At 37.3% G+C, this 57,671-nt stretch carries 50 protein-coding genes (2 of these 50 only partly in view); 30 read left to right on the forward strand and 20 right to left on the reverse strand.

The genetic code is table 11. The features are described from left to right. On the forward strand, positions 1-1,095 hold the 3' portion of the coding sequence (gene hemN, locus FB551_RS02565; protein WP_047431939.1) for an oxygen-independent coproporphyrinogen III oxidase. It extends 264 nt beyond the left edge of the window; only the last 1,095 of its 1,359 coding nucleotides appear in the window; its start codon lies beyond the left edge, outside the window; it ends in the stop codon at positions 1,093-1,095. A gap of 297 nt (positions 1,096-1,392) precedes the next feature. On the opposite strand, the gene FB551_RS02570 is transcribed toward hemN, so the two are convergent. Further along, positions 1,393-2,760 carry a PQQ-dependent sugar dehydrogenase gene (locus FB551_RS02570; protein ID WP_142014686.1) on the reverse strand — a complete coding sequence of 456 codons (1,368 nt, stop codon included), beginning with the start codon at positions 2,758-2,760 and terminating at the stop codon, positions 1,393-1,395. Between the two features lie 216 nt (positions 2,761-2,976). On the opposite strand from FB551_RS02570, the gene secD reads away from it, so the two are divergent. The 3 genes from secD (at position 2,977) to FB551_RS02585 (ending at position 8,236) form a co-directional block, all read left to right on the forward strand. After that, a complete protein-coding gene (gene secD, locus FB551_RS02575) occupies positions 2,977-5,886 on the forward strand; it encodes a protein translocase subunit SecD (protein ID WP_142014689.1) in 2,910 nt (969 codons plus the stop codon). 182 nt (positions 5,887-6,068) lie between these two features. Beyond that, a complete protein-coding gene (locus FB551_RS02580) occupies positions 6,069-7,328 on the forward strand; it encodes a TCR/Tet family MFS transporter (RefSeq protein ID WP_047431931.1) in 1,260 nt (419 codons plus the stop codon). A gap of 104 nt (positions 7,329-7,432) precedes the next feature. After that, positions 7,433-8,236 (forward strand): arylamine N-acetyltransferase family protein, encoded by an 804-nt coding sequence (locus tag FB551_RS02585; protein WP_052186992.1) that lies wholly within the window; start codon positions 7,433-7,435, stop codon positions 8,234-8,236. Between the two features lie 70 nt (positions 8,237-8,306). Here the strand turns inward: FB551_RS02585 and FB551_RS02590 are convergent, their stop codons facing one another. Next, a complete protein-coding gene (locus FB551_RS02590) occupies positions 8,307-9,251 on the reverse strand; it encodes a hypothetical protein (RefSeq protein ID WP_142014691.1) in 945 nt (314 codons plus the stop codon). A 411-nt stretch (positions 9,252-9,662) separates the two neighbouring features. On the opposite strand from FB551_RS02590, the gene FB551_RS02595 reads away from it, so the two are divergent. The 4 genes from FB551_RS02595 (at position 9,663) to FB551_RS02610 (ending at position 11,902) form a co-directional block, all read left to right on the forward strand. Next, positions 9,663-10,004, forward strand: a complete 342-nt coding sequence (locus tag FB551_RS02595; protein ID WP_034696279.1) for a Sec-independent protein translocase subunit TatA/TatB — start codon at positions 9,663-9,665, stop codon at positions 10,002-10,004. Between the two features lie 2 nt (positions 10,005-10,006). After that, positions 10,007-10,573, forward strand: a complete 567-nt coding sequence (locus tag FB551_RS02600) for a phosphatase PAP2 family protein (RefSeq protein ID WP_142014694.1) — start codon at positions 10,007-10,009, stop codon at positions 10,571-10,573. Continuing rightward, positions 10,570-11,382 (forward strand): tetratricopeptide repeat protein, encoded by an 813-nt coding sequence (locus tag FB551_RS02605; protein WP_047431916.1) that lies wholly within the window; start codon positions 10,570-10,572, stop codon positions 11,380-11,382. The genes FB551_RS02600 and FB551_RS02605 overlap by 4 nt, the downstream gene beginning before the upstream one ends. 67 nt (positions 11,383-11,449) lie before the next feature. Further along, positions 11,450-11,902, forward strand: a complete 453-nt coding sequence (locus FB551_RS02610; protein ID WP_142014697.1) for a tRNA (cytidine(34)-2'-O)-methyltransferase — start codon at positions 11,450-11,452, stop codon at positions 11,900-11,902. Positions 11,903-12,067: 165 nt separating this feature from the next. Here the strand turns inward: FB551_RS02610 and FB551_RS02615 are convergent, their stop codons facing one another. Beyond that, positions 12,068-12,541: a 23S rRNA (pseudouridine(1915)-N(3))-methyltransferase RlmH gene (locus FB551_RS02615; RefSeq protein WP_047431911.1), complete on the reverse strand. Its 474-nt coding sequence runs from the start codon at positions 12,539-12,541 to the stop codon at positions 12,068-12,070. A 288-nt stretch (positions 12,542-12,829) separates the two neighbouring features. Between FB551_RS02615 and FB551_RS02620 the strand changes: the two genes are divergently transcribed. Further along, positions 12,830-13,843 carry a YihY/virulence factor BrkB family protein gene (locus tag FB551_RS02620; RefSeq protein WP_047431908.1) on the forward strand — a complete coding sequence of 338 codons (1,014 nt, stop codon included), beginning with the start codon at positions 12,830-12,832 and terminating at the stop codon, positions 13,841-13,843. Here the strand turns inward: FB551_RS02620 and nhaA are convergent. The 13 genes from nhaA to FB551_RS02685 form a co-directional block, all read right to left on the reverse strand. Next, entirely contained in the window at positions 13,840-15,018 is a 1,179-nt protein-coding gene (gene nhaA, locus FB551_RS02625; RefSeq protein WP_047431906.1) for a Na+/H+ antiporter NhaA, read from the reverse strand. The two genes, FB551_RS02620 and nhaA, sit on opposite strands and share 4 nt — an antisense overlap. A 2-nt stretch (positions 15,019-15,020) precedes the next feature. After that, on the reverse strand, positions 15,021-17,231 hold the full coding sequence (locus FB551_RS02630) for a RelA/SpoT family protein (RefSeq protein WP_047431903.1): 2,211 nt from the start codon (positions 17,229-17,231) through the stop codon (positions 15,021-15,023). A 109-nt stretch (positions 17,232-17,340) separates the two neighbouring features. Next, a complete protein-coding gene (locus FB551_RS02635; RefSeq protein ID WP_047431902.1) occupies positions 17,341-17,706 on the reverse strand; it encodes a hypothetical protein in 366 nt (121 codons plus the stop codon). Between the two features lie 269 nt (positions 17,707-17,975). After that, on the reverse strand, positions 17,976-19,883 hold the full coding sequence (acs, locus tag FB551_RS02640) for an acetate--CoA ligase (protein ID WP_047431901.1): 1,908 nt from the start codon (positions 19,881-19,883) through the stop codon (positions 17,976-17,978). 60 nt (positions 19,884-19,943) lie between these two features. After that, entirely contained in the window at positions 19,944-21,830 is a 1,887-nt protein-coding gene (locus tag FB551_RS02645) for an AMP-binding protein (RefSeq protein ID WP_142014699.1), read from the reverse strand. A 145-nt stretch (positions 21,831-21,975) separates the two neighbouring features. Beyond that, complete coding sequence (locus tag FB551_RS02650) at positions 21,976-22,335, reverse strand: response regulator transcription factor (RefSeq protein ID WP_142014702.1); 360 nt, start codon at positions 22,333-22,335, stop codon at positions 21,976-21,978. A 9-nt stretch (positions 22,336-22,344) separates the two neighbouring features. Beyond that, entirely contained in the window at positions 22,345-25,047 is a 2,703-nt protein-coding gene (locus tag FB551_RS02655) for an ATP-binding protein (RefSeq protein ID WP_167497862.1), read from the reverse strand. After that, positions 25,040-25,234, reverse strand: coding sequence for a hypothetical protein (locus FB551_RS02660; protein WP_142014707.1), 195 nt, complete (start codon positions 25,232-25,234; stop codon positions 25,040-25,042). Before FB551_RS02660 ends, FB551_RS02655 begins: the two co-directional genes overlap by 8 nt. A 2-nt stretch (positions 25,235-25,236) precedes the next feature. Next, entirely contained in the window at positions 25,237-25,695 is a 459-nt protein-coding gene (locus FB551_RS02665) for a GNAT family N-acetyltransferase (protein WP_142018054.1), read from the reverse strand. A gap of 69 nt (positions 25,696-25,764) precedes the next feature. After that, positions 25,765-25,992, reverse strand: a complete 228-nt coding sequence (locus FB551_RS02670) for a DUF6814 family protein (RefSeq protein ID WP_047423321.1) — start codon at positions 25,990-25,992, stop codon at positions 25,765-25,767. Between the two features lie 43 nt (positions 25,993-26,035). After that, entirely contained in the window at positions 26,036-27,616 is a 1,581-nt protein-coding gene (locus tag FB551_RS02675; RefSeq protein ID WP_142014709.1) for an MFS transporter, read from the reverse strand. 189 nt (positions 27,617-27,805) lie between these two features. Beyond that, positions 27,806-29,185: a porin gene (locus FB551_RS02680; protein ID WP_142014712.1), complete on the reverse strand. Its 1,380-nt coding sequence runs from the start codon at positions 29,183-29,185 to the stop codon at positions 27,806-27,808. A 259-nt stretch (positions 29,186-29,444) separates the two neighbouring features. Then, positions 29,445-29,861: an IS1/IS1595 family N-terminal zinc-binding domain-containing protein gene (locus tag FB551_RS02685; RefSeq protein ID WP_034696257.1), complete on the reverse strand. Its 417-nt coding sequence runs from the start codon at positions 29,859-29,861 to the stop codon at positions 29,445-29,447. A 160-nt stretch (positions 29,862-30,021) separates the two neighbouring features. Here FB551_RS02685 and FB551_RS02690 point away from each other — a divergent pair, with 160 nt between their 5' ends. From FB551_RS02690 to argH, 8 genes are all read left to right on the forward strand, one after another. Next, positions 30,022-30,687 (forward strand): GNAT family N-acetyltransferase, encoded by a 666-nt coding sequence (locus tag FB551_RS02690; protein ID WP_142014715.1) that lies wholly within the window; start codon positions 30,022-30,024, stop codon positions 30,685-30,687. Continuing rightward, on the forward strand, positions 30,659-31,855 hold the full coding sequence (locus tag FB551_RS02695; RefSeq protein ID WP_142014717.1) for an argininosuccinate synthase: 1,197 nt from the start codon (positions 30,659-30,661) through the stop codon (positions 31,853-31,855). The genes FB551_RS02690 and FB551_RS02695 overlap by 29 nt, the downstream gene beginning before the upstream one ends. 52 nt (positions 31,856-31,907) lie before the next feature. Next, positions 31,908-32,873 (forward strand): N-acetyl-gamma-glutamyl-phosphate reductase, encoded by a 966-nt coding sequence (gene argC, locus FB551_RS02700; RefSeq protein WP_142014720.1) that lies wholly within the window; start codon positions 31,908-31,910, stop codon positions 32,871-32,873. Positions 32,874-33,136: 263 nt separating this feature from the next. Beyond that, positions 33,137-34,276, forward strand: coding sequence for an aspartate aminotransferase family protein (locus FB551_RS02705; RefSeq protein ID WP_142014723.1), 1,140 nt, complete (start codon positions 33,137-33,139; stop codon positions 34,274-34,276). A 36-nt stretch (positions 34,277-34,312) separates the two neighbouring features. Beyond that, positions 34,313-35,269, forward strand: a complete 957-nt coding sequence (locus tag FB551_RS02710; protein ID WP_142014726.1) for an N-acetylornithine carbamoyltransferase — start codon at positions 34,313-34,315, stop codon at positions 35,267-35,269. Between the two features lie 60 nt (positions 35,270-35,329). Further along, positions 35,330-36,124 carry an acetylglutamate kinase gene (gene argB / locus FB551_RS02715; protein WP_047431867.1) on the forward strand — a complete coding sequence of 265 codons (795 nt, stop codon included), beginning with the start codon at positions 35,330-35,332 and terminating at the stop codon, positions 36,122-36,124. Continuing rightward, positions 36,099-37,181: a M20 family metallo-hydrolase gene (locus tag FB551_RS02720; RefSeq protein WP_142014729.1), complete on the forward strand. Its 1,083-nt coding sequence runs from the start codon at positions 36,099-36,101 to the stop codon at positions 37,179-37,181. Before argB ends, FB551_RS02720 begins: the two co-directional genes overlap by 26 nt. Positions 37,182-37,526: 345 nt before the next feature. After that, positions 37,527-38,831, forward strand: coding sequence for an argininosuccinate lyase (gene argH / locus FB551_RS02725; protein WP_142014732.1), 1,305 nt, complete (start codon positions 37,527-37,529; stop codon positions 38,829-38,831). A gap of 550 nt (positions 38,832-39,381) precedes the next feature. On the opposite strand, the gene FB551_RS02730 is transcribed toward argH, so the two are convergent. Continuing rightward, positions 39,382-39,843 carry an Lrp/AsnC family transcriptional regulator gene (locus FB551_RS02730; RefSeq protein WP_002980286.1) on the reverse strand — a complete coding sequence of 154 codons (462 nt, stop codon included), beginning with the start codon at positions 39,841-39,843 and terminating at the stop codon, positions 39,382-39,384. A gap of 239 nt (positions 39,844-40,082) precedes the next feature. Here FB551_RS02730 and FB551_RS02735 point away from each other — a divergent pair, with 239 nt between their 5' ends. The 6 genes from FB551_RS02735 (at position 40,083) to FB551_RS02760 (ending at position 47,679) form a co-directional block, all read left to right on the forward strand. Then, a complete protein-coding gene (locus FB551_RS02735; RefSeq protein WP_142014735.1) occupies positions 40,083-40,973 on the forward strand; it encodes an aspartate carbamoyltransferase catalytic subunit in 891 nt (296 codons plus the stop codon). Positions 40,974-41,151: 178 nt separating this feature from the next. After that, the gene (locus FB551_RS02740; RefSeq protein ID WP_047431858.1) at positions 41,152-42,225 is read left to right on the forward strand and encodes a carbamoyl phosphate synthase small subunit; all 1,074 of its coding nucleotides are present in this window, start codon (positions 41,152-41,154) and stop codon (positions 42,223-42,225) included. Positions 42,226-42,385: 160 nt separating this feature from the next. Beyond that, positions 42,386-45,568, forward strand: coding sequence for a carbamoyl-phosphate synthase large subunit (gene carB, locus FB551_RS02745; RefSeq protein ID WP_142014738.1), 3,183 nt, complete (start codon positions 42,386-42,388; stop codon positions 45,566-45,568). 119 nt (positions 45,569-45,687) lie between these two features. Further along, positions 45,688-46,125 carry a hypothetical protein gene (locus tag FB551_RS02750; protein ID WP_047431853.1) on the forward strand — a complete coding sequence of 146 codons (438 nt, stop codon included), beginning with the start codon at positions 45,688-45,690 and terminating at the stop codon, positions 46,123-46,125. A 12-nt stretch (positions 46,126-46,137) separates the two neighbouring features. Further along, positions 46,138-46,974: a hypothetical protein gene (locus FB551_RS02755; RefSeq protein ID WP_142014740.1), complete on the forward strand. Its 837-nt coding sequence runs from the start codon at positions 46,138-46,140 to the stop codon at positions 46,972-46,974. 204 nt (positions 46,975-47,178) lie between these two features. Continuing rightward, on the forward strand, positions 47,179-47,679 hold the full coding sequence (locus FB551_RS02760) for a hypothetical protein (protein ID WP_047431847.1): 501 nt from the start codon (positions 47,179-47,181) through the stop codon (positions 47,677-47,679). A gap of 303 nt (positions 47,680-47,982) precedes the next feature. On the opposite strand, the gene FB551_RS02765 is transcribed toward FB551_RS02760, so the two are convergent. Further along, positions 47,983-48,384 (reverse strand): nuclear transport factor 2 family protein, encoded by a 402-nt coding sequence (locus FB551_RS02765; protein ID WP_142014743.1) that lies wholly within the window; start codon positions 48,382-48,384, stop codon positions 47,983-47,985. Between the two features lie 239 nt (positions 48,385-48,623). Here FB551_RS02765 and FB551_RS02770 point away from each other — a divergent pair, with 239 nt between their 5' ends. From FB551_RS02770 to FB551_RS02780, 3 genes are all read left to right on the forward strand, one after another. Beyond that, positions 48,624-50,774 carry a TonB-dependent siderophore receptor gene (locus tag FB551_RS02770; protein WP_142014746.1) on the forward strand — a complete coding sequence of 717 codons (2,151 nt, stop codon included), beginning with the start codon at positions 48,624-48,626 and terminating at the stop codon, positions 50,772-50,774. A gap of 213 nt (positions 50,775-50,987) precedes the next feature. Beyond that, positions 50,988-52,262 carry a PepSY-associated TM helix domain-containing protein gene (locus tag FB551_RS02775; protein ID WP_226798601.1) on the forward strand — a complete coding sequence of 425 codons (1,275 nt, stop codon included), beginning with the start codon at positions 50,988-50,990 and terminating at the stop codon, positions 52,260-52,262. After that, the gene (locus FB551_RS02780) at positions 52,246-53,298 is read left to right on the forward strand and encodes an alpha/beta hydrolase (RefSeq protein WP_142014751.1); all 1,053 of its coding nucleotides are present in this window, start codon (positions 52,246-52,248) and stop codon (positions 53,296-53,298) included. Before FB551_RS02775 ends, FB551_RS02780 begins: the two co-directional genes overlap by 17 nt. A gap of 225 nt (positions 53,299-53,523) precedes the next feature. On the opposite strand, the gene FB551_RS02785 is transcribed toward FB551_RS02780, so the two are convergent. Next, positions 53,524-54,567: a hypothetical protein gene (locus FB551_RS02785; protein WP_142014754.1), complete on the reverse strand. Its 1,044-nt coding sequence runs from the start codon at positions 54,565-54,567 to the stop codon at positions 53,524-53,526. Positions 54,568-54,570: 3 nt separating this feature from the next. Continuing rightward, positions 54,571-55,425, reverse strand: a complete 855-nt coding sequence (locus FB551_RS02790; RefSeq protein ID WP_142014757.1) for a hypothetical protein — start codon at positions 55,423-55,425, stop codon at positions 54,571-54,573. A 69-nt stretch (positions 55,426-55,494) separates the two neighbouring features. Here FB551_RS02790 and FB551_RS02795 point away from each other — a divergent pair, with 69 nt between their 5' ends. The 4 genes in view from FB551_RS02795 to FB551_RS02810 are tightly spaced (at most 57 nt apart) and all read left to right on the forward strand, a layout consistent with a single transcriptional unit that may run on beyond the window. Next, positions 55,495-56,013: a Crp/Fnr family transcriptional regulator gene (locus tag FB551_RS02795; protein ID WP_142014759.1), complete on the forward strand. Its 519-nt coding sequence runs from the start codon at positions 55,495-55,497 to the stop codon at positions 56,011-56,013. Positions 56,014-56,067: 54 nt separating this feature from the next. Continuing rightward, positions 56,068-56,613, forward strand: coding sequence for a DinB family protein (locus tag FB551_RS02800; protein WP_142014762.1), 546 nt, complete (start codon positions 56,068-56,070; stop codon positions 56,611-56,613). A 39-nt stretch (positions 56,614-56,652) separates the two neighbouring features. Continuing rightward, positions 56,653-57,165, forward strand: coding sequence for a methylated-DNA--[protein]-cysteine S-methyltransferase (locus tag FB551_RS02805; RefSeq protein WP_082001993.1), 513 nt, complete (start codon positions 56,653-56,655; stop codon positions 57,163-57,165). A 57-nt stretch (positions 57,166-57,222) separates the two neighbouring features. After that, positions 57,223-57,671, forward strand: partial view of a CDP-alcohol phosphatidyltransferase family protein gene (locus FB551_RS02810; RefSeq protein WP_142014765.1) — the 5' portion only. It continues 157 nt past the right edge of the window; only the first 449 of its 606 coding nucleotides appear in the window; it begins with the start codon at positions 57,223-57,225; its stop codon lies off the right edge, out of view.

The following is a 57,671-nucleotide window of genomic DNA, read 5'->3' on the forward strand; positions in this document are numbered from 1 at the left end:
AAAGAATGGAAATTGTATCTTGATCTTTTCAACGAAAGACCTAAGCTGAAAGAATTACACCTTGGTGGTGGTACCCCTACGTTTTTCTCTCCTGAGAATTTGAGAACATTGTTGGAGGGTATTTTTTCATCGGTTGATATTGCAGAACATCCGGAATTTTCTTTTGAAGGGCACCCAAATAATACGACTAAAGAGCATCTTCAGACTTTGTATGATCTTGGTTTCAGAAGAGTAAGCTTTGGAGTTCAGGATTATGATCCTAAAGTACAGAAAGCGATCAACAGAATCCAGCCTTTTGAAAATGTAAAAAATGTTACAGAATGGGCTAAGGAAATCGGCTATAGAGGAATCAGCCATGATCTGGTTTTCGGATTGCCACACCAGAATTGGGAAGCAATGGAACACACGATCAGAAAGACAATGGAGCTGAAGCCGGATAGACTTGCATTTTATTCTTATGCACACGTTCCATGGGTGAAAGGGGTAGGACAGAGAGGATTTGACGAAAATGATCTTCCGAGTGGAGAAGAAAAACGCCGTTTGTATGAAGATGGAAAGAAGCTTCTTCAGGATTTAGGATATATTGAAGTAGGGATGGATCACTTCTCTCTTGAGCACGACGATCTGTATCAGTCTTTGATTCATAAAAAACTTCACAGAAATTTCATGGGCTATACTTCAAGTAATACCCAGCTGATGGTAGGACTTGGTATGTCTGCGATATCAGATTCATGGTATGCTTTTGCCCAGAATGTAAAAACGGTTGAAGAATATCAGAAAATGGTTGAAGAAGGTAAAATTCCTGTAGTAAAAGGACACGTTCTGAGCGATGAGGATCTTACGGTAAGAAGACATATTCTGAATCTGATGTGTCAGCTTGAAACCACTTTTGATATAAACAATTCTTTCCCTGAGCTTGATAATGCACTGGAAATGCTGAAAGAAATGGAAAATGACGGTTTGGTTGAAATCAACGGAACTGAAGTTAAAATCACAGAAGCAGGTAGAGCATTCACAAGAAATGTAGCAATGGTTTTTGACCTTAGAATGATGAGAAATAAACCTGAAACAAGGATTTTCTCCATGACAATATAAATAAAAGCGGTTCAGATTGAACCGCTTTTTTATTGACCTGTAGACTTATTTTGAACTTGTTTAAACTTTTTTGAAACATTAAGATTGCATTAAGGTATTTAGAGTATTAAAATGAGCTTCGCTTTAAGCTTAAAAATCAGAATAATTTATCTTAACTTAACTATGCTTTAATGCTTAAATCCTTCTTAATAGTTTAAGAAATATCCAATGTTTTTTGCTTAGTGAAGCGCCTTTGCGATCCTTTTTCACAGAATTTAAAAACCTTTACGTTTCGTATGCGTTTAAAACCAGCTATTACTATTTGATAATCAATTTCTGACTATATGATTTCAGTTCCCCGGATTTCAGATTGATATAGTATACTCCCGAAGGAATTCCTGATATATCAATGCCTTTACCATTAGAGATCTGATCCGTTTCCATAACTTTTCTTCCTTCTGCACTGATGATTTCCAATGCGGTTTTTTTATCTTTAACCCCATCAATGAAAACTTCTTTGGAAGCAGGATTTGGATAAATTTTTATTGTTCCTAAAGTATTTTCCTGGGTTCCTAGAGTTCCTGTGGATATTTTAAAAATTTTTCCACTGTTTACGGCTGCTACGTATAATCCTTTTTGATAATCTTCTCCGAAAGTAGAAAAATTATTTCCTGAATAAGGAGTAGTCCATGTGATGGCATTATTGCTGTCCAGAATTCCGATCTGGGTAGAACAATAATCTGCAAAAAAGTATTTTCCCTGAAGTGACGGATACTGAGTTCCTCTGTACACATATCCACCCGTGATGGAACATTTCCCTCCGGAATGGTCGTATACAGCGACAGGAAAGGTCATGGTAGACTGCGCAGCGCATCCTGCCGGATTGTATATATTATTACCTTCATAACAGCGCCAGCCATAGTTTAAACCAGCCTGCGTAATGGGCATTTTATTGATTTCTTCTATTGCTCCCTGTCCAACATCAGCTATCATCGCATTGCCTGTCGTCAGATCAAAAGAAAATTTCCAGGCATTTCTAAGCCCGTAAGCCCATATTTCGTCTGCACCATCCACTCCGGCTCCTGCAAAAGGATTATCAGGCGGAATATTATAAGGGCCTGTAGCGTCTACGTCTATTCTCAGCATTTTACCCAGTAAGGAGTTTTTGTTTTGAGCATTATTATTCGGGTCACCACCGCTGCCTCCGTCTCCGGTGATGATCCAGAGTTTTCCGTCAGGGGCAAAATGAATGCTTCCTCCATTGTGATTGTCGAATGGTTTGGGAATATTCAGCAGTATTTTTTCTGAAGCAGGATCAGCTACATCCGGATTTGTTGAACTTACGCTGTATCTGGCCACAATAATATTTCCTGCAGGATTATTATAATACACAAAAAAATACCCGTTAGCAGAGTATTGAGGATGGAATGCAAGGCCAAGAAGACCTCTTTCGCCGCCAAAAATAATTTTCGATCCGATATTCAGAAAATGAGTTGGGTTAATTGTCCCGTTGGGTTGAATAATTTTAATGATGCCATCCTGTTGAACAACAAAAAGACGGCTGTCATTGGCGTTCGTAATCTCTACAGGGCTTGTAAGTCCTGTGACAAATTCTTCCAAATTAATACTTTGAGAATTAACAATTAAGGAAGAAAAAATACTGATGCAAAAAAGTAATTTTTTCATAATATTTTGAGAGTTAGTGTGTTGGAAAAGTAAATGAAAATTTTATACCAATCAGTTTTGAAGACTTCATTATGATAGTATGAAAAAATTGTTAAATCTTAAATAGAAATCACAACACCAATATATCTGGAAATAAACCATTTCTGTTGTTAAAAATTCATAAAATACAAGAAAATCATTATATTTGCCGACTTAATTTAACGTAGTTATAACAAAATGCAAGGAAAAGGACTTATTACAATTGTCGCTATTGTACTAGGGTTGATTTGCTTAAACGAGCTATTACCAACATGGTACGCCAGCAAAATTGAAAAGCAGGCGACTGCTATTGCAGGAGACAATCCGGAGAAGTATCAAAAAGAAATCGCAAGACTTTCTAAGGATACTTTGAATTTAGGATTCACAAAACTTTATTACACTAAAGCCAAAGACAAGGAAATGAAACTTGGTCTTGACTTGAAAGGTGGGATCAACGTTCTTTTGGAAATCAACCAAAGAGATCTTGTAAATGATTTAACCAATTATTCTACAAATCCTGTTCTTATCGAGGCTTTAAACAAAACTGATGAAGCACAGAAGAATTCTACTAAACCTTACATCGACAACTTCTTCGAGCAGTTCGATGTAATTAACAAAGCTAAAGGGGCAAACCTTAAGTTGGCAGATCCGGAAATTTTCGGAAATACAACCCTTACTGAGGTGAAGTACAACACTCCTGATGAGCAGGTGAAAAGCATTGTTAAAAGAAAAATCGATGCATCTGTAGGAACAGCTTTCGAGGTAATCAGAACGAGAATTGACAAGCTTGGAGCCATCCAGCCAAACGTTCAGAGAGTACCTGGTACAGCTAGAATTTCCGTGGAAATGCCTGGTATGAAGGACATCGATAAAGTGAAGAAAATGCTTCAGACTTCTGCAAAACTTCAGTTCTGGGAAGTACAGCAGGTTCCTGAAATTGCGCCTTATTTCCAGACTTTGACAACTATGGTTGCTACAAAAGGAGATTCTATGGGAGTGGCAAAGAATGTGAACTTCATGAGCCTTTTACAGCTTGACAAATTAAGAACAAATGGTGTTGCTAACGTAAAACTATCTGATACTGCAGTTGTAAACAAAATCTTAAACAGCAAAGTAGGTCAGTCTTTACGTCCGTCTAACATTAAATATACACAGTTCATGTGGGGTTACAAACCTGAAGCTACAGATAGCGAAAGCTTGGTATTGTATGCGATCAGAGGTAACATCAACCAGAAAGCTCCGGTAGACGGTGCTGTTGAAACTGCAAATATCAGCTACGATGAACTAAGCAGAGTAGTGGTAGATATGCAGATGGACTCTAAAGGAGCAAAAGAGTGGAAAACATTAACTGAGAAAAATGTTGGAAAACCGGTTGCAGTAACTCTTGATAACAGAGTATACACAGCTCCTAACGTTGTAGGTGCTATCCCTAACGGTAGAACTCAGATCTCTGGTAACTTCTCTCAGGAAGAAGCTAAAGAACTGGTAGACGTGTTAGGTGCTGGTAAATTGCCTGCAGGTGCAAAAGTAGTTCAGGCTACCGTTGTAGGTCCATCTTTAGGACAAGAGGCTATTGATTCTGGTTTAATGTCGTTTATCATTGCATTCGCTATTATCATTGTTTATATCATTTTCTACTACGGTGGGGCTGGTGTATATGCGGTAATTGCAATGGTGATCAACTTATTCTATATTTTCGGTATTATGGATTCGGGTGACTTTACCCTTACGCTTCCAGGTATCGCGGGTATCGTTCTTACGATGGCAGTAGCGGTCGATACGAACGTTATCATTTATGAAAGAACTAAAGAAGAATTATTCGCGGGGAAAAGTATTCTTGAAGCTTACAAAGATGGTTTCAAACATGCATTAAATGCGATTATTGATGGTCACACCACGACTTTCCTAACGGCAGTTGTGTTGTTCTTCTTCGGAACAGGACCTATTAAAGGTTTTGCATTGACGTTGATGATCGGTATTTTAATGACATTATTCACGTCTGTATTGCTTTCAAGAGTAATGATCTTCTCCAGATTAAATAAAGGAAAAGGACTTTCTGTCTGGACTCCGGCTACGAAAAATCTGTTCAGAAATACCTGGATCGATTTCATCGGAAAGAGAAAATATGCTTACATCGTTTCTGCTGTTCTTACAGTTATTTGTGTGATTTCCATCGCAACGCACGGTTTCAAATACGGTATCGACTTTACCGGTGGTAGAAACTATGTTGTAAGATTTGATAAAGACGTAAAAGCTGAAGATGTTGAAGAAAAATTAGTAGCACTATTCAAAACTGAAGATGGTAAAAACTCTTCTGTGGAAGCTAAAACTTTCGGAAACAACAAACAATTAAAGATTTCTACAGATTATCTTATCGAGGATGAATCTTTAAAGGCTGACCAGATTATCGAACAGAAATTATTTGAAGGTTTAAAATCAAATTTACCGGCAGGAACTACATTGAAAGATTTCAAATCTGCTGATAAAGACCACGCAGGAATTATTTCTTCTGAGAAAGTAGGACCTTCTGTTGCTGATGATATCCAGACTCACGGTATCTATGCTGTATTAGCTGCTTTAGCAATGATCTTCATTTATATCCTGGTAAGATTTAGAAAATGGCAGTTCTCTCTTGGAGCGGTTGCTGCTCTATTCCACGATGCGGTAATTATTTTAGGAGCATATTCATTGCTTCACAAATATATGCCGTTCAACATGGAGATCAATCAGGATTTCATCGCGGCGATCCTTACAGTATTGGGTTATTCAATCAACGATACCGTAATTATCTTCGACAGAATTAGAGAATACCTGAGAGAGAAAAAATCTTTAACATTAGCAGGTCTGTTTGATGACTCTATTTCAAGTACATTGGGTAGAACATTTAACACCTCATTCACTACGATTTTGGTGATCCTTGCGATCTTTATCTTCGGAGGTGATAACTTAAGAGGATTCATGTTTGCCATGTTAATCGGTATTGGATTCGGTACTTACTCATCCATCTTTATTGCGTCTGCAATTGCTTACGACTTCCTTAAAACAGGAAAAGAAGAAGAGGTACATGGGAAATCCACTTCTTCAAAAGAAGAACTTGCTTCAAAGTAATACAAACTACAATAAATTAGTAAAGGCCGTTTCGAAAGAAACGGCCTTTTTTTAAGGTCAAAGTCAAAAAAATCACGATCAGCTATTTATGATCCTATTGGCTTTACATTTTTTTAGTATTCATATTAACTATTCATAATTTAGAATCATTATTTTTCAGATTTGATTAATTTTGCACCATCATGGAAAATTCAAAGAAAAAAGCGGCTATAGGCTTCATATTTATTACTTTACTGATCGATATTACGGGATGGGGGATCATCATTCCCGTTGTTCCGAAATTAATTGAGGAACTTATTCACGCAGATATTAGTGAAGCTGCAAAGTATGGCGGCTGGCTGGGATTTGCCTATGCATTTACACAATTTATATTTTCTCCTTTAGTAGGAAATCTTAGTGATAAATACGGAAGAAGACCCGTTATTCTGATTTCCCTTTTCGGATTTGCAGTAGATTATATTTTCCTTGCCCTGGCTCCAACCATCTGGTGGTTGTTTTTGGGAAGGATCATTGCAGGGATTACAGGAGCAAGTGTCACCACGGCCAGTGCTTATATTGCTGATATTTCCACTGATGAAGACCGGGCTAAGAATTTTGGTTTGATAGGGGCTGCTTTTGGACTTGGATTTATCATTGGACCGGTTCTGGGCGGAGTTCTTGGACATTATGGAGCGAGAGTTCCTTTCTATGCTGCTGCAGGCTTGTGTTTGCTGAATTTCCTTTACGGATACTTTATCCTTCCTGAAAGTTTGGATAAAGATAAAAGAAGAGAATTCGACTGGAAACGTGCCAATCCTATTGGTTCATTTAAATTTTTAGGTAAGCATCCTGAAATTTCCGGCTTGATTGTTTCGTTGATATTAATCTACATTGCAGGTCATGCTGTACAGAGTAACTGGAGTTTCTTTACGATGTATAAATTCAGCTGGACAGAAAGAATGGTGGGCATCTCATTAGGAGTAGTAGGTTTGCTGGTAGGTCTTGTACAGGGCGGACTTATCAGATATACGACACCAAGATTGGGTGAGCAAAAAAGTATTTATTACGGACTGGCTTTCTATGCAGTTGGAATGCTCTTGTTTGCTTTCGCTTCAGAAGGCTGGATGATGTTTGTATTTTTGGTGCCATACTGTTTAGGAGGAATCTGCGGACCCGCTTTACAATCTGTCATTACGAAAAGTGTACCTTCCAATGAACAGGGAGAACTTCAGGGAGCATTAACGAGTTTAATGAGTGCCACATCCATTATCGGTCCTCCTATGATGACCAATTTGTTTTACTATTTTACCCATGATGAAGCACCGTTCAAATTTTCCGGTGCACCTTTCTTCTTGGCTTTTATTTTAATGGCGATCAGTGTGGTAATTACGTATTCGGCTTTTCAGAAAAAAAATAAAAATTTAGTTGATCTAACCTCGGAAAAAGATTTTCATAAGCCATAGATTTGTTCTATTGATGAGATATAGGCGGTTTTAGGTTACATCTTTCAATAATTTTACAGGAGTAAAATCGCTTTACTCATTTTTGAAACAGAAAAAACCAAATTATGAATACATCAGATCTGGAAAAGTATTTTGAACGGATTCATTTCTCCGGAACTCCGGAATTGAGTATGGAAACATTGAAAAGAATACATCAGCTCCATCCCAAATATATTCCCTTTGAGAATATTGATTCTTATACTGGAACTGTTCCTTCTTTGCAGTTAGATGATATTTTCAGAAAACTGGTTATGGAATCCAGAGGTGGATATTGCTATGAACAAAATCTGCTTTTAAGTGAAGTTTTAAAAACAGTAGGATTCAATGTAAAGCTTCAGCTTGGAAGGGTAGTGTGGGGAAGACAGGAAGACAGTAGTGCTGCACAGACTCATCTTTTACTTATTGTTGATTTTGAAGGAAAACAGTATGTGGTAGATTGCGGATTCGGAACAGCTACCCTTACTTCACCCATACTTTTAAACGAAGAAGATCAGCAGCAGACACCCAACGGAATATTTAAAGTTTCCCATAAAGAAGAAACCTACACACTTTGGATGTGGAAGGAGCAATGGCTTCCGGTGTACCGATTTATTCCTGAGCATGTAGAACCCATTGATCTGGATATTTCCAACTGGTATCTGTCTACCCATCCGGATTCCCATTTTAAGAACAGACTGATTCTTTCAAAAGTAGATGAGAATGCCCGCTATACCTACACAGATCATATACTGAATATACGCTCCGCTGATGGTGAAAAAGAATCTATAACAATAGAAAACGATGTACAGCTCTATGAAATACTGATTAATACCTTTGGACTTAAAGAGAATGCAATAGATGCATTGAAGTCGAAAGTCAGAATCTGGTAGAACTTATCAATACAATAAACGGGAAGCTCAGCGAGCTTCCCGTTTTGATTAAATCTGATTTTTATGAAAATTATGGATAAAGTGATTTTGTCCCGTTACTTACAATATTACTGCCCAATCCGGAGAATGATACGGAAAAATTAGTAGAATTAAAGCTCAAAGAACCTGTAGGGGTACAAAGTCCCAGGGCATAACGACACTGACCGTAGGCTCCGGTTCTTTTTGTGATCTTGCTTTCGCTTTTTGCTTTTCCTAAACTGATATATCCCCAGTCGCTTACATCTGCATTGGAAACGGTAGACCCGGAATAATAAATCGTAATCTGATATCCGGCTTCACCTCGCTTTGAACCCCATAGCCAGTTAGCTGTCCACCATTGTTTATACCATTTAGAAGCTACTTTAGAAGCTTCGTCAGATGCTTCTGAATGTCCACGGGTGTCCATCATCACAAGACCTCCGAAGATATTGTCCCAGATAATTCCTGAATCACCATAAAAACACAATGTCGTAAATTTTCCGCTTTTGCCATTCCATGTTACTTCCATAACCTGGGTACCCGGTTTTAGTTCTTCGGTGATGGCTTCTTTTAATCCTTGTTGTGCAGTTGTCAGATCCTCGCCATGATACAAATCTCCAACTTTTCCGATTTTTACCGTTGACGGATCCATAATATTTCCGGAAGCAATGAACTGATTTTTATCTGTAATCAGCTTTTTGGAAAGCTCTGCTCCCTGTTGGGTCGAAATTTTTCCCAATACAGTCACTCCAACAATCTGTAAATCATTTTTCAGATAAGTTTCAAGATTTTTACCCGATTCATTCAGTTGAATTTGTACTGCTTCAGGAACAGATTGAGAAGAAGAAGGAGTGATCTCTTTTTTCAGATCATCTACAGTTACCTTAGCCTGAATTGTTTCCTGCTGGTTCATTTCGTTGTTTTCATTCTGGCAGCTGTGCAGTGCCAATACCGACAACACGGCAAAAACTTTGAAAGTAGTCACTAGTTTTTTCATAATTGATATTTGTTTGGTTGTGTATTATAAATATACATAATTGTTGCGTAATTCTCATTATTTTGAATTAAATATTTGTTAATTAATAGGTGAGGTGTGAGGTCGCAGATGTCCGGTAGCAAGGATTTTAAGTTTGAGAATGGGAGGGTTTGAGGGTTTAAAGTTCAATGTTTAAGGTTTAAAGTTGTGGTTAAACAGCAACAAAAAGAACCAGTAACAAAAAAACTAAACCCCGAAACTAAAAAATGAGCAGCGGCAACAAAATAACCCTGCAACCCGTCACTCGTAAGATGCAGCCGCCAACTTTAAACTTTAAACCTTGAATCTTGAACTTCATTATAAAATCTTAAAATTTGTTTAAATTTTTAGTTTACAGTCTATAAATGCAATAATCTTTTGTAATTTTACACCATGGAATTAAGCATTGGAGAAATGGCACTCATTGCCATTGCAATCGTTGTATTATTCGGTCCGGATAAGCTGCCCCAGATTGCGCGTGACTTAGGTGCAGGCGTTAGAAAAATGCGTGGAGCAGTGGAAGACATTAAAACTGAAATCATGAAAGAAACAGACAATCCTGTTTCTGAAATCAAACGTGAGATTGAGAAGGTAAAAGATGCTGCAAAGGATTTCAACCCGATGAATGATATCCAGAAAGATATTCTGACGGAACCTTCTTCAGTGGCTTCTAATGAGCCTCCAAAACCGAAGCCTGCAGATGATGAGACTTACGAAGGACCTGTAAGCAGATAACCATGGAGGAAATCATTCAGGAAGATAAAAAGGTATTTCTTTACCTTAATAATTTGGGGAATTCATCTTTTGACCAGTTTTGGATGCTGATTTCCAGTACCTGGATCTGGGTGCCTCTTTATATTATATTTCTTTATTTTTTATACAAAAACCATAAACTAAGATCATTAGTTTTTATCCTTATATTTCTGGCTATTGGAGCAACGGTTTCTGATCAGTTGGCCAGTGTCTTCAAATATGGTGTGGCGAGGTTAAGACCTTGTCATGATCCTACTCTGGAGCATCACATGAGAATTGTGAAATGCGGCGGACAGTTTGGTTTTTATTCTGCGCATGCTTCCAATACATTCTTTTTGGCATCCTTTTTAAGTATTTTATTAAAAAATAAGCTTAAATGGTTTCCATATGCTATATTTGTGTGGGCTATAGTGGTTTCCTACAGCCGAATATATTTAGGAGTGCATTTCCCGATAGATATTTTGGTGGGGGCGTTTGTTGGATCTTTATTGGGAGTGATATTTGGTGCACTCGCCAAAAAAGTGGTCAACAAACAAACTATAAATTCATGAAAAAAACTTTACTGGTAGTAACTTCCCTCTGTTTTTCCCTTAATTTCTATGCCCAGGATAAAAAACTGGCTGAAGAATGTTTTAGCAAAGCTGATTATAAATGTGCAGAAGAGCAATATTTAAAACTGGCAGAAAAAGAACAGATCCAAAAATTTCAGTCGGAATATTACGATTATCTTGGAACATCTCAGAGAAGGCTTGGAAAAACTACTCAGGCTTTTAAATCCTACGATTCCGCTCTGAAAGCAAACCCCTTGTCGGTTTCTGTATACGTCAACCTTTCATCCCTTTACAGTCAGAAAGGAAATAAGGTAAAAGCTTTGGAATATATAGAAAAAGGACTTCAGGTGAATGCTGAAACTCCGGATCTCTATCTTACACGATCCAAAATTTACGACAGTCAGGGAAAAAAAGAGCTTGCCATTAAGGACCTTAACCAGATTCTGACTTTTGCTCCTGATAATCTTTTTGCAAAGACAGGATTAGCCAATCTGAAAAAAAATAATGGTGACCTGGACGGAGCTTTAAAAGATTATAATAAACTTCTCGCTGAAAAACCGGAATCACTGCTTTATAATGGCAGAGCAGATGTCTATTTTAAAATGAAAAAATATAAGGAAGCACTGGTAGACGCCAACAAAGCAATTTCTATAGACCCGAAATTTGCCCAGTCTTATGTGAGCAAAGCTATGATTCTTATGGACACCTCCAAAATTAAAGAAGCTTGTGAAAATCTGGATAAAGCAGTTGCTTTAGGCTATGAAAAAGCAGTCCTGACGGATTCTTATACTAAATGTGCAAAAAAATAAATGAAGAAATATTTTATCCAAATCATTTGAATACATCCATACTAAAAAAGAATAAAGAGATAGAAAGATGTTGAATATTGTTCTTGTAGAGCCTGAAATACCCAATAACACAGGAAATATAGGCAGATTGTGTGTAGGAACCGAAAGCAGATTACACCTGATCCATCCGTTTGGATTTGTAATTAATGATAAAAATCTGAAACGTTCCGGACTGGATTACTGGGTATATCTCGATGTTTCTGAATATGCAGATATTGAAGAGTGGATACAGCAGATCCCTGATCAGTCCCGTGTTTTTTTAATGAGTTCACATGCCGAAAAATCATATCTTGAAACTGATTTTCAGGACGGAGACTGGTTGGTTTTCGGAAAGGAGAGTGTAGGGTTAAGTAAAGAGGTTTTAGACCGTTTTGAAAATCATCTGACCATTCCCATGTCGAAACTGATCAGGAGCTTTAATATTGCCAATTCCGTTGCTTTTGTAGTGGGTGAAGCGAAGAGGCAGATCAGTCTGAAATAAAAAAGAGGTTGTTTCAAAATGTCATTCTGAATACAGACTGAAAGTCTGCGAACGCAGTTCAGAAATGTAATGAAGAATCTCATACTTCTGTTTATCAATGAGATTCTTCCTTCGTCAGAATGACAAAAGCCAATTATTTGACTTTTGAGATAATACCTTTTTGTTTTAATCGTTATGATAAGGTTTTCCCTGCAGAATCTGATCAGCGCGGTAAAGCTGTTCCACAATAAACAGACGGATCATCTGATGGGTAAAAGTCATTTTGGATAAAGACATTTTTTCATTAGCTCTGCTGTATATTTCTTCAGCAAAGCCATAAGCTCCTCCAATCAGAATATGTACTTTCTTTACAGAAGAATTCATCCAGGTATCAATCTTTTGAGAAAATTCCCGGCTGGTAAACTGTTTCCCTTTTTCATCGAGAATGATTACAAGATCGTTTTTATCAATATGGTTTAAAAACAATTTGGCTTCTTCCTTTTTAAGAAGATCAGAGGATAGGTTTTTGGCATTTTTTACATCCGGAATTTCTGTGATTTCAAAATTCCAGTGTTTGGGTAAACGGTTGAGATAATAATTGATTAAAGAAGTAATTTCCTTATCATCCGTTTTACCGATACAAAGTAAGCTGATTCGCATTGTAAGAAGTTTCAGAGTGCAAAGATAGGGTTTCGCGGCTAATTTGTTGCTGGTTTTTTGGGTGCAATTTCGGGATTCAAGGTTGTTTGTTTTGGGTTTCGGGTTTCGGGTTGCAAGTTATAGTAGTTGCGGGTTACCTTAAACCTTAAACTCTAAAGCCCTCTCACTCTCAAACTCCCAAATTCCCTCCTAATCCATAAAACCTGCCACCTTCTACCTAACATCTGCCACCTATCTTTTCCCTATTTAATTTAATTCCCCTACCTTTGTATAAAGACAAACAGATCGATGAGTGTAAAGGTTCCTAAATTTATTTTAAAGATTCAAGACTTTTTTGACAGCATCCATATTCCTGTTTTGGGAATATCGCTTTGGCAGATGTTTCAGATCTATATCTCCGGGATTTTTAAAGGAAAAATAGGAAGAAAAGCGGCGGCTATTTCCTGGAGCTTTACGATAAGTCTGTTTCCGTTTATTCTGTTTTTGCTTTCTGTGTTGCCACATATGCCACTATATGATGAGCTTCAGTTTTATATTTTTGATGTACTGATGCATAATGTTTTCCCTTCAAACATGGAAGGAGATGTAAAAGGATATATCGTAAGCAATATTATTCCGAACATGAAAGGAATCAGTAACCTGACCATTCTTCTGGCTCTTGTTTTTGCTACGAACGGTACATTTTCCCTGATTAACGGGTTTAATGAAAATACAGATGAAAAATTAAGCGATGTAAAAGAGTTTATTCTTTCATTTTTTATCACGATAGGCTTTATTACCATCGTTTTTTTAACACTGTTCGGCGTGTATTATGCAGAGGTTGTAATGAAGCTTTTTACTCCGGCTTATGATGTAACCTGGCTGGTAGATAACCTTTCAAAAATTATCGGGTTTGTTTCTTTTCCGCTTTTTTATTTTATACTTCTGACCCTATTTTACTGGTTGGGAACGGTGAAGATTACAAGATTCCGCCAAGCGGTTCCGGGGGCTATTCTGACCACAGTACTCTTTGTGGTGACAACTTATATTTTTGCTATTTATGTAAAAGATATCGCACGGTACAATGTGCTTTACGGTTCCATTGGCAGTATGATTCTACTGATGGTTTGGGTGAATGTAAACGTATATCTTCTTTTATTCGGAAATGAACTGAATATGGCGATCCGAAAAGTCAGAATAGAAAAGCTGCTGTCTGATGAGATAAAGAAAGAAGCTTCAGAATATCATGCTCAGATCACTGAACCGGACTTTGATAGTGATGAGGAACACAAGAGAAAATTGGAGAACCGGAAGGCAGATTAATTCTCTTCCAGTTCAGGGTTTTCTTTTGAGCTTACACTAAGTATGGTAAATCCTGCAATTGCAGCGATGAAGGACGCAATCAGGATCGCAAACTTCGCTTCATCCTGTATATGAATTTCTCCCTTAAAAGAAAGCAATGCAATAAAAATAGACATGGTAAACCCGATTCCGGCCAGCAATCCTACACCAATCATCTGAAGCCAGTTGCTGTTTTGAGGTAGGGAACTGAGTTTTAATTTGATAGCAATCAATGAAAATAAGTTGATCCCGATCAGTTTACCTAATACCAATCCACAGATAATTCCCAGTCCTAATGTACTTGTAACTCCTGCCACCATTTCACTGGAAAAAGTGATGTTGGTATTCGTTAAAGCGAATATCGGCATGATCAGAAAACTTACCGGAATATGAAGCTGATGCTCCAGTTTTTCCAGCGGTGAAATTTCTACATTCGAAGCATTGGTAGGTATTGAAAAGGCAAGTAAAACACCTGCTATCGTAGCATGAATTCCGGAATGATGAAGGAAATACCATAAAAACAATCCCGGAATGATATAAAATACCGTTTTGGTAACTTTTAAGAAGTTTAAAACAAAAAGCAGGGCAGTTACCCCAAAAGATAACAGCAGATAGCTCCAGTGGATTTGTTCGGTATAGAAAATGGCAATTACTAAAATTGCTCCCAGATCATCTACAATAGCTAATGCAGCCAAAAATATCTTGATAGAATTAGGAATCTTTTTACCTAACATCGAAATGATAGCCAGAGAAAATGCAATATCTGTTGCCATAGGAATTCCCCAGCCATTGCTGTAATCCGTTCCCGTATTGAAAATGCTGTAGATTACAGCAGGAACAAGCATTCCGCCTACTGCTGCAAAAATAGGAAGCGAGGCATTTTTAAAGGATGAAAGCTCACCTTCTACAAGTTCACGTTTTATTTCAAGGCCTACCAGAAGGAAAAATATAGCCATCAGTCCGTCATTGATCCAGATGCTGACAGGATATTCCAACCCAAAAAGATGAGTTCCCACTTCCTGGTCTAAAAAATGCTGAAAGTTCTCTGCAGCAGATGAGTTGGCAATAAGCAATGAAATGAGTACACAGAAAATAAGAATAATTCCTGAGGACTGACTGTTGTTGAAAAATTTTTTAAAATAAAGAGATAAATTCATGTTTACGATTGTACCCGTCTCACTCTTGAAACACCATTAATATTTTTAAGTTTTTTAAAGGTCTCTTCCAACTGACCTTTATTTTTGACCTCGAGGTTGATATTTCCTGTGAAAACACCATTGTTGGATTCAATAGACATACTTTTCATATCCATTCCCATACTTCCACTGATGACAGTGGTGATATCGTTAATCATACCCATCCTGTCAAGCCCTTCAATTTCAATTTTTACTCTGTTTTTGAAACTTTCTGCATTCACCCACTTGGCAGGGATGACACGGTAATCATACTGTGCTCTCAGATTGATGGCATTGGGGCAGTTATCGCTATGTACCTTGATTCCGTCTGAAATGGTAATGAATCCGAAGATTTTGTCTCCCGGAATTACTGTACAGCATTTTGCATAGGTGTAGTTAAGCTTCTCTTCGTCCTTCCCAAAGACAATCATGTCAAGGTTTTCCTCTTTTGGATCCTCAAAATGCTGATTTTTATTAGGCGATTTTCTGAATCTTGAAAGTAGGTTATTGAATACGTTTTTACTTTCTATATATTTTCTCAGGCTGCTTACATCCAGTTCATTACTCTGGAATTTAAGGAAGAGCTCCTGCGATGATTTTAAATTAAAGAACTTCTGAAGTTTATTAATTTCTTCATCATTAAAATTGATCTTTGCATGACGAAGTTTTCTCTGCAGAATTTCTTTTCCTTCTTCTACCAATTGGTTTTTCTGAGAGTTCAGATAACTTTTAATCTTGGATTTGGCTTTCGAAGTCACAACGAATTCCAGCCAGTCAGATTTTGGCTTCTGATTCTGTGAAGAAAGAATATCTACCTGATCTCCGTTTTGAAGGATATAGGAAATAGGAACCAGTTTTCCATTGATTTTGGCACCTAAACATTTCATTCCCAGGTCAGAGTGGACAGAGAAAGCAAAATCCAGGGCGGTAGCATTAGTGGGAAGGATTTTAATTTCGCCTTTCGGAGTAAATACAAATACTTCTTTGGAATATAAATTAAGCTTAATATTATCTAAAAGTTCCGAAGTGGAAAGGTTTTGCTGTTGTTCCAGTACTTCACGGATTTCGGTTACCCATTTTTCAAAATTTCTGTCATCAGAGCTTTGTTTGTAACCTTCCTTATACTTATAGTGAGCAGCAACTCCTTTTTCTGCAATTTCATCCATTCTTTCCGAACGGATCTGTACTTCAATCCATTTTCTGTCCGGTCCTAAAACGGTTAAATGCAAACTTTCATATCCTGTAGAACGGGGCTGTGTAATCCAGTCACGCATCCTGGAAGGGTTACTGTGGTATACATCCGTAACAATGGAGTAGATTTTCCAGGCCAGGAATTTTTCATTCTTCGCATCCGATTTGTAAATAATCCTGATGGCGTAATTATCAAAAACCTCTTCAAAAGAAACTCCCTGCTTCAGCATCTTTCTGTAAATGGAAGAGATGGCTTTTGCACGGCCTTTGATTTTAAAGTTTAAACCTTCTTCATGAAGTCTCTCAGATACTTCTTTCTTAAACTCTTCGATATATCTTTCACGGCTTTCCTTGGCCAGTTCCAATTTCTCCGTAATCTCGTTATATACTTCGGGGCTGTTGTATTTTAAGGAAAGATCTTCAAGTTCGGATTTAATATTGTACAACCCAAGACGGTGAGCCATTGGAGCATAGATATAAACCGTCTCTGAAGCAATTTTTTTCTGCTTATCCGGAGCCATGCTTTCCAGAGTCCTCATATTATGAAGACGGTCTGCAATTTTAATCAGAATAACCCTGAAATCCTCGGATAATGTCAATAACAGTTTTCTGTAGTTTTCAGACTGCACAGAAATATTCTGATGGTTCATGATGGAAATTTTGGTCAGTCCATTCACGATATTGGCAATCTTTTCACCAAAGATTTTTTTAAGGTCTTCGTAAGTATAGTCCGAATCTTCAATTACATCGTGCAAAAGTGCACAGGCAATAGAAGTAGCTCCCAAACCAATCTCTGTTGCTACAATTTTAGCAACAGCAATAGGGTGGTAGATGTACGGTTCTCCGGATTTTCTCCTTTGATCCTTGTGGGCATCCAGCGCAATATCGAATGCCTTTCGGATGAGCTTATTGTTTTCCTCATCCAATGTTCTGTATGTGTTAGAAATCAGGTCCTTATATCTGGCAAGGATCTCTTTATTCTCTTGTTCTAAATCGTAGCTCATTTGTGCACATGCCTATAATTAGACGAAAATACGAAATTTTTTAGTTTTTTCAAACATAAAAGATCCGCAGTATACACTGCGGATCTTCGGCTATTAGATTTTATATCGATTAGAATTTTACTTCAGAATTCATACCGTCACTTGACGTTTTGATTTTGATATCAGGGCTGCTGTGAATTTCTGCCCTGTTTCTTGCATCAATATACCTTTTGATCGTATCATAATTGGTTTCATTGATATTCATATTTTCGAACAGATATGATTTCAATGCAGCATTCTGAATAAATGCGCTCCGTGCAAGATCAATCTGGTTAAGATCATTTACAGTAACGCTTGCCAGGTATTGAGAATTACCAGAACCATCATTGAGGTATACAATGTAATCTGAGTTTTCAAATCCTGAATTTTCCAGATCACTTTCCAGTTTTTTGTAGTCGCTGTGATAATCAAATAGTCCAGCTAATATATGTGACATAGTTAATTGGTTTAAAGTTATGACTAAAGTTAGTAATAATTTTCCGATTATCATTGTGTTTAAGACAATATAATTTGTTAATTAACATTCAGTTTTCAATAGATAATGGTAATGTTTAAGAATAATTATTGAACAGGTGTTTAATTTTAACAATTGGATAATATCCGTAATTGTCTCATGGGAATTTCCTTGTTATTTTGTGGTTTTTTAATAAAAAAAGCCCTGAAAATAACTTCCGGGGCTTCTATTGGTTAAATAATTGATGAAATTTAAATTCTTTCGTTTTTGATCTCCTCTACAATTTCAGGATTTAAAAGTGTGCTGATATCTCCAAAATTACTGAAGTCGCCTTCTGCAATTTTTCTCAGGATTCTACGCATAATCTTTCCTGAACGTGTTTTGGGAAGTCCGGAAACGAACTGTATTTTATCCAGCTTGGCAATCGGCCCGATCTGATCTGAAATCAACTGATTAATCTCTTTTTTCAGATTTTCCTTATCACGTCCTTCTCCGGTTTCTTTAAGCATCACATAGCCATAGAGAGCATTTCCTTTGATATCATGAGGGTAGCCTACGATAGCAGATTCTGCAACAGCAGGGTGCTGGTTGATGCTGTCTTCAATAGGTGCTGTTCCCAGATTATGCCCTGAAACAATGATCACATCATCTACACGGCCTGTAATTCTGTAATAGCCAACTTCGTCTCTCAATGCGCCGTCACCGGTAAAATATTTCCCAGGGAAAGCCGTGAAGTAGGTTTCTTTATACCTTTGGTGGTCACCCCAGATGGTTCTCGCAATTCCAGGCCATGGAAAACGGATACAAAGATTTCCGGTGACCTGATTTCCTGTAATTTCATTTCGTTTATCGTCCATCAGAACAGGTTGTACACCTGGCAGTGGGAGAGTAGCATAAGTTGGTTTTGTAGGCGTTACAAAAGGAAGGGGCGAAATCATAATTCCTCCTGTTTCCGTTTGCCACCAGGTATCTACAATCGGACATTTTTTCTTTCCGACATGATCGTTGAACCAGTGCCATGCTTCATCATTGATAGGTTCTCCCACAGATCCGATAACTTTCAGAGAGCTCAGATCATGTTTATCCACCCATTCCGCACTTTCTTTCGCTAAAGAACGGATCGCTGTCGGAGCGGTGTAAAACTGAGTGATCTTATGTTTTTCAATCACTTCCCAGAAGCGGTCCGGTTCAGGATAAGTAGGAACTCCTTCAAAAATTACAGTGGTAGCTCCATTCAATAATGGTCCGTAAAGAATGTAGGAGTGTCCGGTAATCCATCCGATATCTGCCGTACACCAATAAATATCATTTTCCTTATAATTGAATACGTTTTTGAAGGTATAAGCGGTGTACACCATATATCCGGCACAGGTATGCAGCATTCCTTTAGGTTTTCCTGTAGATCCTGAAGTGTATAAAATGAAAAGCGGATCTTCAGAATCCATAATTACTGTAACGAAATCAGGAGAAGCTTTCTCATACAGATCGGCCATCCAGTGATCCCTTCCTTCTTTCATTGTAATTTCGTTGTGGGTTCTCTTGACTACAAGAACGTTTTCAACCGTTGGTGTTTTTTCCAACGCATCATCCACAATGCTTTTCAGATCCAGAACTTTATTTCCTCTGTAACTTCCGTCTGAGGTGATCACCATTTTTGCTTCACAGTCATTGACTCTTGAAGCGACTGCTGAAGCTGAGAATCCTGCAAAAATAACGGAATGAACGGCCCCCAGTTTTGCACAGGCAAGCATCGTTATAGCCAGTTCAGGAATCATGGGAAGATAAATGCAGACTCTGTCTCCTTTTTCAATACCCATATCGCGTAAAACATTGGCTGTTTTATTTACCCGGGTGTATAATTCGTTGTAAGAAATATGCTGTGCTTCTTCCTTAGGGTCGTTAGGTTCCCAGATAATAGCCGTTTTTTCTCCTCTTATGGTAAGATGCCTGTCGATACAGTTTTTGGTAATGTTGAGTTTTGCATTTTTAAACCAGGTGATTTTAGCTTCATTCATATCGTACTTAACAACCTTGCTCCATCTTTGATACCACACGAAGTTTTGATCCGCTACCTTATCCCAGAATTTTTTAGGATTTTTGATAGACTTTTTATAGTCTTCGAAATATTGTGGTAAATCTTCTATTAAGTAATTTCTCATATCCCTTTCGTTTTTTGAAATTTGAATTTATTTTATTTAAATTTATGTTTAATTTCTGGCTTAAGCCTTGTATTCCTTGATTTTTTCCTGAATTTCATCGATGATTTTTTCATCATCAATGGTGGATGGAATCTGGAAATCTTTCCCATCAAGCAGCGTTCGGATCAGCTTTCTTAAAATTTTTCCTGATCTTGTTTTGGGTAAACGTTTGACAACCATTACGTTTTTTAAAAAAGCTACAGCCCCGATTTTGTTGCGGACCATTTGAACGATGTCTTTTTCAATATCTTCTTCAGAGATCACTGAGCCGTTTTTCAAAACAACGGTGGCAAAAGGAACCTGTCCTTTTAAATCATCATCAATACCTACCACTGCACATTCCGCGACATCGGGATGTGAGGAAACAATTTCTTCCATTTCGGAGGTAGAAAGTCTGTGTCCTGCTACATTAATCACGTCATCCACTCTTCCTGTGATGAAAATATAGCCGTCCTCATCCTGAATAGCACCGTCTCCGGAAAAATAATAGCCTTTATATTGAGATAGATAACTGCTTTCAAAGCGTGCATAATCTTTCCAAATTCCAAGCATGGCACCGGGTGGGAGAGGAAGTTTAATCACCAGATAGCCTTCATGGTGAGGATTAAGTTCAAATCCGGTTTCATCAAAAATTTTAATATCATATCCCGGAACAGGTTTTCCAGCTGAGGCTCTCTTGATCTGATAGTTGTCGTTATGAGTCAGTAATCCCAGCATTGGCCAGCCGGATTCTGTCTGCCACCAATGGTCTATTGCCGGAACACCGATATGCTCTGCAAACCAGTCCAGAGTGGCCACATCACATCTTTCTCCAGCCAGAAACTGTTTTTTGAAGTGCGATAAATCGTATTTTTTTACTAATTCTCCGTTTGGATCTTCTTTTTTAATCGCCCGGATCGCAGTAGGTGCAGTGAACATCACAGAAACTTTATATTCTGAAATGATTCTCCAAAATGTTCCTGCATCAGGAGTCATAATGGGTTTTCCTTCAAAAATAATAGTCGTATTTCTGTTGATGAGCGGTCCATACACTGAAAAACTATGGCCTACAGCCCATCCGAAATCTGAAGCGGCCCAATACGTTTCCCCCGGCTCAACACCATAAACGTAAGTCATTGAGAATTGTAATGCCGTAGCATACCCTCCGGTATCACGAACGATGCCTTTAGGTTTTCCTGTAGTTCCCGAAGTGTAAAGCAGATAAAGCGGATGGGTAGATTCCACAGAAACGCAGTCTGCCGGAACTGATTTTTCTACTAATTCTTCATAATCAATCAGTCCTTCAAACATCTCATCCTGATTATCGACCAGTTTTCTGTTGTATACAATGATATGATCTACTTTATCCTGGGCCAGTTCAATTGCTTTTTCTACCAGTGGCAGATAAGGAATTCTCCTGGTAATTTCCACACCTGCTGTGGCAGTGATTAAAACTTTCGGCTTACAGTCATCAATTCTTACGACAAGCTCATGAGGGGCAAAACCTCCGAAAACCACATTATGAATAACCCCTATTCTCGCACATGCCAGCATGGCAAAAAGCGTCTGCGGAACCATAGGCATATAAATAACGGCTGTATCTCCTTTTTTTAATCCCAGAGAAACCAATCCCCCAGCCAGTTTTGCAATTTCCTCTTTCGCCTGAGTGAAAGTGTAGGTTTTCTTCTGATGGGTTACAGGAGAATCGTAAATGATGGCAATCTGATCCCCAAATCCCTCTTCAATGTGTTTGTCGATGCATAAGTAACACATATTGAGCTTGCCGTCTGAAAACCACTGTGGATATTCGTTTTCATCATTGGAAAGAATTTGCTGTGGAAATTCAAACCATTTGATTTCTTCTGCCTGTTTTTTCCAGAAGTCTTCTTTATGTTCTATGCTTTGTTTAAATAATGTATCAGTATCCATATCATTAGTCTTGTGTTTGTTTTTGCTTATCCTTGTCAAGGTTTAAAACCTTGACAAGGATAACGAGAGTAATTGCGAGCCGACGGCGAAGCCATCTCTTAATACTCTTTATTCCTTTATGAATCTTAATGGTTTAATTTACACGTTAAAACATCTCCTCAATCTGCTGCATCAGTTTCTTAATTGAATAAGGTTTTGTGACGTAAGCATCAGCACCCATTTCCAGGCCTTTTTCGATATCTTTGGGATTATTTTTGGCACTCAGAAAGATGACTTTGGCGTCTTTTAGTTTTTCGTCCTGTTTGACGAGGTCCAAAGTGCTGTATCCGTCAAGATTCGGCATCATAATATCGAGAAGAATCACATCCGGGACCATTGTTTTTAAGAATTCAAGGACTTCTGTTCCGTCACGGGCAATATAGACATCATATCCGTTTTTCTTAAAGCTGTATTCTAACGACATTAATATTTTGTGTTCGTCATCCGCGATGATTATCTTTCTCATAAGAAGGTTTTAATGGTGTTCAACTTCATTTGTAATCTCTTTTTTAGTTTTTTCGGGAATGCTGATGGTGAAAGTTACACCCAGTCCGCTGTTTTCGGCTTTTATACTTCCTCCGTGTGCCTGTACAATTTTTTTGGAAATGGCCAATCCCAGTCCGCTTCCTGTAGGCTTTAATATGTTTTGATTTTTCGACTGATAAAATTTATCAAAAATCATTTCCAGATCCTCTTCCGGAATATGTTTTCCGGTATTGAAAATAGTGATGGTCAACTGCTCATCTTTTTCAAATAATTTGGTCTGAATGGTGCCCTGTTCTTCTGTGAATTTCAAGGCATTTCCCCAGATATTCTGAAACAGCTGAATCATTCTCGCTTCATCATATTCAAATATAAAATGATTCAGGAGATTAACTTCACTTAAATGAATATTTTTCTGCTGTATCAGGTGAAGAAGCGGATTTAAGGCTTTTTTATAAGTCTCAAGAATATTATTTTCCTGAATGTGTAAAGAGATTTCACCATGTTGTAATTTGTCCAGATACAAAATATCATTGATGATTTCACTTAATCTGTCGGATTCTGTGATGATGTTATTTAAAAACTCCTGTTTGATGTCAAAAGGAATATCGTCGTCATCAGCCAGTATTTCTCCGGCAGACCGGATGGCGGTGATAGGAGTTCTCAGTTCGTGGGCAACAGAATCCAGGAAATCGTCTTTTTGACGGTCTTTGATGATCAGGCTTTCATTGGCTGTTCTCAGGTCATCCGAGAGTTTTTGTAATTCTTCAGACTGTTCGGTAAGCTTTTTATTTAAGCTGATATTTTCCTGTGATTCTTCGAGAATATTTAAAACCTCTTTTAAAGATATTTTATCTTCTTTGGTCACGCCTTCAATCAATATTTTTGCGGAAGCAGTACCAATTCTTCCAGCCAAAAGGTTTTCTGAGAATTTGATAAATCTCGAGTCGGCGGTTTCCGTGTTGGAATCAATACTATATTTTAAATTAAAAATTCTTAAGGCCTGCTCTGTTTTATTTTTGCCTAAAAAACGTTCCAGAATATTCTGGATATCCGAGATATAGGCTGTTCCGCGCCAGATAAAAGCATTTTCGTGATTCTGAATATACTTATCGATGTCTACGTAAAGCTCAGCAAAGTTTCTTTCACGGTAATTTCCTTTAGAGCTTACGGAAACAATGGTAAATAAACTTGTATTTACAAGCATCGACCAGAAAAAGATCTGTGGAATCCTGCTCAAATAAGGAATGGTGAAAAAATCAAAAGCATTATACATTTCCCTGAGCACTCCTTTAAATTCCTGATTGTAAGAAAAATAATACTGAGGAATAATCAGTCCGAAATAACAAATGGCTAATCCGGCTAAAAGCCCTGTGACAGCACCTTTGTAGCTTCCTCTTCGCCAGAATAAAGCCCCAAAAAAAGCAGGTGCCAGTTGCGCAATCACAACAAAGGATATTAATCCTACAGAATCCAGTGAGGTTTTCAGAATAAAGTATTTGTAAAAGGCAAAAGCCATGATAATCAAAGCAAAAATGCTGAACTTCCTGATATTGGTAATGATTCTTGTATTTTGCTCTTCGTTTTCAGATTTTAATTTTCCCAGTAATCCGTACGGAATAATAAGGTTGTTGGAAAGCATGATGGATAAAGTAATGGCAGAAATAATAATCATGGAAATACATGAGCTCAATCCACCAAGAAAGACAAGTACTGTAATCAAAGTATTATCGAAATGCTGTGGAATCAGGATAGAGTAGAACTCTGGATTTACTTTCTGTCCGTCAAAAATCAATCTTCCTCCCCAGGCAATCGGGAAAATAAATACAGTGAAAATTAAAAGATAAAGCGGGAAAAACCAGATGGCTGTTCTGATGTGTTTTTCCTGTCTGTTCTCAACAATTGCGGTGTGAAATTGTCTGGGAAGAATGCAGATTGCTGTAGCAGAAATCATACAAAGGACCATCCAGTTCATAGCACCTTCAATACCATTAAATGTATTTTTTTCTTTAAAATCTTCAAACTTGCTGGCTTTCTCATAAATATCCGAAAATCCGTCAAAGGCAAAATAAATAACAAAAAGCCCGAGAATGATGATGAAAAATAGTTTTAAAAAACTTTCCAGCGCAATTGCTGAGATAATTCCCAGACGTTTTTCCGAAGCATCCACATATCGTGTTCCGTAATAAGAAGAAAATAAGGCGATTAAAACTACTACAAAGGTAGCATTATCAGTTAAAATGTCTTTCGACATTGGAGTTTCAGTGACTAGATGAAAAGTTTCAGAAATGGCTTTGATCTGCAGCCCGATATAAGGTACAATTGCCAGAAGACAGACTACTGTGATAATGGCACTAAGACTTCTGCTGTTACCGTATCTCAGTGAAATGAAATCGGCAAGACTGCTTATCTTATTGACTCTTGAAATTCTTACAATCCGGGTATTGATGTAGATCCATGCCGGAATAATCATAATAGGGCCAATGTAAATAGGAAGATAGTTTAATCCGCTTGTTGCCGCCACGCCAATACTTCCATAGTAAGTCCAGGCAGTACAATATACGGCTAGAGACAAGGCGTACATGTATGGGTTGTTGATCCAGAGTTTGCTCCTTTTCTTCTCTGCCAGATGAGCAACTAAGAAAAGAAGGGCAAGATAAAACAGAACTACAAAAAATAATGCAAAACTACTCATCATACCTTTTTACAATTATAAAAGAAATAATAATGGAGATCATCCAGACCACGAACAGGTATATCAGGATCATGGGATAGCCCAAAACCTCCCTGTCACTGTTGAAAAGCAGTGAAATAGGAATGCTGAAAGCAACCATAAGCCCTACGCTCAGTATGATAAGTTTTTGTTCGTGTCTCTTTTTCATAACTATTTTATTTCCTTACTGAAGCATATCGCTTCTTCACGTCCGATGTAAATTCCGTAATTTTCAATGACCTTATAGTCGTTTTTCAGATAAAACTTCACGGCACTGTCATTTTTTTTACGGGTTTCCAGATAGATGTATTTATAATCAAATTGTTTTGCAGCGATTTCTAATGCTGAGAGAATTTTTCCACCCAGCCCCCTATTTTTTTCCAGGGAAAACATGCGTTTAATTTCACATATTTCTGATGAAAGCGGGCGGAAACCTCCACAGGCTATAGCTTTTTCATCACTTACAGCAATGAGAAACAAAGCTTTCTCCTGGGTAAAGTCGTCAAGGTTGGCGCTTTTGCTTCCACTCTCACCGGAGATTGTAATAAGAGAAGTATTTAATCTGTGGATCAGATCAACAACTCTTTTATCTTCAGAGGGACGGGGAATTGCTTTAATTGTGATATCCATTTTTTTATCATTGATAAAAGATAATTGATGAACGATTACATTCATCAATTATCTATTTTTTTATTGCTTTTAAATTTTGTCGTCAGAATATTCTCCTTTTAAGGCATAATATCCGAAAATGGCCATTCCGCCTGAGATAATCGGCATCAGTACAAAAAGGATGATAATACCAAAAACCAGATCTTCCTGTTTTCCTGAAGTAATTTTTGGGATCCCCAATACTGTAATTCCGAAATAGCCTACAATTACTGCTATTGCGATCCAGAGAATACCTAATATTTTTTTTAGTCCGTTCATTTTAGTAGTTTTAAAATTAATAAAAATTTAAGTGATTCAGTGCTTAATCGTGAAGATTGTTGTTCTTATTTTTAAGATAAAATAATCCGATGATTAAACATACGGCAGCAACTCCAATCGGGTACCAGAGTCCTTCCAGATACCATGTGGCGTGCCCTGCTTCTTTTCCTGTCGTTACCAGATAGGTTGCCACTGCCGGAAGAAGTCCGCCGAATACCCCGTTTCCGATATGATAAGGCAATGACATTGAGGTATAACGGATTCTCACCGGGAACATCTCAACAAGGAAAGCCGCGATAGGTCCGTAAACCATGGTTACAAAGATCACCTGGATGAAAACAAGGAAGACCAGATACCATTTGGTGTCGTCGCTCAGTTTTAAGCTTTGAGAAACTTTGGGTTCTTCTGCTTTTCCGTCCTTCATGACAACTCCTGAGGGTGACCAGTGAACTACACTGTCTTTTTTAATTAAAGTTCCGTCCGTATAAAGCGTTTCCTTGTGGAAAGTAACTAAACTGTCTGTTGCGATATCATTGTGGATTTTCGCAGTTCTTTTTTCTGTAATTCCATTGGCGGCAACCGTTTTACTATCAAGATTTACACTCTTGAACATACTGTCATAAATGGGTCTGTAAGCTAAAATAGCAACCAGCATTCCGGTCATCATCACTGCTTTTCTCCCGATTTTGTCAGAGAGCCATCCAAAGAATACAAAGAAAGGGGTTCCTAAAAACAAAGCTGTAGCCATGAGTGAATCCACCTGTGCTGATTCTACATTCATTACCTTTTGAAGGAAACTCATGGCGTAAAATTGTCCTGTATACCAGATAACGCCTTGCCCCATTGCTGCTCCGAATAAAGCCAATAGTACAAACTTGAAGTTGTATCTGTTCCCGAAACTCTCTTTCAAAGGGTTTTTAGAAGTTTTTCCTTCACTTTTAGCCTTCGCAAAAAGAGGAGATTCTTTCATATTCTTTCTGATAATGTAAGATACGGCCACCATCAGAATAGAGATCCAGAAAGGAACTCTCCATCCCCAGGTGTCAAACTCTTCTGCAGAAAGGGTTGATTTTGTGATCAAAATAACGATCAGAGAAATGAAAAGTCCGGCTGTTGCAGTGGTCTGGATCCATGAAGTCCAGTAACCTCTTCGGTGAGGCTGGGCATATTCTGCAACATAAGTGGCGGCACCTCCGTATTCACCTCCCAGAGCGAGTCCCTGAAGTAATCTTAAAATTAAAACTAAAACGGGTGCCATAAATCCTATAGTTTCATAACTTGGGATACATCCGATCAGGAAAGTAGAAAACCCCATTATCAGTAACGTAACAAGGAAAGTATATTTTCTTCCGATAATATCTCCCAGTCTTCCAAAAAATAACGCTCCGAATGGCCTTACCACAAATCCGGCAGCAAAAGTAGCCAGCGTAGATAAAAATGCTGCGGTAGGATTATCCGCAGGGAAAAATTTGGTCGCTAAAACAACGGCCAGACTTCCAAAGATGTAAAAGTCGTACCATTCTATCAATGTTCCGAGAGATGAAGCAGTGATCACACTCCAGATGGTGCGGTTTTTCTGCCTGTCGGTCATATTTTCGTAGCTTTCGTGATGATTTTCGCTCATATTGATTAGTTTTTGATGTTAGTGGAATAGAATTTTACATTGAATTTTTTAAACCATTAAGGACTTTTAAGGGGGTAAGAATAACTAAGATTATATCTAAGGCTATTTTATTCAGCAGTATTCTTTTTATCCATCTTTGATGGAGCTTAACTTATCTTAGATTCTTTACTGTTCTTAATGGTTCAGATTTTAAAGGTAGATTTGAAATTGCACAATAAATTCTCCTTTAGAAGAAGGACTTTCCGTAGGACTCGTGTAAACCGGTCTTGTTGAATATTGTGTTGTTATTTTTGCATGATGTCCGTCTATGAACCAATTGGCTCCTACATCGAACTGCGAGGAAGATTTATCAAAAGCCTCAAAACTTTTGTGCGTATAAGCTGCAAAAGGCTGTATTCTGATTTTGGGTTTTTCTGCCTGGCTTGGTAATAGTAGACCTGCCTGTGCATAGATAATATTACCTGTTCCGATGGTCGGTTGCAGGTTTCCAGGCCCCGCGATCGCTTTATTTCCAATGAAATTAGGATCAGATGCTCCAATATTCATGGTTCCCAGATTTCTTACGTAATTAGGACCGAAATTGTAATTATAATATCCGGCATAGGCAGAAACAGCCATCTTATTTTTTGCTTCACCCAAAGGAATATCTGCAAATGCATCTACTGCAAAAAGGGTGATATCATGCTTTTCAATGTTGGAATTGACAGAAGTTCTTGTTCCGTCGGCCTGATGATAGAACCCAGCACCTACATTAAAGACTTTTTTTGTTCCAAGGTAAGATCCTACTTTGAAAGGAAGGGTGTTGGATTCCTCGTCAAGAAATTGATATTCAACATATCCTGCTTTTGAAAAACTAGGGTTTCCGTTGTTGTCAACAGCTGCTGCTTTTGAAGGATCTGTTACATTCACGGGAACGAGATCTGTAGCAAATGGTTTATTTAAACTGAATCGGTATTCCAGTTTTCCATACTTTCCTTTAGCAAACATTCCAAGCTGTCTTGCAAACTGGTCTGAGTTATCAATTAATGGCCACGAAAAAACAGGAGAATCTAATGTAAGGAAATTAAGCGTAGAAGCCATCGTCATACGCGAAAGCCCCATATAGTAATGAAGCCCGGCTCCTAAAGTTAAACTAAATTTTCCTGCTTCTCCAGGTAAAATAACTGCATATTCGTTCCATGCATCATGAAAAAACAACTGGGTTTTCTTTCCGTTTCCATAACCTCCTGTACCCGAGGTGCCTGAAGCGCCACCATTGATGAAGGTCTGGTTGTTAATTCCGAAATGGAGTAAGATCATATATCTTTTAGAGATCTGGGCGTACGTTAAAGCACGTAATCTTCTGTTTCCCAGACTCCAGGAATTGCCAGTAGGTTCACCTCCAACCATCGTTCCGGGGTTCATTGAAGTGTTTCTTACCCAAAACTGGTCCCATAAAATGAATCTGACGAATTTATCACCGTTTGGGTTGAGGTTAATTTTTAAGCCATTGCCATAATCAGGAGAACCTTGTGAATATAAGGAAGTGCTGATTAAAGCTAATCCAATGAATGTAAGTAATTTCTTCATAAATTATCAATTTTTGGCGTTGTTTTTTGTGAATGCCAAATTGGAATTAATAATTTATTTATGAAAATTTAATATATATTAGTGGTAATGGTATAGTTATGATTTGCTAGGTTATGGGTTTCGAGTTCCGGGATCCGGGTTTTGCGATATATGTTGCGAGGTGCAAGATTCAAGACTTGGGATTCATTTATCGCTGGTATTTAGTATGTTACTATGTGTTGTATCCCGTAGCTATCACCCCGCATTCCGAAACTCGTATCTATTTTTTAAACCTTTCCCATTTGATCAGCATATACTTATCAGCAAACTGAGTAATGATAATTCCTGAATTTTTAATGTTTTCTTCCTGTGCAATATATTCAATCAGTTCGCTTTGTTTCAGTATTTTATAAACAGGATGGAATTCAGAATGAGGAGGTCTTGTGATATTGTATTTTTTGATCCATGAACTTATCGTAACATGGGAAACCCCGATAATTCTTTCGATTTCACGGTAACTTAACCCTTCCAGATAAAGCTGAAGAGCTTTGGTTACATAGTAATCATCAATTTGTTTTCCGAGTTTTTTAACGGTAAAATAATAATTGCAGTCTTTGCAGTGAAAGCGTTGTTTTTCATTGATGATGCCGCTTTTTACTACTTTGATACTCTTGCATTTAGGACAGGTATTTTCCATAACTATATTATTTTAGCAAATATATAATAAATTAGCAAATGTATATTTTTTAGTAAAGATAATTTTACCTGTATAAAATTTTAAAACAAAAAAAATATCTTTTTTATTTGGATTTAAAAGAAAATATATTTTAAATTTGCCAAAAAAATTAGATAAATAAATGGAAATAGAAATTTCCTCATGCGAACATCTCATATATGTGAGTGAAATACAGCAGGAAATGTATGATTCTGCACAGCGCAGAGGAACGGGGATTGCAAAACGTTCCATAGAATATTTGAGTAAGAAGATTTCAGAGGGCAATGCTGTGGTAGCCACTGAAAACGGTGAGTGGGTAGGTTTCTGTTATATAGAGACCTGGTCGCATGGGAAGTTTGTAGCCAATTCGGGGCTGATTGTATCACCGAAATTCAGGAACGGGGGCGTAGCGACTCAGATTAAGCAGAAGGTTTTCCAGTTATCTAGAGATAAATATCCGGATGCGAAAGTATTTGGATTAACAACAGGTTTGGCAGTAATGAAAATCAACAGTGATCTGGGATATAAACCAGTGATCTATTCTGAACTTACCCAGGATGAGGAATTCTGGAACGGCTGCAAGAACTGTGTGAACTATGAGATTTTAATGATGAAGGAACGCAAAAACTGTCTGTGTACAGCCATGTTGTTTGTTCCTGAAAACGATAAAAAAAAAGAGGAGGTAGTGAATAATCTGCCTGAAAATAAATATGATGGAATGATTCAGGAACATTTTGATGAATTCCATGTGACCATTAATAAAAATAAAAAAAGTCCAGATGAAAAAGAAAGTCATCTTAGCGTTTAGCGGAGGTTTAGATACTTCCTACTGTGCAAAATATCTTAGTGAAACACTAGGGTATGATGTATATGCAGTTACCGTAAATACCGGAGGTTTTTCAAAAGAAGAGGAAAAAGAACTGGAGAAAAAAGCCTTAAACCTTGGAGTAAAAGAATACAGGTGTGTAAACGCTCAGGAAGACTATTATAATTCATGTGTGAAGTATCTGATTTTCGGGAATGTGTTGAAAAACAATACTTATCCTTTATCTGTAAGTGCTGAGCGTACTATTCAGGCACAGGAAATTGCAAAATATGCTATTGAAGTAAATGCAGATGCCATTGCTCACGGAAGTACAGGAGCTGGAAATGATCAGGTTCGTTTTGATTTGATCTTCCAGGTGATGTGTCCGAATATTGAAATCATTACGCCGATCCGTGATATGGCTTTATCCCGTGAAGAAGAGATTGAATTTTTGAAGGATCATGGTTACGAAATGGAATTTCAGAAAGCACAATATTCTGTGAATAAGGGACTTTGGGGAACTTCAGTAGGAGGAAAAGAAACGCTGACTTCAAGAAATTATCTTCCGGAAGAAGCTTTTCCGTCTCAGATTAAAGAAACGCAGCCTTCAGAACTGGAAATTGAGTTTAAAAACGGAGAGGTAATAGCTGTGAATGGTGAAAGCTTTGAACATTCTGTATATGCGATTCAAAAAATAGAAGAATTGGCTTCAGCGTATGGAATTGGCCGTGATATTCACGTAGGAGATACGATTGTAGGAATTAAAGGACGAGTGGGATTTGAAGCGGCAGCAGCATCAGTGATTATCAAAGCGCATCATTTATTAGAGAAACATACGCTTTCAAAATATCAGCAAATGATGAAGTCTCAGTTATCCGACTGGTATGGAAACTGGCTTCATGAAGCACTGTTCTTAGATCCTGTCATGAGAAATATTGAATCTTTCCTGACCGATTCTCAGAAAACTGTGACCGGGAAAGTGTTTGTAACCCTTCATCCATACAGATTTATTCTTAATGGAATTGAATCTGCTCATGACCTGATGTCCGATAAATTCGGAAGTTATGGAGAAGCAAACAGAGCATGGACGGGAGATGATGTGAAAGGCTATACTAAAATTGTAAGCAATTCCTTAAATATATACCACCAGATTAACCAGAATATCAATTAGTTCCGAAGGAACGGTTTAATGAAAGACAGAACAAAATGCTGTCAGAAGTAAAATGAAGAAAACAGTAGGAATCATTGGTGCCAACGGTTATACAGGAAGTGAGCTGATACGCTTACTGGCTTTTCATCCCCATGTGACATTGAGTTTTTTATATAGTCGTTCGAATTCGGGGACACGAATTTCGGATCTGTACCCGGATTTAACGACGGTTTGTGAAATGGTTTTGACGGACAAACCTGAAGATGTAGATATTCTTTTTCTGTGTCTTCCACATAAAGAAAGTCAAAACTGGTTAACTCAGAATCCTGTTAAAGATGAAACGCTGGTAATTGATCTTGGAAACGATTTCCGTTTAGAAAGAAACTTTGGAAACAGATATTTTATCTACGGATTACCTGAAATCAATAAAAAACAACTTGTGGGAGTAAAAAGCATCGCCAACCCGGGATGTTTTGCTACGGCTATTCAATTGGCTTTGCTGCCATTGGCGGAAAAAGGAGTGTTGAATGAGGTTTTTACTACAGGGATTACAGGTTCTACAGGAGCTGGACAATCTTTGCAGGCTACCACTCATTTTACCTGGAGAAATGATAATGTATCAGCCTATAAAACTCTAACGCATCAGCATGTGAATGAGATTTTACAACAGCTGATTGCATTCAATAATAAAGAAGTAACCCTGAATTTTGTTCCATGGAGAGGAGATTTTGCAAGAGGAATTTTTACAAGTTCCACGATGAAGACGGATTTGGAGCTGGAGGAGATAGAACAATTATATCAGGATTTTTATGCGGAGGAGCCTTTCGTTACGGTAAGTAGGAAGGCAGTGGATTTAAAGCAGGTTGTCAATACCAATCGCTGTGTGATTCAAATCGAAAAGAGTGGAAATGTTGTCGTTATTCACTCAGCGATTGACAATTTGTTAAAAGGTGCTTCGGGACAGGCCGTTCAAAATATGAATCTTGCCATGAACTGGGAAGAAAATACAGGATTAAACCTGAAACCGATAGCATTTTAAATCAACAATAATTAATTGAGAACTTTAAACAAAAAGTAAATCTGACTTAGGAAAATGGAGCGTTAAGAAAATTAATTCTATGAACGTTAAGAAAATTCTACTGTTTGAAGTGCGAGGGAAATACAGAACCGAAGAGCCAATTTGGTTTTCGCACAAGTTTTAGAATTTTTAGAGAATAGAACTAATTTTTAGCGGAAGTTTCCAGGTCTTGAACTTTTGTTTCTTTTGTTTCAAGACAAAAGAAAAATTTAAAAAAACAAAAAATGAATTTATTCAACGTATATCCATTATTCAACATAAATCCGGTTAAAGCTCAGGGATCTTTTCTTTGGGATGATAAAGGCGAAAAATATCTTGATTTCTACGGAGGTCATGCTGTAATTTCTATTGGCCATAATCATCCGCATTATCAGAACAAGCTGAAAGATCAACTGGAAAAAATATCTTTTTATTCCAATTCCGTTCAGAACGAATTGCAGACTGAATTAGCTGAGAAATTAGGAAAGCTTTCAGGATATGAAGATTATAACCTTTTCCTGTGTAATTCAGGAGCTGAAGCTAATGAAAATGCATTAAAGCTGGCTTCATTTCATAATGGAAAAAGCAAAGTACTTTATTTCTCTGGCTCATTCCACGGAAGAACTTCGGCGGCAGTTTCGGTAACCGATAATCCTAAAATTGTTGCTCCAGTTAACTTTTCAGAAAGATTTATCAAATCAGAATGGAACGATGTACAGCAGCTTGAAGAAACCTTTGAGAAGTTTGGAAATGAAATTTCTTCTGTCATCATCGAGGGAATTCAGGGAGTAGGCGGAATTATGATTCCTACACAGGAATTTTTATCTAAAATTAAAGAACTGTGTCAGAAATACAATGCTGTTCTTATTTTAGATGAAGTGCAGTCCGGATACGGAAGAAGTGGATATTTCTTTGCTCATCAGGAGTTTGGACTTGAAGCAGATATTATTACTACAGCAAAAGGAATGGGGAACGGGTTTCCTGTAGGCGGAGTTTTGATCCATCCTAAATTCGAGGCAAGCAACGGTTTGCTTGGAACTACATTCGGAGGAAATCATTTGGCTTGTGCAGCTTCTATTGCTGTGCTGGATGTTATGAAAGATGAAAACCTTATCGAAAACGCTCAAAAAATGGGCGAATATATTGAAAATGAAATTAAAGATTTACCACATATTAAATCCATCCGAAGGAAAGGATTGATGATTGGAATAGAACTCGATAGAGACTGTTCAGAAATAAGGAAAAGCTTATTGTTCGATCATCATATTTTCACAGGAAACTCTAATGATAAAAGTGTCTTAAGGATTCTTCCGGCACTGAATATCAAAAAAGAGGAAACAGATCTTTTCATCAATGCTTTGAAAACAGTATTGGGAAATATCTAAGCGATTTAAAAACAAAATCTTTAAAATTAATTCAAAATGAAAAAATTCACCTCTGTAAGTGATGTAGAAAACTTACAGGAAATCATAAAAAAGGCTTTAGAAATAAAAGCAAACCCCCTTACCGAAACAGAAAAAGGAAAAGGAAAAACAATAGGACTTGTATTTTTAAATTCAAGCCTGAGAACCCGTCTGAGCAGCCAGATTGCAGCACAAAATCTAGGATTGAATGTACTGACATTGAATGCCGCACAGGAAGCATGGAACCTTGAATTTGCAGATGGAGCAGTAATGAACGGAGATACCGTAGAACATATCAAAGATGCTATTGAAGTTTTAAACCAATATTGTGATATCATCGCAGTACGTTGTTTTGCAGGAATGAAAAGCAAGGAAGATGATGTGAATGAAAGCATCTTAAGCCAGTTTGAAAAGCATGCAAAAGTACCTGTGATCTCTCTGGAATCTGCTACCCGTCACCCGTTACAAAGTCTTGCAGACTGTATTACCATTACAGAAAACTGGAAAAAAGACCACAAACCAAAAGTAGTGTTGACATGGGCGCCACACATCAAGCCTATTGCGCATGCTGTTGGAAACTCTTTCGCAGAATGGATGCAGGAAATGGATGTAGAGTTGGTAATTGCCAATCCCGAAGGGTATGATTTAGATAAAAACTTCACAAAAGATGTGAAAGTAATCCATGATCAGGATGAAGCCTTGAAAGATGCAGATTTTATCTATGTGAAAAACTGGTCTTCTTTTGATGATTATGCCGCAATGCCTGAAGTGAAAGGAGATTGGATGCTGACGAATGAAAAATTAGCCCATACCAATGATGCAAAAGTAATGCACTGTCTTCCGGTTCGCCGTAATGTGGAGTTGAGTGATGAGGTAATGGATGGAGACCATTCTATCATTTATCAGCAGGCAAAAAACCGGATTTTCTCTGTGCAGGCAGTGTTCAGTGAAATTTTAGATGAATTAAAAGACTGAAATAATCCTTTTGTCAAGGCTTGACAAGGATAAAAAAGAAAGGATCACAAAACGTTTACAATGAAAGAAAAGTTATACATCATAAAAATTGGAGGAGCTTTAATTGATGATGAGGAATTGTTAGTTCAATTCTTAGAACAGTTTTCTGAAATTCAGGAAAAGAAGATCCTTGTTCATGGCGGAGGGAAATTAGCTACCACATTGGCTGATAAACTGGGCATTGAGCAGAAAATGATCAACGGCAGGAGGATTACGGATAAAGAGACATTGGACATTGTAACCATGGTATATGCAGGAGGAATCAATAAAAATATTGTTGAAAAGCTGCAGCAGAAAAAATGCAATGCCATAGGATTTTCCGGAGCAGACGGAAATTTAATTAAAGCTAAAAAAAGAGAACATCCTGAAATTGATTTTGGATTTGTGGGGGATATTACCAAGAAAAGTGTAAACAGGAAACTGGTTTCAAAATTAATCAAGCTGGATCTTGTTCCTGTATTTTCTGCGATTACCCACGATAGAAAAGGAAATTTATTCAATACCAATGCAGATACCATTGCTTCTGTGATGGCACAGGCTCTTTCGGAGAAATATGAAGTTGAACTGTTGTATTGTTTTGATAAGGAAGGTGTTTTGGAAGATGTAAACGATCCTGAATCTGTGATCAAAAGTGTAAATGAAGAAGAATTTGAAGTATTAAAAGAAGAAGGGAAACTTCACAAGGGGATTTTACCCAAACTTGAAAATGCTCTTGGAGCTATAAAAAATAATGTAGACAAAGTGTTTCTGATTAAAGAAACAGAATTGAAAAACCATATAGAAAATCATCATGCAGGAACTGAAATCTGTTTATAATAAAGAAGAGCTGTTAAATAATGCGATCGGATTGCTTAAAAATTTGATTGAGATTCCTTCATTCAGCAAAGATGAGTTTAATACGTCGGTGGAAATTGAGAATTTTTTCAAAAAGCATCAGATTCCTACGAAACGTTTTAAAAACAACATTTGGGCGGTGAATAAACATTTTGATGTGTTTAAACCTTCCGTTTTGCTGAATACACATCATGATACGGTAAAGCCTAACAAAGCATATACGCTTGATCCGTTTGTTCCTGTTGAAAAAGACGGCAAACTGTTCGGGTTGGGAAGCAATGATGCAGGAGCTTCACTGGTTTCTATGGCACAGGTTTTTTTACATTTTTATGATAAAGAAGATTTAAAATATAATTTAGTTATTGCTTTGACGGCAGAGGAGGAGATTTCAGGATTTGATGGAATTGAAGCCTTATTTCCGCAGCTACCCAACGTAGAACTCGCCATTGTAGGAGAACCCACGCAGATGAATCTGGCGATTGCAGAAAAAGGACTTCTTGTGATTGATGGAGAAATGAAAGGTACTCCTTCTCATGCCGCTCATCCTAATGATGATAACTCAATTATAAAATGCATGCAGGATCTGCAGAATATTTTAGCTTTTAAATTTCCAAAAGTTTCAGAATATCTTGGAGAAGTTAAAGTGACTTTATCAGGAATTCATGCAGGAGTACAGCACAATGTCGTTCCGGAGTCTTGTAATTTCACACTGGATGTTAGGGTGACAGATGAATATTCCAATCAGGAAGCATTTGAAATCATTCAGTCTCAGATGGAATCTACATTGACGGCAAGATCATTCAGGCTGAATTCTTCAAAGATCGAAATGGATCATCCGTTTGTAAAGGCAGGTATTGAAATAGGAAGGACCACTTATGGTTCACCTACTTCCTCAGATCAGGCGATTATCCCATGTACATCCGTGAAGATAGGACCTGGAGACAGTAGGCGCTCTCACACCGCAGATGAATTTATCTATATCCAAGAAATAGAAGAAGGAATAGAAATCTACATCAGTATTTTAGAAAAAGTGTTATAAATAATGGAAGAATGAAGCGGAAAGATGGAAGTTATTATAGTTTATAATTTCACTTCCAGCCTCCAGCCTCAGACTTCCGGCTCAATATATGTTTTGACTCCGTCCGGCAGGCGCCAGAAGTTTAGTTTTTAATAAGATTTATGCAAAAAAGAAAATTAGGAATGAAAGCTTTACATAAGGAAATGTTTTTTTATAGTTAATAGTAATAAGGATTGCCTTGCCGGGCATGTCAAAACCAATAAATATTTTAAGTCAGATATTATGAAATCACTACCAACTAATTTTTCTGGTAAAACAGATAGAAGTGGCGATTGCATGTGATTTAAAAAAAATAAATAATTACATATGAAAAAAATATGGCAGAAGGATAACCTTGCCACCAATATATTAGTCAATCAATTTACAGTCGGTAAAGATCTTGACTTTGATGAACGTTTAGCCAAATATGACGTGAAAGGTTCTATGGCACATTGTAAAATGCTTGCAGAAACCGGTATTATCACACAGGAAGAATCAGAGCAGATGTTATCTGTCTTAAATAGTATTTTAAATCAAATTGAGGATGGGACTTTTGAAATTGATAAAGAAGCTGAGGATATCCATTCTCAGGTAGAAGCAATCCTGATTGAAGAATTAGGAGATACAGGAAAGAAAATTCATACCGCAAGATCAAGAAATGATCAGGTTTTATTGGATATCAAGCTGTATTTATTGGATGAAATCCGTGAGATCACAGCCCTTACAGATGCGTTTTTCCAGATTTTAATTCAGTTGGCGGATCAGCATAAAAATGTTCTGCTTCCGGGATATACTCATTTGCAGATTGCAATGCCTTCCTCATTCGGATTGTGGTTTGGAGCTTATGCTGAAGCCCTTTTGGATGATGTGGAAATGTTGTTTTCAGTGAAGAATATCATTAATAAAAATCCATTGGGATCAGCTGCGGGTTATGGTTCATCTTTTCCGATTAACCGTGAAAGTACAACCTATAACTTAGGATTCCAGTCGATGAATTATAATTCAGTTTACGCTCAGATGACCCGTGGAAAGTCAGAGAAAATGTTATCAATGGCAATGGCAACTTTAGCCGGAACACTGGGTAAATTTGCTTATGATGTATGCCTGTATCTGAGTCAGAATTTTGATTTTATCAGCTTTCCAAAAGAATTTACTACGGGAAGCAGTATTATGCCTCATAAAAAGAATCCGGATATCTTTGAGCTGGTTCGTGCACGATGCAACAGAATTCAATCACTTCCGAACGAACTGATTCTTTTGACCAATAATCTGCCTTCAGGATATCACAGAGATGTACAGCTGACCAAAGAAATTCTTTTCCCGGCTATTGATTCCCTGAAAGAATGTCTGGAAATCCTAAGCTACACTTTGCCTAATATTAAGGTAAAAGACGGGATTCTGGAGGATGAGAAATACAAATACCTTTTCAGTGTAGAGAAGATCAATGAAGAAGTGAAAAACGGCAGCTCTTTCCGTGATGCTTATGTGAAAGTAGGGCAGGAGATTGAAAACAACGCGTTTGAATTTGAACCTGGAAACCTTGAACATACCCACCAGGGAAGTATCGGAAATCTTTGTCTGGATAAAATAGAATATCAGTTCAATAAACTGAAAAATAAATTATTGGGTTAGAATCTAAGCTATTAAGGTCATTAGAAACTTAAGCAAAAATCAGTGGGATTTAGCCTGCTGTCTTTTCGTTGTGAAAGCCTTAATCTTATAAATCTTATCTGCTTAAGTGATCTTAATGGCTGGATTGTAATTCCGCTCTTTGAATTTGATGATTGATAAACTGAACCATTAAGGTAGATGAAGACTTTAAGGTTGGTTAAGAAAATCTACTGCATAAAATTTTATCGGAGATAAAATCTTTGCGCCTTACAGCATAAAGTTTTCAATTTTTTTTGCGTCTTTGCGTATTCTAACAAAATACGAGTTTATAAAAGAAGTTGGTATACGCAAAGGTGCAAAGATAATTATTTGAGTTGTTTTTTAAGGCGCAAGAAAATCAAAGATTTTCAGCAAGGAAAATCGATTGATAACTTGAACCATTAAGGTAGATTAAGGGTTTAAGATAGTTAAGAAAATCTGCGATTTTTTAGCCGTATTGTTTTAAACTCGCTTGCGAATTGCTTAATTATTCTTCAGCTCTTAAAAGCTCTTAATGGCTTAAAAAGAAGATTTATTCCAGATCAATTTTAAACTTGGTAGACTTTTTCACCTCGTGAAGCACAATGGAGCTGTGGTACTGCCCGATATTAGGAATGTTTGAGATCACATTCACAGCAAATTCATTATACGAATTGATGTCCTTGGCAATGATCTTCAACATATAGTCATACTCTCCGGAAAGACTGATGATTTCCTGTACTTCGTCATATTTTCCGATGTGGTTCTCAAAAGTTTCCAATACTTTCTTGGATTGTTCTTTGAGGCGGACATTACAGTAGACTACAATATTTAAACCCAGTTTTTCACGGTTTAAAAGGCCCACATACTTCTGAATGATTCCCTGCTTCTCCAGTTGTTTGATTCGTTCATACGTAGGAGTGAAGGTAAGACCAATCTTTTCGGAAATTTCTTTAACCGATAATGTAGAGTCTTCCTGAATAATGCTGAGAATCATTTTGTCTTTTAAATCCATAAAATAATTTGAGTTGTAACAAAAATATTAATTTTAAATGAGAATAAGGAAATACTGAGGTTTTTAATTTATTTTAAACTTTGTTTTTGTAGGTTCATAAAATTGTTGTATCTTTGCACCTAATGAATAAAAAAGCATTTATATCATTAGATTTACCGGGCGAAAGCGCCCTTTACGATATTTATTGTTATTAGCGAAGATTGTTGTCTTCGCTTTTTTTATGCCCAAAAATAAGAATTATGTTTACGATTACAGAACTAAGCACCGAGAGAATCAACAGTATACTGACAGAAGCACTGGCTTTTGCGAACGGTAAAACTGCTAAAATTGAAGGAGAAGTTTTTTGCTCAAACCTTTTCTTCGAAGACAGTACAAGAACGAAAACAAGTTTTGATCTTGCAGAAAGAAAACTGGGACTTCAGGTAGTTCCGTTTGATGCATCACACAGTTCGGTAAACAAAGGCGAAAGTCTTTATGATACAGTAAAGACCATTGAAAGTATAGGAGTAAACCTGGTGGTAATCCGCGATAAGAAAGACAGATACTTCGAGGAATTAAAGAATATCAGCATTCCTGTAATCAACGGAGGAGACGGAACAGGAAACCATCCTTCACAATGTATGCTGGATTTACTGACTATTTATCAGGAATTCGGAAAGTTTGAAGGATTGAAAGTAGGAATTGTAGGTGATGTGAAACACAGCCGTGTAGCGAATTCAAATGCGGAAGCTTTAAGAAGGTTAGGCGCTAAAGTATACTTCTCAGGACCGGAACAATGGTTTGACGAAGGAGCTTTAATCAACGGAACTTATATGTCAGTAGATGAGTTGATCGGAGAAGTGGATGTTTTAATGCTGTTAAGAATCCAACACGAAAGACACGATGCCGCTATGAGTTTCACTGCTTCAGAATATCATAAAAGATATGGGCTGACGAAGGAAAGAGAAAAAGCCATGAAAAAAGAAGCAATCATCATGCATCCTGCTCCCATCAACAGAGGAGTGGAAATAGATTCAGACCTTGTAGAATGCAGGAGATCAAGAATCTTTAAACAAATGCAAAACGGTGTGTTCGCAAGAATGGCCATTTTGAAAGAAGCGTTGGAAAGTAAAGGGCATACCTTTAAATAAGAGCCAAGTTAAAAGAGCCAGGGTAAAAGTAAGAAGTTAAAAGTTAATGAGCCCCGTAGGGGCGGCCTGTTAATAGCAATGGGTGAATCCCATAAATAAATGGATAATGATATCCAAGCCCTGTAGAGGCGACCTGTTAATGACATATTAAATAAATAATAAGAGATAAAAGTTTAAAATGAAGAAAAAATTAATACTGGAGTCCGGTGAAGTGTTTCATGGAGAAGGTTTCGGAGCAGAATTGGAAACTGCAGGGGAAGTAGTTTTCAATACCGGAATGACAGGGTATCAGGAATTGATCTCTGACCCATCATACTGCGGTCAGATAGTTTGTATGACCTATCCGCTTATCGGAAATTATGGTATTAACCGTGATGATTATGAAAGTATTGAGCCGGCAATCAAAGGGCTTATCGTAAAAGAACTTTGCGATCTTCCTTCCAATTTCCGTACTCAGATTACTTTAGATGAACTATTTAAAAAGAAAAACCTTTCAGGAATTTCAGGAATTGATACAAGAAGACTGACAAGAATTCTTCGTAACTCCGGGGTAGTAAAAGGAAAAATTGTAAATGCTGATGCTGATGAAGCTGCTGTAGCTTCTGAATTGAAATCAACAAACTTCCCAACCAATCAGGTAGAAGAGGTTTCAACAAAAACACCTTATGCTAACCCGAACAGAGGTTTCAAAGTAGTATTGGTAGACTTCGGAGCAAAACTGGGAATTATCAGAGAGCTGTCTCAAAGAAACTGTGATATCATCGTAGTTTCTCAGGATACGACGGCAGAAGAAATCCTGTTGATGAACCCAGATGGAATTATGCTTTCAAATGGTCCTGGTGACCCTGAAGATGTACCACATGCTTTAGATATGATCAGAGGATTACTAGGAAAAGTTCCAATCTTCGGAATCTGTTTAGGACACCAATTGATCGGTCTTGCCTGCGGAGCGAAAACTTTCAAACTGAAATTCGGACACAGAGGAGGAAACCACCCGGTATTGGATTTAGAGAAAAATACAGTAGCCATTACTTCTCAAAACCACGGATATGCGGTAGACCAGGAAAGCTTAAAAGGAACAGACCTTATCGAAACGCACATCGCATTGAATGACAGAACCAACGAAGGATTAAAACATAAAATCCACCCTTGTTTCTCAGTTCAGTATCACCCTGAAGCGAGCCCGGGCCCTGAAGATGCAAACTACCTGTTTGATGAGTTCATTCAAATGATGGAGGACTTTAAGAAATAAGACTGCTTTTTGTTATTCAGAACGAAGCAATAGCGGAGTAAAGAATCTCTACAATAAAATTAGATTCCTCGGAATGACAAAATACAATCATAAGTCTTATAAAAGTAAAAAAAATAAGAAGTTTAAGAATTTGATTCTTAACCCCAATTAAAAAAGAAAAATGGCAAAACGTACAGATATAAAAACAATTTTAGTAATCGGTTCAGGACCTATTATCATTGGTCAGGCAGCTGAATTTGATTACGCAGGAACGCAGGCTTGTCTGTCTCTGAAAGAAGAAGGCTACAAGGTAATTTTGATCAACTCAAACCCTGCAACGATCATGACGGATGTGGAAATCGCAGATAAAGTATATATCGAGCCGATTTCATTACAATTTGTAAGCCACATCATCAGAAAAGAACGTCCGGATGCTTTATTACCAACATTGGGAGGTCAGACTGGACTGAACATGGCGGTAGAACTTGAAAAGTCAGGAATTCTTGAAGAATGCAAAGTGGAAGTATTGGGAACTAAGCTTTCTGCCATCAACAGAGCAGAAGACAGAGATCTTTTCCGTGAGTTGATGAGAGAACTGAACGAGCCGGTTCCGGAATCTGATATCGTAAATACGGTAGAAGGAGCTCTTGCTTTCGCAGATGAAATCGGATATCCTGTAATTGTTCGTCCTGCCTTTACGATGGGAGGAACCGGAGGTGGTATCGCTTCCACTGAAGTTGAATTAAAAGAAATTGCCGAATTAGGATTAAAGCACAGTCCGGTTACACAATGTTTGATTGAAAAATCAATTGCAGGTTTCAAAGAAATAGAATACGAAGTAATGCGTGATGCAAACGACAACGCCATTGTGGTTTGTAACATGGAAAATATTGACCCGGTAGGAGTTCACACAGGAGACTCTATCGTAGTTGCACCTTCTCAGACCCTTTCAGACAGAGAGTATCAGTTGCTGAGAAATGCTTCTTTAAAAATTATCAGAGCGTTAGGAATTGAAGGAGGATGTAATGTACAGCTTGCCTTGGATCCACACTCTTTCGAATACTATATCATCGAAGTAAACCCTAGAGTATCCCGTTCATCAGCTTTAGCAAGTAAAGCAACAGGGTACCCGATTGCAAAAATCGCTGCAAAAATCGCTGTAGGATTAACGCTGGATGAAATCATGAACCCGGTAACAGGAAAAACATACGCATGTTTTGAGCCGGCTCTTGACTATGTGGTGACAAAATTCCCAAGATTCCCATTTGATAAATTTGAAACGGCAGACAGAAGACTTTCTACTCAGATGAAAGCTACTGGTGAAGTAATGGCCATCGGAAGAAACCTTGAGGAATCTTTACAGAAAGCGATCCGTTCACTGGAAACAGGAATCAAGCATTTAGGATTAAAAACAAAACAGGCTGAGGCACTTACTGCTGAAGAAATCGAAAGAAGGATCAGAGTGTGTGATGATGAAAGACTATTCATCATCGGAGATGCTTTAAGAAGAGGATACGACTGGGAACAGATTGTAGAATGGAGTAAAATCGACAAGTTCTTCATCTGGAAACTGAAAAAACTGGTTGACTTCGAAAAAGTAATCGCTGCCAACAAATTTGATAAAGAAACATTAATTGAAGCGAAGAGATTAGGTTTCGCAGATATTAATATCGCAGTTCTTTGGGATGTAAAAGAGCGTGAGGTTTTCAACTTCAGAAAAGAAAACGGAGTAATGCCGGTTTACAAAATGGTAGACACCTGTGCTGCTGAGTTTGAAAGTGAAACGCCTTATTTCTACGGAACTTACGAAGAAGAGAACGAAAGTGTTGTTTCAGACAAAGAAAAAATCATTGTACTAGGTTCCGGACCTATCAGAATCGGACAGGGAGTTGAGTTTGACTACGCTACCGTTCACTCAGTATGGGCGATCAAAGAAATGGGGTACGAAGCAATTATCATCAACAACAACCCTGAAACAGTTTCTACAGACTTCTCAATCTCTGATAAACTATACTTCGAGCCGCTTACTGAAGAAGATGTAATGAACATCATCGAGCTTGAAAAGCCAAAAGGAGTAGTGGTACAGTTCGGAGGGCAGACAGCTATTAACCTTGCTGATAAATTAGCCTCTCACGGAGTACAGATCCTGGGAACTTCACTGGAAGATCTTGACAGAGCTGAAAACAGAGATAAATTTGAGAAAGCACTTCAGGAACTGGGAATTCCTCAGCCAAAAGGAAGAACTTCAACTTCGAAAGAAGAAGCGATAAAAATTGCAAACGAAATCGGTTACCCGGTATTGGTACGTCCAAGCTACGTTCTTGGAGGTAGAGCCATGGAAATTGTATACGCTGAAGCAGAGTTGGCCCACTACATGGAGCACGCAGTTGATGCGAGCCCTGAGCACCCGGTTTTGGTAGATAAATACATGGTAGGAAAGGAAATCGAAGTTGATGCCATCTGTGACGGTGAAACAGTCGTGATTCCTGGAATTATGGAGCACATCGAAAGAGCAGGAGTTCACTCCGGAGACTCTATTGCAGTATATCCGCCACAAAATATCTCTCAAAGTGAAATTGATACTTTGGTAGACTATACAAAGAGACTGGCAAAAGGGCTGAAAGTTATCGGATTAATGAACATCCAGTACGTTCTTTTCGAAGGAAACGTTTATGTAATCGAAGTCAACCCTCGTTCTTCAAGAACAGTTCCTTTCTTATCTAAAATTACGGAGGTTCCGATGGCTAACCTTGCAACAAAGGCAATCTTAGGACAAAAGCTGAAAGATTTAGGATACGAAAACGGATTGGTTCCAAACAAAGAAGGAGTTTTTGTAAAAGTACCGGTGTTCTCTTTCTCTAAACTAACGAAGGTTGACATCTCTCTGGGCCCTGAAATGAAGTCTACAGGTGAAGTTATGGGGAAAGATACTACTCTTGAAAAGGCCCTTTACAAAGGATTGGTTGCTGCAGGAAGAAAAGTTCCTATGCACGGTTCTATCCTGTTCACGGTAGCAGATAAGCATAAAGATGAAGCGGCAGCTCTTGCAGCAAGATTCCATGAAGTAGGATTCAGAATCTGGGCTACGGAAGGTACTGCGAAGTTCTTCGAGGAAAAAGGAATCCCTTGCAAAATCGGATACAAAATAGGAGAGGAAAGTGTAAACCTTATCGACCTGATCCAGAAAGGAAAAGTTCAGTATGTTGTAAATACTACTACAAAAGGTAAGCAGGCAGAAAGAGATGGATTCCAGATCAGAAGAATGAGTGTGGAAAACGGTGTTCCTTGTTTAACTTCAATGGATACAGTAGAAGCAATTCTGAAAGTAATCGAAAGCATGAGCTTCAAAATGGAGACAATGTAATTTCGAACTAGAATAAATATTAAAATCCCGCAAGTGTTCTTGTGGGATTTTTTTATAGTAAAAACTCATAAATTAAAGTAATCTGATTATTTTTACAAAAACCATCTAAGCTAAATAATATGAATGCAATTATTAAAGGAGTTTTAAGTGTTGTTTTTGTGCTTGTATTTTTGGGATGTTCAATACCAACCGATTTTTATATTCAAAATTTAACAGAAACAAAAAAAACACTAAAAATTAATTATAAAAAAAGAATGGTAAAAGAATTATCTGAAGGTTCTTATGGTGCATTTACTTTCAATTATGAGAATGATATTGTACAGCCAAAATTTTTCAGAAAAACTAAAAATTTAAAATCTCTTGAGAAAAAGATGGACAGCTCTGTTGTTACACTGGAAATCAATCCCCATTCAACAGTACGGATTGAAAAAACGCACAATTTTATGTGGAAATGGTATATTGTTGATGTTGAAATTGACGGACAAAAATATAGTATAGATGAAATAGTCAAAAAATCTGAGAACGTTAAAGATGATTATATTTTTAAAATTGAATAAAGAAAAGCTATAATGGATAAAAAAGCCATAAAAATTTTATTGAATACCATAAAAAGTTCTCAGGATGCAAGTCTTAGCGACTGGTTTGATTGGGAAACATACATGCAATATATTACAGAAGATGATTTTGAGTATGCAAAAAAGCAATCTGTAATGTTTGATCAGGAAGAAATAAGTCATGATGAGATTTGCAGAAGAATCAAAAGTGCTGTGGCTGGCATTGAAAAACAGCAGGTGGTAGATGCTTTTCTTTATAGTTTAAGTACCAGGCAATTAGAATATCGTTCATTTTTATCCAGCTACTGTATTGCACAAAGTCTCGCAGAACATAGTTTTACACCAAGTCCAAAGCCCAATGAAGAGATCTGTGCGATCTGCGGGCTTCATACCTTTGAATTTGAAGACCCTATCGAATTCAATACAATCAATTATTTCAAATATAAAGATGGATGCTGTTTTGATAATTTAATTCAGGTTTTATTTGATGTAGAACAGTTTCCAAAATTTCCGGCGGTTAAACCCAATGAAAATGACTACAAGATCCTCAATGAACTGAAAGAAATCATTGAAAAGTCAGAACCTAACGACAGAATTTCCCAACTCAAAAAGAAGATCTCTAAAACAGTAAAATCAAATGATGACGAACGGTTGGGATTGTTGGAAATCTTAGGAGTTATCGGAATTTTACATGATGATACCCATCGGGGATATGCCAATCAATACGTTGCCTATCCGGAAAGAGAGCATAGGCCCATTAGAAATGATGATGTTGGTTATCCCGCGAGATGGTGGCAGGGGAAATTTGGGATTGATGATGAAAAATGGAAGTATTGGTTTGAAAGCAATTAAGTGATTGTTTATAATGTTATCATACATTTACAAGCAAATTTTCAACACAAAAAACGTGGTTAAAGAGAATTCACAAGAGTTTTTACCGGATTAGCTTAAAAATACATAATGTTCACCAAATTATTTATAAATTAGAGCGTTAAAATTCAGGCTGTTATTATTATTTAAAAACTAATAAAAATTCCACCAAATCAAAATATAACCATGGCAGAATATTACGCAAAATCAAGCAATTCTTTATCTTTTGAGGTTACAAGAGAAGAAAAATTAATCGGGAAACTTATTTATACAAGCTGGTTTAAATTTAATGCCGTTATTGATATTGCAGATGGTCAGACTTATCAGGTGGAACCAAAAGGGTTTTGGGGAACCACGATTGAGCTGAAAGATCATGAAAGAGTTCTGCTGAAATTCAGGATGAACTGGAACGGGGAAATTGTAGTGCAAACCTATTTTGACGGCGTGAAGAACGGATACCTTTTCAAACACAGAGGTATTTTTAAAGAATCATTTGTTCTTACAGATCAGGAAGGGGTTGAGCTGATGATCATTAAGCCTCATTTGAAATGGAGTTCTATGAATTACGAATACCAGGTCACAACTTCTGATGCCTTCGAAACGTTCCCGGAGAAAGACATCGTTTTAATTAATGCGCTGCATTGTGCCAATTATTATATGTCGATGATGGCGTCTGCCGTGATATAAAAGATAATTTTAGATTTTAACAGCGATGTCCTTCTGACACAGAATGAAGTTCTGCGAACATTGTTCAAAGAATTTCATTAATAATAAACTTGTTTAAACTTCTTGAAACATTAAGACTGCATTAAGGTGTTTAGAGTATTAAGATGAGCTTCGCTTTAAGCTTAAAAATCAGAATGATTTATCTTAACTTAATATGCTTTACTGCTTAAATCCTTCTTAATGGTTTAAGAAATGTCCAATATTTTTTTATAAGTTTAAACAACTCCAATGTATATTGTTATCAATAAGATAAATAATCCTTAATTACTTCTCCAAAGCCTTTGAAACCGCCAAGCTATCTTCCAGTAATCTGTAACGTATAATTTTATTATTTTGAATACGCATCTGGATACAAAATAAAGACTCTACAATATGACCTGTTGCAAGCATTTTCGTTACAAATTCTCCAGTGATCACTGCATTTTCATCATCGTTGAAAATATGATCTATTTTGGCAGAAACAGGTTCTGTATTTTTCCATAACAATTCAAAAAAACCGGATATTTCCTGTTTATTGTTTCTTACGCCCAGCCAGGGTGCTTTTTGCTCATCTCCAGGTATATACCAGTCTACGGTGTCAGAAAATAAATTGATCAATTCTGTCAGGTTTCTTCCTGAAAGAAAGTGAAGAAATTGCTGAACGGTCTCTTGGATATTGTTATTCATTGTTGAAATTGATAATCAAAAAATAGGTTCTGTATTAAAACAGTAAGATAAGAAAAATCTCAATCCCATTTACCTGAAATGCCTGGGTTAGAAAAGTTATCAATAGTTGTATCATATCGGTTTTAATAAACTCTTTATTAATGGGCTGTTTCATCAAGTAAGTTTTATGATTTGTGTCATGTTTTTATTTAGAATTAATAAAAATAAGATAATTTTGCAGAACTAACTTAATTATAAACATGAAAAAAACAATTATTTCTGCAGCTCTATTAGCCGTAACAATGCTGAGTGCCCAGGAAACGGATACCATTAAAGTGGCTGAAATACAATCCGTATCACTGCAGGGAACGCATAATTACAGAACCAAAAAATCTGAATCCATCGCAAGACTTCCTCTTGAAAACCTTGAAAATCCCACTGTTTACAACCTTGTTCCCAAAGAAATCATCAGTGAAATGGGAGCTACGGACTTCAATACAGCCATGGCTTCTGCGCCAGGTGTTGTCGTAAGTAACAGTGTCAACGACAGTGGGAATGATATTTTCATGAGAGGTTTCAGCTCCAATGCCAGTTTCAGAAACGGATTGATTCAAAACCCCAGAGTACAGTCCGAAATCGCTAATATTGAAAGAGTAGAAGTAATTAAAGGACCATCCGGAACCTTATTCGGAGGAACACTTGCCAACTATGGCGGAGTAGTGAATATTGTTACCAAAAAACCACAGGAAAACTTCGGAGGAATTATCAATTATACCACCGGAAGCTGGGGAATGAACCGAATCACAGCGGATGTAAACACTCCCTTGAACAAAGAAAAAACAGCATTAGCAAGATTCAACTTAGCAGCTTACTCTCAGGATTCTTTCCAGGATGCCGGTTATAACAAAGGATTGTTCTTTTCAGGAAGTGTTCTCTATAAAGTAAGTGATAAAACCACTGTAACGCTTGATACAGAATTCCACGCTCCGGATAAAACACTGAATGCTTATGTAAGAAATTCAGAAAAACTGACTCTCCACTCTATGAAAGACCTGGAAGTGGCTTACAAAAGAGCATTCACAAGTAATGACATCGGTTCCAAAAGAACACATTTTGTAACGATGGCGGAGGTTACTCATAAATTCAACGATCAATGGACGTCAAGAACATCCTACCAAAGAGGAGAGGCCAATGAAAATGAATCTATCTTTTTAGTGCTGAGATATCTGAATAATAATCAGGTCGAAAGAATGATCCGTCCTTTCGACAGCTTTAAAGTAACTACAGATAATATTCAGCAGAATTTCACTGGAGATTTTAAAATAGGAGGTCTACGAAACCGTCTGGTAGTGGGAATAGATTACTTCCAACAAAGGACAAAATACCAGTTTCCTTATTATGAAGCCAACGGATACAGCAATGTTTTTATGCCTTATGACAAAGTGAATCTCGACAGCTCTTCAGCATGGGATCCCATTTCACGAAACAAATTCATGAATAAGGAAAGAAAATCTACTGAATCGGATATCACAACATTCAGAACGATCAGCGGTTATATTTCCAATGTTTTGAATATCACAGATAACTTGCTGGTAATGGCCAGTTTGAGAGTAGACAGCTATAAAAATGATGATATGGTGGTAAACGGCGTAGAAATCTCTACGAAAAACGGATATCCTGAAAATAAAGTTACCGGCTACAGTCAGACCCAGTTTTCACCCAAATTCGGATTGGTGTATGAAATTGTAAAAGATCAGATCTCATTCTTTGCCAATTATGTGAACGGATTTAAAAACTATGCACCATCATTAAATGAAGTAGGTGTTTTAACAAAATGGGATCCCGAGCAGGGAAACCAGGTTGAAACAGGTTTTAAAGTAGACCTTTTTCATAAAAAATTACTGACTACCGTTAGCTATTACAACATTAACGTTAAAAACAGACTGGTTGCCGACCCGGGTGGAATAGGAAGCATTCAGGATGGTAATATCAAAAGTCAGGGATTGGAAATAGGAATCATTGCCAACCCTTTCAAAGGATGGAATATCGTTGCCGGATATGGTTATAACGATAACAAATATGATGACCGAAGCAAAGACAGTGGAAAAAGAATCGCCTGGACCCCAAAACATGTAGCCAATGTATGGACAAGCTACAAAATTATGGATGGCGCTTATGAAGGTCTAGGTTTTGGAGCAGGTTTTAATTTCGTAGACCAAACGTATATCAACATCACCAATCATTTCCTTGCTCCGTCTTATACAACCGTAGGAGCTACCATTTTCTACGACAAAAAAAAATACAGAATCGGTCTGAAAATGAATAATGCGTTGAATGAAAACTATTGGAACTTTTACGGACAGCCACAGAAGCCGAGAGAAATCCTGGCCAACTTTGCATTCAAATTTTAATACTGCTCAACAAAAATAATCTCAACGAAAATATAAGGATGAAAACCGCAAAGGTGCAAAGCTCTGATTTATAATATCTATTTCTGAAGCCTTCAAATATGCTAAAGTAAATGGCAACAGGAATAACTCTTTTCACTTTACAAACACGCCATTATAAATACAATTGCGCCTTTGCATTTTCTGCTATTATATTTTAAGTAGATGAAAACAGATATGGAAAACAAAAAAGCTAATCCTAAAAAAAAGCAGGGGAAATCCCTTACCAAAAGAATTACAGGCTGGCTGCATCTATGGCTCGGGCTGGTTTCCGGAATCATTGTATTTACCGTTACTCTTTCGGGAACTGTATTTGTCTTTTGTGACGAAATCATTGATTGGTGTGGTGGAAGTGCCAAATATGTTCAGGCTCCTGCTCATGCTAAAAAAATGACACCTGAAGCATTGCTGGCTCATTTCCATCAGCAGATTCCGGACAGAAAAGCATTCTATTTTGATACATATAAAGAAGCAGACAGAAGTTTCAGAATAGCATCGGCAACGAAGCCGCCTAAAGATAAAAATGTTGGCAAAGCAGAAAAACCCAAGAAAAAAGGGCGTGGTCCAAGAGGTGTATTTGCCTATCATTACCTTGATCCTTACACAGGAAAGGTAATTGGTTCTACAAAAAGCTATGAGTTTTTCTATGTTGTAGCCCATGTTCATGCTCAGCTGCTGGCAGGAAAGTTCGGGAAAACGGTTGTTGGAGTTGCCTCAATCATCTTTTTTATCCAGCTTATCGCCGGACTGATTCTCTGGTGGCCGAAAAAATGGAATAAGACAACCAGAACAGCAGCTTTTAAAATCAAATCCGGAACAAAATGGCGCAGGAAAAACTACGATTTTCATAATGTCTTTGGGTTTTATTCATTGCTTCCGGCCGTATTTATTACCATTACAGGACTAATTATGGCTTATGAAGTTTTAACCAATCTTACCCAGCAGGCTTTCGGCGGAGCTGTGGATGCTCATACTATTGCAGAAAAATATGAACCTAAGTTTGATCCGGAGAAAAAAGCCTTGTCTTACGCTGATTTTGCAGATAGAAAATTCAAAGAGTTTCCTGATGCGAAACAGTTCAGAATGAGTATTCCAAGAAATGATTCAGCAACGGTATATCATGTGGTTGCAGCTCAGTTTATTGGATTAAAAAGCCTGGTCAACGGGAAAAGTATGGAAACCAACAAATACACCGGAAAAGAAATTGATTATCCTGAAGAAGTTCAGAGACACGAAGTGATAGAACACATGAATTTTGATCTTCATGTAGGCTATTGGGGCGGAATGTTCGGTAAGATATTCACCTTCATTATCGGGATTATCTGCACCAGTCTCCCGATTACCGGATTTCTGATCTGGTGGGGTAGAAGAAACAAATCACCTAAAAAGAATAAAGAAGTTAAAAACATTCATCAACACAGAAAAGATTCACACCATGAACAACTGGTTTAAAATTATTGCACTCTCATTACTTTTGGTATTCGCATCCGGAAAAGCCCAGGAAAAACTGACGATAGGAGAGAAGCAAACTATATTTTCAAAAGTTTTAAACGAAAACAGAGAAATCTGGATTCACTTGCCTAAAACCTATAGCGATACTACCATCAATCCGGCAAAATATCCGGTGATCTATCTCTTAGACGGAGAAATTAATTTTGAATATTACACAGGATTAACGGATTTCATCGCCAGAGCACCATATGCCGATATTCCGGAATGTATTGTAGTAGGAATAAAAAATACAGAAAGAACAAGGGATCTTACCCCTACAAAGTCTGAAAAGAAAAGTCCTGTAAATCCTGCTCTTACGCTTTTTGCAGACAGTGGCGGAGGTGAAAACTTTCTGAAATTCATGCAGGAAGAATTGAAGCCTTTTATTAATAAAAACTATAGAACTCAGGATTATTCTGTGCTGGTAGGGCATTCCTTCGGAGGATTATTTGCTATTAATACACTCCTTTTACATCCCGATTATTTCAATGCTTATGTTGCCAATGACCCCAGTTTGTGGTGGGACAACAAAATATCCCTCACAAGAACAAAAGAGTATCTGGAAAAAAATAAGAAATTTCCGGCAAAGAAATCTTTGTATGTTTCTCAGGCAGACAATGAAGAACAGCAGAAAAACTGGAATTCCGATATGACACAGGCCATTGAAGAATTTAAAGAAATCATAGAAAAGAACGGATCTCTGAACTATAAACATCGTTTTTTTGAAGGAGAAACCCACGGAACTGTTTCCTATCCCGGAAATTATGAAGCATTAAAATTCATATTCAAAGGTTTCAGAACCGACATAAAACAACTTGCCAAAAATCCCAAACTGCTTGAAGAAGAGTATAAAAAGTTTTCAGAAAAAATGGGAGCAGAGTTTATTCCTTCGGAAGCTTATCTGAATGTAGTGATCAAATTCATGAAGAGCAATGGTTTTAAAGAGTCCGAAATCTATTTTATGAATCTGAAAGACAACTATTATCCTAAGAAATAATACACTGAGAAGAAACTGTGCCAAAAGTCAAAAATTGGCTTTTGACACAGTTTCTTTAATTAGGTTTAGGCTAAAGCCAATGGAATTGCTGATGTAATAAAAAACGGGCTAAAGCCCGTTTCTATTGATGTTTTCCTCAAAGATTTTGCTGATTAGGCAGATTTATTCTCAAAGATTATCCACACAGTTTGTCATTTTGTAGGAATCCTGTAAATCCTTCCGGAATTAATGCCTGTTATCACAATTGATCGGGAAATCCTTCTCCTTTTGATCTAAAAAGCTAATCGAAGGACAGCCAAAAGACTGCGCCATGAACCCAAAAATAACCGGAGGTTTTCCTTTGAAAAGATGGCCTGTATATTGGAAAACATTCGCTTCATCAGCATCTATTCCATACAAAGGGAGGAATTCTCCACCATCACTTCCTGCAAGACTGTAGGTCTTCTCCGCAATTTTTTCTTTATGATCATTAATGACGACCAGTGTTCGATCTACAATATTTCCTTCTTCAAGATAATCCTGCAGATAGTAGGTCAGATTTTCATATTGTGCCTGATAGGTTTTCCCCGGAGCCAATTTTGAATGGGTGAAATATTTTTTTGAAAGAGCTGCATCAGCTTTTTGCCATTTCACCGCTTTCATTTTATTTTCTACAAATGGATTTGTATTTCCAAAATAAGCGATGGCATTAGTATATCGGTCGTACTCTGTGGTTTTCTGGTGAGTGGCTACCTGAAAGCCCATCATATAAGAATCCGGATCTAAATCTTCACTGTCTGTATAAGGACTCAGATAAGCGACCGCTTTTAATTGGCGTATCGGCATTTTTTGAAGTTGATTAGAACCATACTCATAGATGTACAGAGAATCATTTTCAGTGAGATGAATTCCGTTGAGAAGCTTTTTTCTGCTGGGTGCATCCAGTTCAAAATGCTGACGTTCTTCGTAAGACATCTGCTTATGATTTTTAACAATCTCAGTAGGAATAGGTTGCTCTCCTTTATAGATATCTGAAACAGAAATGAAAATATCCATATCAGAATCTTTTTCAGCGGATGAAATGATGGACAGACTGAAAATATTAAAATCAGTATAATCTATTTTCTCCTCAGTTTTTGCCGTTTTTACAGAATCATTCGCCGGATGTGTTTCTGTGGTAACAGTTTTTTTCTCTTCTTTCTTACAGCTTACAATAGCCAATGGCAAAAATAAAAGCGCAGCGACGGTTTGGGGTTTTATAATCTTTTTTAGCATTAAAGTGTTTATCATATTCTAATTCATTTTGTAATAAGGCTCTGAAAAGTATTTGCTGGGTTTAATGTAAGCCATTTTTCTTTCTGCATCAAAGATCCAGATAAACCTGCGGAGCATATCAGCACCCAGATAACTTACATTTTGTGTCTTCAGCTCACCGGAGAAATATCCTACGGAAACATCTTTAAACACGCTTTTTCCCAACTTGAAATAGGGAAGGACAGCTTGCTTGGTAGTTAAAGTTTTACCTTCAGAATTCTTGAGTGTTTTTTCTCCCGTTACCTTCAGTTTTTTCTCCAGATGTTTTTCTTCAGCAAACTCATTGCTGTACAGTATTGCTCCGGAAAATCCGGATTGTAATACAAAATAGGCTTCCTGCTGTTGGTCACCATCCAGGATATTGTCTGCGGCCAGATAAAAACCATCATGATCTAAGATGATGTTAATAGGTTGATAATCTTTCAGATCCGGCATTTGATCGTAGATCACAAATTGATTGTTATCATAATCGATTTTAAATGCCTTACCTGCGAAAATTCCGGTTCCGATTTTTCCGTCTGCCTCATGACCTGTTAACTGATTGTTAAAAAAACGTACATTTTTCTGAGTGATTTTCCCAATTTGTACCGTATTGTGGTCGCTGAGTTCTTCTTTGTTGAAAATAATATGCTCTGCTTTCCGCTTGCCATCAGGAGAAATAGCATAATCTTTCATGGCGATCTGAAACATCAGATCCAATGAATCCTTTTTGTTGACAAGGGTTTTGACAATGATATTATTGTGCTTTGTGATCCGGAAGGGGATGGTCTGCTGTGCTTTCATGCCATAAAATCCGGCCGAAAGCAGTATAAAAAGTACTGTTCTTTTGAGCATTATCAGTGATTAGTGTTTTAAAACTTTAAAATTACCTATTATCTTTGGAAAAGCAAATATTAAAATGAAATGGTTGAAAAATTGCTTCAGAGCGAAATCTATTGGGAAAAGAAAGAATTCAGACGAAATGAATTCCTGAAGATTTCAGGCAGTACAGATACCTCTATTTATTTTATTGAAAACGGGAGTGTCCGGATCTTTATGACGGATGAAGATGAAGAAAGGATTATTCGTTTTGGATATACCGGAAATATAATTGTCAGCCTGGATTCTTTTTTATCGGGAAAACCTTCAGATCTGTATATCCAGGCGATTAAGAAAACAACGGTAAAAGTAGCTTCAAAAAAGGATTTCTATGTATTTATACAATCAAATGAAGAACATATGAAATTCTGGATGAACGTGCTGGAAGATCTTGTATTGCAGCAGCTTGAAAGAGAAAAGGATCTGTTGATCAATGCTCCGGGAGAACGCTTTGAGAGGGTTTTAAAACGAAGCCCAAAGCTGTTTCAGGAAGTGCCCAATAAATACATTGCCAATTATCTGAGAATGTCACCGGAAACATTGTCCAGACTCAAAAAATCTTGAGTTCAGTCAAGATTTAAGAACATTCAGATCAGCATATTTGTTTAAAAAAACGTAATGAAAATTTCAACCTCAGAATTATTGCATGAGTTAAAAAGTAAGACAGAAGAACATTTACAATTTGCTGAAATGTTGTCTTTACAACCGGAACATGATCTGAATTTCAGAACTTCAGCAGAAAGCTGGAGTACATTGGAATGTCTGGAACATCTTAACCGTTATGGAGATTTTTATATTCCTGAAATAAGCCGTGCTATTTCTTCCGCCGGAAAGTCTTCCCAATCCTATTTTAAACCCGGATTTCTTGGAAATTATTTTGCCAAAAGCATGCTTCCCAAAGAGAAGCTGAATAAGATGAAAACGCTTAAAGCCATGAATCCAATCCACAGTAATCTGGATAAAAATGTAGTGGATTTATTCATTACCCATCAGGGGAAATTACTTGAGTTACTGGAAAAAGCACAATATACTGATTTGGAAAAGACAAAATCAGGTATTAGCATTTCGAAACTGATCAAACTGAAGCTGGGAGACACCTTCCGTTTTGTTATTTATCATAATGCGAGACATATCGGGCAGATAAAAAAAATTTTAACGCATTAAAAAGAAGTTATGATTTCCAAAAAGCTTACTTTTAAACTAATGGAAATGATACACCAAAAACATATATCAACCCCTTTGGGAGAAATGATTGCCTGTGCCATAGATCAGGGAATCTGTCTGCTGGAATTTACAGACAGGAAAAATATTGAAAAACAGCTGAAGGCGTTGTCAAAGGTTTTAAAGGCAGAGATTGTAGAAAAAGAACATCTTCATTTCAAACAGCTGGAAGAGGAATTGAAAGAATATTTTGAAGGAAAAAGAAGTCATTTTGATGTTCCACTGTTTATTACCGGAACTGAATTTCAGGAAAAAGTGTGGCAGCTTCTCCGTGAAATTCCAATGGGAGAAATAAGAACGTATAAACAGCAGTCAGAAATATTAGGAAATCCCAAGGCAATACGTGCCGTAGGAACAGCTAACGGAATCAATAAAATTGCCATTTTAATTCCCTGTCATCGTGTGATAGGTTCCAACGGTGAGTTGGTAGGGTACGCCGGAGGTATCTGGAGAAAACAAAAGCTGCTGGAGTTGGAAAAGGCTATCTTATTTTAGAAATATATTAAAAATATCCCTATATTTCGGATTTATCATAAGTTCTGCAACCTTTTTATGAAATCAAAAATTCCTGTTATTTTAATCTTTTCCAGACTGATTATTGGCTTTATCATCATTGCTTTAAGTCTCATTAAAATAGAAAATTATCAGGCAATTACTGTCGTTCTTTTATCTATAGGGTTGTTGACGGATATTTTTGATGGAATTATCGCAAGGTATCTTCATGTTTCAACGCAGAAACTCAGACGTATGGATTCTACTGTTGATCAGGTCTTCTTTATTTCAGTAGGTGTTGCAGCATATATACAATGTCCCGAGTTTTTCAAAACAAATGTTTCCAGAATAAGTATTCTTGCAGGAGCTGAAGCTCTTATTTATCTGGTAAGCTTTTTAAAATTCCGAAAGGAGGTTGCTACACATTCTATTGGTGCCAAGATCTGGACTTTATTACTTTTTGGAACATTGATTCAGGTAATTTTACAATGCCGGTCCATTATTTTATT

The organism is Chryseobacterium aquifrigidense, assembly GCF_006716485.1.
In the GTDB taxonomy this organism is placed as follows: Bacteria; Bacteroidota; Bacteroidia; order Flavobacteriales; family Weeksellaceae; genus Chryseobacterium; species Chryseobacterium vietnamense.

Coding starts and splice junctions, on each gene's coding strand:
- FB551_RS02570 (WP_142014686.1), bottom strand. CDS start 2,760: ATGAAAAAATTACTTTTTTGCATCAGTATTTTTTCTTCCTTAATTGTT.
- secD (WP_142014689.1), top strand. CDS start 2,977: ATGCAAGGAAAAGGACTTATTACAATTGTCGCTATTGTACTAGGGTTG.
- FB551_RS02580 (WP_047431931.1), top strand. CDS start 6,069: ATGGAAAATTCAAAGAAAAAAGCGGCTATAGGCTTCATATTTATTACT.
- FB551_RS02585 (WP_052186992.1), top strand. CDS start 7,433: ATGAATACATCAGATCTGGAAAAGTATTTTGAACGGATTCATTTCTCC.
- FB551_RS02590 (WP_142014691.1), bottom strand. CDS start 9,251: ATGAAAAAACTAGTGACTACTTTCAAAGTTTTTGCCGTGTTGTCGGTA.
- FB551_RS02595 (WP_034696279.1), top strand. CDS start 9,663: ATGGAATTAAGCATTGGAGAAATGGCACTCATTGCCATTGCAATCGTT.
- FB551_RS02600 (WP_142014694.1), top strand. CDS start 10,007: ATGGAGGAAATCATTCAGGAAGATAAAAAGGTATTTCTTTACCTTAAT.
- FB551_RS02605 (WP_047431916.1), top strand. CDS start 10,570: ATGAAAAAAACTTTACTGGTAGTAACTTCCCTCTGTTTTTCCCTTAAT.
- FB551_RS02610 (WP_142014697.1), top strand. CDS start 11,450: ATGTTGAATATTGTTCTTGTAGAGCCTGAAATACCCAATAACACAGGA.
- FB551_RS02615 (WP_047431911.1), bottom strand. CDS start 12,541: ATGCGAATCAGCTTACTTTGTATCGGTAAAACGGATGATAAGGAAATT.
- FB551_RS02620 (WP_047431908.1), top strand. CDS start 12,830: ATGAGTGTAAAGGTTCCTAAATTTATTTTAAAGATTCAAGACTTTTTT.
- nhaA (WP_047431906.1), bottom strand. CDS start 15,018: ATGAATTTATCTCTTTATTTTAAAAAATTTTTCAACAACAGTCAGTCC.
- FB551_RS02630 (WP_047431903.1), bottom strand. CDS start 17,231: ATGAGCTACGATTTAGAACAAGAGAATAAAGAGATCCTTGCCAGATAT.
- FB551_RS02635 (WP_047431902.1), bottom strand. CDS start 17,706: ATGTCACATATATTAGCTGGACTATTTGATTATCACAGCGACTACAAA.
- acs (WP_047431901.1), bottom strand. CDS start 19,883: ATGAGAAATTACTTAATAGAAGATTTACCACAATATTTCGAAGACTAT.
- FB551_RS02645 (WP_142014699.1), bottom strand. CDS start 21,830: ATGGATACTGATACATTATTTAAACAAAGCATAGAACATAAAGAAGAC.
- FB551_RS02650 (WP_142014702.1), bottom strand. CDS start 22,335: ATGAGAAAGATAATCATCGCGGATGACGAACACAAAATATTAATGTCG.
- FB551_RS02655 (WP_167497862.1), bottom strand. CDS start 25,047: ATGAGTAGTTTTGCATTATTTTTTGTAGTTCTGTTTTATCTTGCCCTT.
- FB551_RS02660 (WP_142014707.1), bottom strand. CDS start 25,234: ATGAAAAAGAGACACGAACAAAAACTTATCATACTGAGCGTAGGGCTT.
- FB551_RS02665 (WP_142018054.1), bottom strand. CDS start 25,695: ATGGATATCACAATTAAAGCAATTCCCCGTCCCTCTGAAGATAAAAGA.
- FB551_RS02670 (WP_047423321.1), bottom strand. CDS start 25,992: ATGAACGGACTAAAAAAAATATTAGGTATTCTCTGGATCGCAATAGCA.
- FB551_RS02675 (WP_142014709.1), bottom strand. CDS start 27,616: ATGAGCGAAAATCATCACGAAAGCTACGAAAATATGACCGACAGGCAG.
- FB551_RS02680 (WP_142014712.1), bottom strand. CDS start 29,185: ATGAAGAAATTACTTACATTCATTGGATTAGCTTTAATCAGCACTTCC.
- FB551_RS02685 (WP_034696257.1), bottom strand. CDS start 29,861: ATGGAAAATACCTGTCCTAAATGCAAGAGTATCAAAGTAGTAAAAAGC.
- FB551_RS02690 (WP_142014715.1), top strand. CDS start 30,022: ATGGAAATAGAAATTTCCTCATGCGAACATCTCATATATGTGAGTGAA.
- FB551_RS02695 (WP_142014717.1), top strand. CDS start 30,659: ATGAAAAAGAAAGTCATCTTAGCGTTTAGCGGAGGTTTAGATACTTCC.
- argC (WP_142014720.1), top strand. CDS start 31,908: ATGAAGAAAACAGTAGGAATCATTGGTGCCAACGGTTATACAGGAAGT.
- FB551_RS02705 (WP_142014723.1), top strand. CDS start 33,137: ATGAATTTATTCAACGTATATCCATTATTCAACATAAATCCGGTTAAA.
- FB551_RS02710 (WP_142014726.1), top strand. CDS start 34,313: ATGAAAAAATTCACCTCTGTAAGTGATGTAGAAAACTTACAGGAAATC.
- argB (WP_047431867.1), top strand. CDS start 35,330: ATGAAAGAAAAGTTATACATCATAAAAATTGGAGGAGCTTTAATTGAT.
- FB551_RS02720 (WP_142014729.1), top strand. CDS start 36,099: ATGCAGGAACTGAAATCTGTTTATAATAAAGAAGAGCTGTTAAATAAT.
- argH (WP_142014732.1), top strand. CDS start 37,527: ATGAAAAAAATATGGCAGAAGGATAACCTTGCCACCAATATATTAGTC.
- FB551_RS02730 (WP_002980286.1), bottom strand. CDS start 39,843: ATGGATTTAAAAGACAAAATGATTCTCAGCATTATTCAGGAAGACTCT.
- FB551_RS02735 (WP_142014735.1), top strand. CDS start 40,083: ATGTTTACGATTACAGAACTAAGCACCGAGAGAATCAACAGTATACTG.
- FB551_RS02740 (WP_047431858.1), top strand. CDS start 41,152: ATGAAGAAAAAATTAATACTGGAGTCCGGTGAAGTGTTTCATGGAGAA.
- carB (WP_142014738.1), top strand. CDS start 42,386: ATGGCAAAACGTACAGATATAAAAACAATTTTAGTAATCGGTTCAGGA.
- FB551_RS02750 (WP_047431853.1), top strand. CDS start 45,688: ATGAATGCAATTATTAAAGGAGTTTTAAGTGTTGTTTTTGTGCTTGTA.
- FB551_RS02755 (WP_142014740.1), top strand. CDS start 46,138: ATGGATAAAAAAGCCATAAAAATTTTATTGAATACCATAAAAAGTTCT.
- FB551_RS02760 (WP_047431847.1), top strand. CDS start 47,179: ATGGCAGAATATTACGCAAAATCAAGCAATTCTTTATCTTTTGAGGTT.
- FB551_RS02765 (WP_142014743.1), bottom strand. CDS start 48,384: ATGAATAACAATATCCAAGAGACCGTTCAGCAATTTCTTCACTTTCTT.
- FB551_RS02770 (WP_142014746.1), top strand. CDS start 48,624: ATGAAAAAAACAATTATTTCTGCAGCTCTATTAGCCGTAACAATGCTG.
- FB551_RS02775 (WP_226798601.1), top strand. CDS start 50,988: ATGGAAAACAAAAAAGCTAATCCTAAAAAAAAGCAGGGGAAATCCCTT.
- FB551_RS02780 (WP_142014751.1), top strand. CDS start 52,246: ATGAACAACTGGTTTAAAATTATTGCACTCTCATTACTTTTGGTATTC.
- FB551_RS02785 (WP_142014754.1), bottom strand. CDS start 54,567: ATGATAAACACTTTAATGCTAAAAAAGATTATAAAACCCCAAACCGTC.
- FB551_RS02790 (WP_142014757.1), bottom strand. CDS start 55,425: ATGCTCAAAAGAACAGTACTTTTTATACTGCTTTCGGCCGGATTTTAT.
- FB551_RS02795 (WP_142014759.1), top strand. CDS start 55,495: ATGGTTGAAAAATTGCTTCAGAGCGAAATCTATTGGGAAAAGAAAGAA.
- FB551_RS02800 (WP_142014762.1), top strand. CDS start 56,068: ATGAAAATTTCAACCTCAGAATTATTGCATGAGTTAAAAAGTAAGACA.
- FB551_RS02805 (WP_082001993.1), top strand. CDS start 56,653: ATGGAAATGATACACCAAAAACATATATCAACCCCTTTGGGAGAAATG.